The 53,736-nt window shown below is 71.7% G+C and carries 62 protein-coding genes, 3 tRNA genes and 1 pseudogene (2 of these 66 cut by a window edge); 30 read left to right on the top strand and 36 right to left on the bottom strand.

Features of this window, described 5'->3' with window-relative positions:
• Nucleotides 1–485: the 3' portion of a carbohydrate ABC transporter permease gene (locus tag ACWD0F_RS22915; RefSeq protein WP_449878519.1), read on the top strand. It extends 439 nt beyond the left edge of the window; 485 of the gene's 924 nt are visible here — the last part of the coding sequence; its start codon lies beyond the left edge, outside the window; its stop codon occupies nt 483–485.
• Nucleotides 482–1,315, top strand: a complete 834-nt coding sequence (locus tag ACWD0F_RS22910) for a carbohydrate ABC transporter permease (RefSeq protein WP_449878517.1) — start codon at nt 482–484, stop codon at nt 1,313–1,315. Before ACWD0F_RS22915 ends, ACWD0F_RS22910 begins: the two co-directional genes overlap by 4 nt.
• 61 nt (nt 1,316–1,376) lie before the next feature.
• Here ACWD0F_RS22910 and ACWD0F_RS22905 read toward each other — a convergent pair.
• The 4 genes from ACWD0F_RS22905 to ACWD0F_RS22890 all read right to left on the bottom strand — a co-directional run bounded on the left by ACWD0F_RS22905 (nt 1,377) and on the right by ACWD0F_RS22890 (nt 2,309).
• Nucleotides 1,377–1,451, bottom strand: a tRNA-Val gene (locus ACWD0F_RS22905).
• A 1-nt stretch (nt 1,452) separates the two neighbouring features.
• Nucleotides 1,453–1,526, bottom strand: a tRNA-Cys gene (locus ACWD0F_RS22900).
• 14 nt (nt 1,527–1,540) lie between these two features.
• Nucleotides 1,541–1,612: transfer RNA gene (locus ACWD0F_RS22895), tRNA-Gly, on the bottom strand.
• Nucleotides 1,613–1,673: 61 nt separating this feature from the next.
• The gene (locus ACWD0F_RS22890; protein ID WP_449878516.1) at nt 1,674–2,309 is read right to left on the bottom strand and encodes an ACT domain-containing protein; all 636 of its coding nucleotides are present in this window, start codon (nt 2,307–2,309) and stop codon (nt 1,674–1,676) included.
• 82 nt (nt 2,310–2,391) lie between these two features.
• Between ACWD0F_RS22890 and dusB the strand changes: the two genes are divergently transcribed.
• Nucleotides 2,392–3,501: a tRNA dihydrouridine synthase DusB gene (dusB, locus tag ACWD0F_RS22885; RefSeq protein WP_449878514.1), complete on the top strand. Its 1,110-nt coding sequence runs from the start codon at nt 2,392–2,394 to the stop codon at nt 3,499–3,501.
• 41 nt (nt 3,502–3,542) lie between these two features.
• Here dusB and ACWD0F_RS22880 read toward each other — a convergent pair whose 3' ends face one another.
• Entirely contained in the window at nt 3,543–4,322 is a 780-nt protein-coding gene (locus ACWD0F_RS22880; protein ID WP_449878512.1) for a phytanoyl-CoA dioxygenase family protein, read from the bottom strand.
• Between the two features lie 41 nt (nt 4,323–4,363).
• Here ACWD0F_RS22880 and ACWD0F_RS22875 point away from each other — a divergent pair, with 41 nt between their 5' ends.
• Nucleotides 4,364–4,537 (top strand): hypothetical protein, encoded by a 174-nt coding sequence (locus ACWD0F_RS22875; RefSeq protein WP_449878510.1) that lies wholly within the window; start codon nt 4,364–4,366, stop codon nt 4,535–4,537.
• Here ACWD0F_RS22875 and ACWD0F_RS22870 read toward each other — a convergent pair.
• The 7 genes from ACWD0F_RS22870 to ACWD0F_RS22840 all read right to left on the bottom strand — a co-directional run bounded on the left by ACWD0F_RS22870 (nt 4,504) and on the right by ACWD0F_RS22840 (nt 11,672).
• Nucleotides 4,504–5,010: a DUF2087 domain-containing protein gene (locus ACWD0F_RS22870; protein WP_449878509.1), complete on the bottom strand. Its 507-nt coding sequence runs from the start codon at nt 5,008–5,010 to the stop codon at nt 4,504–4,506. The genes ACWD0F_RS22875 and ACWD0F_RS22870 overlap by 34 nt on opposite strands.
• Nucleotides 5,011–5,125: 115 nt before the next feature.
• The gene (locus ACWD0F_RS22865; protein ID WP_449878507.1) at nt 5,126–6,199 is read right to left on the bottom strand and encodes a hypothetical protein; all 1,074 of its coding nucleotides are present in this window, start codon (nt 6,197–6,199) and stop codon (nt 5,126–5,128) included.
• A complete protein-coding gene (locus ACWD0F_RS22860; protein WP_449878505.1) occupies nt 6,183–6,488 on the bottom strand; it encodes a hypothetical protein in 306 nt (101 codons plus the stop codon). Before ACWD0F_RS22860 ends, ACWD0F_RS22865 begins: the two co-directional genes overlap by 17 nt.
• Before the next feature lie 6 nt (nt 6,489–6,494).
• A complete protein-coding gene (locus ACWD0F_RS22855) occupies nt 6,495–6,836 on the bottom strand; it encodes a hypothetical protein (RefSeq protein WP_449878503.1) in 342 nt (113 codons plus the stop codon).
• Between the two features lie 443 nt (nt 6,837–7,279).
• Nucleotides 7,280–9,787: a DEAD/DEAH box helicase gene (locus ACWD0F_RS22850; protein ID WP_449878762.1), complete on the bottom strand. Its 2,508-nt coding sequence runs from the start codon at nt 9,785–9,787 to the stop codon at nt 7,280–7,282.
• Nucleotides 9,788–9,836: 49 nt separating this feature from the next.
• Nucleotides 9,837–10,334: an N-acetyltransferase family protein gene (locus ACWD0F_RS22845; RefSeq protein WP_449878501.1), complete on the bottom strand. Its 498-nt coding sequence runs from the start codon at nt 10,332–10,334 to the stop codon at nt 9,837–9,839.
• A gap of 33 nt (nt 10,335–10,367) precedes the next feature.
• Nucleotides 10,368–11,672, bottom strand: coding sequence for an acyltransferase family protein (locus tag ACWD0F_RS22840; protein ID WP_449878499.1), 1,305 nt, complete (start codon nt 11,670–11,672; stop codon nt 10,368–10,370).
• Between the two features lie 183 nt (nt 11,673–11,855).
• On the opposite strand from ACWD0F_RS22840, the gene ACWD0F_RS22835 reads away from it, so the two are divergent.
• Both ACWD0F_RS22835 and ACWD0F_RS22830 read left to right on the top strand, forming a co-directional pair.
• The gene (locus tag ACWD0F_RS22835) at nt 11,856–13,103 is read left to right on the top strand and encodes a sensor histidine kinase (protein WP_449878497.1); all 1,248 of its coding nucleotides are present in this window, start codon (nt 11,856–11,858) and stop codon (nt 13,101–13,103) included.
• Nucleotides 13,094–13,741 (top strand): response regulator, encoded by a 648-nt coding sequence (locus ACWD0F_RS22830; RefSeq protein WP_449878495.1) that lies wholly within the window; start codon nt 13,094–13,096, stop codon nt 13,739–13,741. Before ACWD0F_RS22835 ends, ACWD0F_RS22830 begins: the two co-directional genes overlap by 10 nt.
• 146 nt (nt 13,742–13,887) lie before the next feature.
• On the opposite strand, the gene mihF is transcribed toward ACWD0F_RS22830, so the two are convergent.
• Both mihF and ACWD0F_RS22820 read right to left on the bottom strand, forming a co-directional pair.
• Nucleotides 13,888–14,193 carry an integration host factor, actinobacterial type gene (gene mihF, locus ACWD0F_RS22825; protein ID WP_449878493.1) on the bottom strand — a complete coding sequence of 102 codons (306 nt, stop codon included), beginning with the start codon at nt 14,191–14,193 and terminating at the stop codon, nt 13,888–13,890.
• Between the two features lie 613 nt (nt 14,194–14,806).
• Nucleotides 14,807–16,063: an ROK family protein gene (locus ACWD0F_RS22820; protein WP_449878491.1), complete on the bottom strand. Its 1,257-nt coding sequence runs from the start codon at nt 16,061–16,063 to the stop codon at nt 14,807–14,809.
• 23 nt (nt 16,064–16,086) lie between these two features.
• On the opposite strand from ACWD0F_RS22820, the gene ACWD0F_RS22815 reads away from it, so the two are divergent.
• From ACWD0F_RS22815 to rbsK, 10 genes are all read left to right on the top strand, one after another.
• Complete coding sequence (locus ACWD0F_RS22815) at nt 16,087–17,391, top strand: MFS transporter (RefSeq protein ID WP_449878489.1); 1,305 nt, start codon at nt 16,087–16,089, stop codon at nt 17,389–17,391.
• A 206-nt stretch (nt 17,392–17,597) separates the two neighbouring features.
• Nucleotides 17,598–18,644, top strand: a complete 1,047-nt coding sequence (locus tag ACWD0F_RS22810; RefSeq protein WP_449878487.1) for a LacI family DNA-binding transcriptional regulator — start codon at nt 17,598–17,600, stop codon at nt 18,642–18,644.
• Nucleotides 18,641–19,555: a carbohydrate ABC transporter permease gene (locus ACWD0F_RS22805; protein ID WP_449878485.1), complete on the top strand. Its 915-nt coding sequence runs from the start codon at nt 18,641–18,643 to the stop codon at nt 19,553–19,555. The genes ACWD0F_RS22810 and ACWD0F_RS22805 overlap by 4 nt, the downstream gene beginning before the upstream one ends.
• A complete protein-coding gene (locus ACWD0F_RS22800; protein ID WP_449878483.1) occupies nt 19,552–20,370 on the top strand; it encodes a carbohydrate ABC transporter permease in 819 nt (272 codons plus the stop codon). The genes ACWD0F_RS22805 and ACWD0F_RS22800 overlap by 4 nt, the downstream gene beginning before the upstream one ends.
• Before the next feature lie 12 nt (nt 20,371–20,382).
• Entirely contained in the window at nt 20,383–21,693 is a 1,311-nt protein-coding gene (locus tag ACWD0F_RS22795; protein WP_449878481.1) for an ABC transporter substrate-binding protein, read from the top strand.
• Nucleotides 21,690–22,652 carry an ADP-ribosylglycohydrolase family protein gene (locus ACWD0F_RS22790; protein WP_449878479.1) on the top strand — a complete coding sequence of 321 codons (963 nt, stop codon included), beginning with the start codon at nt 21,690–21,692 and terminating at the stop codon, nt 22,650–22,652. The genes ACWD0F_RS22795 and ACWD0F_RS22790 overlap by 4 nt, the downstream gene beginning before the upstream one ends.
• Nucleotides 22,653–22,658: 6 nt before the next feature.
• Nucleotides 22,659–23,618, top strand: coding sequence for an ADP-ribosylglycohydrolase family protein (locus tag ACWD0F_RS22785; protein ID WP_449878477.1), 960 nt, complete (start codon nt 22,659–22,661; stop codon nt 23,616–23,618).
• A complete protein-coding gene (locus ACWD0F_RS22780; RefSeq protein ID WP_449878475.1) occupies nt 23,615–24,754 on the top strand; it encodes an ADP-ribosylglycohydrolase family protein in 1,140 nt (379 codons plus the stop codon). The genes ACWD0F_RS22785 and ACWD0F_RS22780 overlap by 4 nt, the downstream gene beginning before the upstream one ends.
• Nucleotides 24,751–26,100 carry an ADP-ribosylglycohydrolase family protein gene (locus tag ACWD0F_RS22775; RefSeq protein ID WP_449878473.1) on the top strand — a complete coding sequence of 450 codons (1,350 nt, stop codon included), beginning with the start codon at nt 24,751–24,753 and terminating at the stop codon, nt 26,098–26,100. The genes ACWD0F_RS22780 and ACWD0F_RS22775 overlap by 4 nt, the downstream gene beginning before the upstream one ends.
• Nucleotides 26,097–26,984, top strand: coding sequence for a ribokinase (gene rbsK / locus ACWD0F_RS22770; protein WP_449878472.1), 888 nt, complete (start codon nt 26,097–26,099; stop codon nt 26,982–26,984). Before ACWD0F_RS22775 ends, rbsK begins: the two co-directional genes overlap by 4 nt.
• A gap of 8 nt (nt 26,985–26,992) precedes the next feature.
• Here the strand turns inward: rbsK and ACWD0F_RS22765 are convergent, their stop codons facing one another.
• A complete protein-coding gene (locus tag ACWD0F_RS22765) occupies nt 26,993–27,499 on the bottom strand; it encodes an NUDIX hydrolase (RefSeq protein WP_449878470.1) in 507 nt (168 codons plus the stop codon).
• A 44-nt stretch (nt 27,500–27,543) separates the two neighbouring features.
• On the opposite strand from ACWD0F_RS22765, the gene ACWD0F_RS22760 reads away from it, so the two are divergent.
• Entirely contained in the window at nt 27,544–27,873 is a 330-nt protein-coding gene (locus ACWD0F_RS22760) for a hypothetical protein (RefSeq protein ID WP_449878468.1), read from the top strand.
• Nucleotides 27,874–27,898: 25 nt separating this feature from the next.
• Nucleotides 27,899–28,423: a nucleotidyltransferase domain-containing protein gene (locus tag ACWD0F_RS22755; RefSeq protein WP_449878466.1), complete on the top strand. Its 525-nt coding sequence runs from the start codon at nt 27,899–27,901 to the stop codon at nt 28,421–28,423.
• Here the strand turns inward: ACWD0F_RS22755 and pyrF are convergent.
• On the bottom strand, nt 28,414–29,238 hold the full coding sequence (gene pyrF / locus ACWD0F_RS22750) for an orotidine-5'-phosphate decarboxylase (RefSeq protein ID WP_449878464.1): 825 nt from the start codon (nt 29,236–29,238) through the stop codon (nt 28,414–28,416). The two genes, ACWD0F_RS22755 and pyrF, sit on opposite strands and share 10 nt — an antisense overlap.
• A gap of 152 nt (nt 29,239–29,390) precedes the next feature.
• Here pyrF and ACWD0F_RS22745 point away from each other — a divergent pair, with 152 nt between their 5' ends.
• A complete protein-coding gene (locus tag ACWD0F_RS22745) occupies nt 29,391–29,867 on the top strand; it encodes a DUF2283 domain-containing protein (protein WP_449878462.1) in 477 nt (158 codons plus the stop codon).
• Here ACWD0F_RS22745 and ACWD0F_RS22740 read toward each other — a convergent pair.
• On the bottom strand, nt 29,864–30,223 hold the full coding sequence (locus ACWD0F_RS22740; protein ID WP_449878461.1) for a hypothetical protein: 360 nt from the start codon (nt 30,221–30,223) through the stop codon (nt 29,864–29,866). The genes ACWD0F_RS22745 and ACWD0F_RS22740 overlap by 4 nt on opposite strands.
• A 59-nt stretch (nt 30,224–30,282) precedes the next feature.
• On the opposite strand from ACWD0F_RS22740, the gene ACWD0F_RS22735 reads away from it, so the two are divergent.
• A complete protein-coding gene (locus ACWD0F_RS22735) occupies nt 30,283–31,077 on the top strand; it encodes a Cof-type HAD-IIB family hydrolase (RefSeq protein WP_449878459.1) in 795 nt (264 codons plus the stop codon).
• Nucleotides 31,078–31,127: 50 nt separating this feature from the next.
• On the opposite strand, the gene ACWD0F_RS22730 is transcribed toward ACWD0F_RS22735, so the two are convergent.
• The 5 genes from ACWD0F_RS22730 to ACWD0F_RS22710 all read right to left on the bottom strand — a co-directional run bounded on the left by ACWD0F_RS22730 (nt 31,128) and on the right by ACWD0F_RS22710 (nt 33,004).
• Nucleotides 31,128–31,391, bottom strand: coding sequence for a hypothetical protein (locus ACWD0F_RS22730; RefSeq protein ID WP_449878457.1), 264 nt, complete (start codon nt 31,389–31,391; stop codon nt 31,128–31,130).
• A gap of 64 nt (nt 31,392–31,455) precedes the next feature.
• Entirely contained in the window at nt 31,456–32,073 is a 618-nt protein-coding gene (locus tag ACWD0F_RS22725) for a TIGR00645 family protein (protein WP_449878455.1), read from the bottom strand.
• Entirely contained in the window at nt 32,073–32,222 is a 150-nt protein-coding gene (locus ACWD0F_RS22720) for a hypothetical protein (protein ID WP_449878453.1), read from the bottom strand. Before ACWD0F_RS22720 ends, ACWD0F_RS22725 begins: the two co-directional genes overlap by 1 nt.
• A 134-nt stretch (nt 32,223–32,356) precedes the next feature.
• Complete coding sequence (locus ACWD0F_RS22715) at nt 32,357–32,566, bottom strand: hypothetical protein (protein ID WP_449878451.1); 210 nt, start codon at nt 32,564–32,566, stop codon at nt 32,357–32,359.
• A gap of 72 nt (nt 32,567–32,638) precedes the next feature.
• A complete protein-coding gene (locus ACWD0F_RS22710) occupies nt 32,639–33,004 on the bottom strand; it encodes a winged helix-turn-helix transcriptional regulator (RefSeq protein ID WP_449878449.1) in 366 nt (121 codons plus the stop codon).
• 90 nt (nt 33,005–33,094) lie between these two features.
• On the opposite strand from ACWD0F_RS22710, the gene ACWD0F_RS22705 reads away from it, so the two are divergent.
• Nucleotides 33,095–33,835, top strand: a complete 741-nt coding sequence (locus ACWD0F_RS22705; RefSeq protein WP_449878448.1) for an NADPH-dependent F420 reductase — start codon at nt 33,095–33,097, stop codon at nt 33,833–33,835.
• A 228-nt stretch (nt 33,836–34,063) separates the two neighbouring features.
• Nucleotides 34,064–34,435, top strand: a complete 372-nt coding sequence (locus ACWD0F_RS22700; RefSeq protein WP_449878446.1) for a hypothetical protein — start codon at nt 34,064–34,066, stop codon at nt 34,433–34,435.
• A 62-nt stretch (nt 34,436–34,497) separates the two neighbouring features.
• On the opposite strand, the gene ACWD0F_RS22695 is transcribed toward ACWD0F_RS22700, so the two are convergent.
• Nucleotides 34,498–35,157, bottom strand: a complete 660-nt coding sequence (locus tag ACWD0F_RS22695; protein ID WP_449878444.1) for an endonuclease V — start codon at nt 35,155–35,157, stop codon at nt 34,498–34,500.
• A gap of 213 nt (nt 35,158–35,370) precedes the next feature.
• Here ACWD0F_RS22695 and ACWD0F_RS22690 point away from each other — a divergent pair, with 213 nt between their 5' ends.
• The 4 genes and pseudogenes from ACWD0F_RS22690 (at nt 35,371) to ACWD0F_RS22675 (ending at nt 39,162) form a co-directional block, all read left to right on the top strand.
• Nucleotides 35,371–36,486, top strand: coding sequence for an alpha/beta hydrolase (locus ACWD0F_RS22690; protein WP_449878442.1), 1,116 nt, complete (start codon nt 35,371–35,373; stop codon nt 36,484–36,486).
• A 43-nt stretch (nt 36,487–36,529) separates the two neighbouring features.
• Nucleotides 36,530–36,667 (top strand): annotated as a pseudogene (locus tag ACWD0F_RS22685) (FAD-dependent oxidoreductase); the annotation flags it as partial.
• 193 nt (nt 36,668–36,860) lie between these two features.
• The gene (locus ACWD0F_RS22680) at nt 36,861–37,538 is read left to right on the top strand and encodes an FAD-dependent monooxygenase (protein WP_449878440.1); all 678 of its coding nucleotides are present in this window, start codon (nt 36,861–36,863) and stop codon (nt 37,536–37,538) included.
• The gene (locus tag ACWD0F_RS22675) at nt 37,528–39,162 is read left to right on the top strand and encodes an AMP-binding protein (RefSeq protein WP_449878438.1); all 1,635 of its coding nucleotides are present in this window, start codon (nt 37,528–37,530) and stop codon (nt 39,160–39,162) included. The genes ACWD0F_RS22680 and ACWD0F_RS22675 overlap by 11 nt, the downstream gene beginning before the upstream one ends.
• A 90-nt stretch (nt 39,163–39,252) precedes the next feature.
• Here the strand turns inward: ACWD0F_RS22675 and ACWD0F_RS22670 are convergent, their stop codons facing one another.
• The 4 genes from ACWD0F_RS22670 to ACWD0F_RS22655 form a co-directional block, all read right to left on the bottom strand.
• Nucleotides 39,253–39,990: a type 1 glutamine amidotransferase gene (locus ACWD0F_RS22670; protein WP_449878437.1), complete on the bottom strand. Its 738-nt coding sequence runs from the start codon at nt 39,988–39,990 to the stop codon at nt 39,253–39,255.
• Between the two features lie 100 nt (nt 39,991–40,090).
• Nucleotides 40,091–40,918 (bottom strand): bifunctional 5,10-methylenetetrahydrofolate dehydrogenase/5,10-methenyltetrahydrofolate cyclohydrolase, encoded by an 828-nt coding sequence (locus ACWD0F_RS22665; RefSeq protein ID WP_449878435.1) that lies wholly within the window; start codon nt 40,916–40,918, stop codon nt 40,091–40,093.
• Nucleotides 40,915–41,520, bottom strand: coding sequence for a cyclodeaminase/cyclohydrolase family protein (locus ACWD0F_RS22660; protein ID WP_449878433.1), 606 nt, complete (start codon nt 41,518–41,520; stop codon nt 40,915–40,917). The genes ACWD0F_RS22665 and ACWD0F_RS22660 overlap by 4 nt, the downstream gene beginning before the upstream one ends.
• A gap of 33 nt (nt 41,521–41,553) precedes the next feature.
• Nucleotides 41,554–42,063, bottom strand: a complete 510-nt coding sequence (locus tag ACWD0F_RS22655; protein WP_449878431.1) for a hypothetical protein — start codon at nt 42,061–42,063, stop codon at nt 41,554–41,556.
• 171 nt (nt 42,064–42,234) lie between these two features.
• Here ACWD0F_RS22655 and ACWD0F_RS22650 point away from each other — a divergent pair, with 171 nt between their 5' ends.
• Nucleotides 42,235–43,143, top strand: a complete 909-nt coding sequence (locus ACWD0F_RS22650) for a superoxide dismutase (protein WP_449878429.1) — start codon at nt 42,235–42,237, stop codon at nt 43,141–43,143.
• Nucleotides 43,144–43,185: 42 nt separating this feature from the next.
• Here the strand turns inward: ACWD0F_RS22650 and ACWD0F_RS22645 are convergent, their stop codons facing one another.
• The 4 genes from ACWD0F_RS22645 to ACWD0F_RS22630 form a co-directional block, all read right to left on the bottom strand.
• A complete protein-coding gene (locus tag ACWD0F_RS22645; RefSeq protein ID WP_449878427.1) occupies nt 43,186–43,956 on the bottom strand; it encodes a chitosanase in 771 nt (256 codons plus the stop codon).
• Nucleotides 43,957–44,023: 67 nt separating this feature from the next.
• On the bottom strand, nt 44,024–44,638 hold the full coding sequence (locus tag ACWD0F_RS22640) for an FMN reductase (protein WP_449878426.1): 615 nt from the start codon (nt 44,636–44,638) through the stop codon (nt 44,024–44,026).
• A 62-nt stretch (nt 44,639–44,700) separates the two neighbouring features.
• The gene (locus ACWD0F_RS22635; protein WP_449878425.1) at nt 44,701–45,795 is read right to left on the bottom strand and encodes an LLM class flavin-dependent oxidoreductase; all 1,095 of its coding nucleotides are present in this window, start codon (nt 45,793–45,795) and stop codon (nt 44,701–44,703) included.
• A gap of 93 nt (nt 45,796–45,888) precedes the next feature.
• Nucleotides 45,889–46,428: a CGNR zinc finger domain-containing protein gene (locus ACWD0F_RS22630; RefSeq protein ID WP_449878423.1), complete on the bottom strand. Its 540-nt coding sequence runs from the start codon at nt 46,426–46,428 to the stop codon at nt 45,889–45,891.
• 93 nt (nt 46,429–46,521) lie between these two features.
• On the opposite strand from ACWD0F_RS22630, the gene ACWD0F_RS22625 reads away from it, so the two are divergent.
• Complete coding sequence (locus tag ACWD0F_RS22625) at nt 46,522–47,778, top strand: MFS transporter (protein WP_449878421.1); 1,257 nt, start codon at nt 46,522–46,524, stop codon at nt 47,776–47,778.
• A gap of 60 nt (nt 47,779–47,838) precedes the next feature.
• On the opposite strand, the gene ACWD0F_RS22620 is transcribed toward ACWD0F_RS22625, so the two are convergent.
• A complete protein-coding gene (locus ACWD0F_RS22620; protein WP_449878419.1) occupies nt 47,839–48,495 on the bottom strand; it encodes an NAD(P)H-binding protein in 657 nt (218 codons plus the stop codon).
• Nucleotides 48,496–48,727: 232 nt separating this feature from the next.
• On the bottom strand, nt 48,728–49,465 hold the full coding sequence (locus ACWD0F_RS22615; protein ID WP_449878418.1) for an IclR family transcriptional regulator: 738 nt from the start codon (nt 49,463–49,465) through the stop codon (nt 48,728–48,730).
• A gap of 71 nt (nt 49,466–49,536) precedes the next feature.
• On the opposite strand from ACWD0F_RS22615, the gene ACWD0F_RS22610 reads away from it, so the two are divergent.
• Both ACWD0F_RS22610 and ACWD0F_RS22605 read left to right on the top strand, forming a co-directional pair.
• Entirely contained in the window at nt 49,537–49,902 is a 366-nt protein-coding gene (locus ACWD0F_RS22610; RefSeq protein WP_449878416.1) for a metal-sulfur cluster assembly factor, read from the top strand.
• Nucleotides 49,899–50,882 (top strand): amidohydrolase family protein, encoded by a 984-nt coding sequence (locus ACWD0F_RS22605; protein WP_449878415.1) that lies wholly within the window; start codon nt 49,899–49,901, stop codon nt 50,880–50,882. The genes ACWD0F_RS22610 and ACWD0F_RS22605 overlap by 4 nt, the downstream gene beginning before the upstream one ends.
• Nucleotides 50,883–50,923: 41 nt before the next feature.
• Here ACWD0F_RS22605 and ACWD0F_RS22600 read toward each other — a convergent pair whose 3' ends face one another.
• From ACWD0F_RS22600 to ACWD0F_RS22590, 3 genes are all read right to left on the bottom strand, one after another.
• The gene (locus tag ACWD0F_RS22600; RefSeq protein ID WP_449878413.1) at nt 50,924–52,789 is read right to left on the bottom strand and encodes a hypothetical protein; all 1,866 of its coding nucleotides are present in this window, start codon (nt 52,787–52,789) and stop codon (nt 50,924–50,926) included.
• A 190-nt stretch (nt 52,790–52,979) separates the two neighbouring features.
• Complete coding sequence (locus tag ACWD0F_RS22595) at nt 52,980–53,411, bottom strand: nuclear transport factor 2 family protein (protein WP_449878411.1); 432 nt, start codon at nt 53,409–53,411, stop codon at nt 52,980–52,982.
• A 15-nt stretch (nt 53,412–53,426) separates the two neighbouring features.
• Nucleotides 53,427–53,736, bottom strand: the end of a protein-coding gene (locus ACWD0F_RS22590; protein ID WP_449878410.1) for a methyltransferase domain-containing protein. The gene runs 836 nt beyond the window's last position; 310 of the gene's 1,146 nt are visible here — the last part of the coding sequence; the start codon falls outside the window, past its right edge — the gene reads right to left on this strand; the stop codon is at nt 53,427–53,429.

The raw sequence follows: 53,736 nt of genomic DNA, 5'->3' as shown, positions 1-53,736 counted from the left end.
CCGAGTACGGCCTGCTCAACGGCACGCTCGGCACCGACATCCTCTGGCTCGGCGACCCGTCCGTCGCCATGTGGTCGATGGTGCTGACCACGGTCTGGTGGACGGTCGGCTTCAACTTCCTGCTCTACCTGGCCGCGCTCCAGTCGATCCCGCAACACCTGTACGAGGCCGCCGCGATCGACGGCGCCTCGGCCTGGAACAAGCTCCGCTCCATCACGCTGCCGATGCTCGGCCGCACCACCGTCCTCATCGTGGTGCTCCAGCTCGTGGCCTCGCTGAAGGTCTTCGACCAGATCTACCTGATGACCAGCGGCGGACCCCAGGACGCCACCAGGCCGATCATCGAGTACGCCTACGACCTCGGTTTCACCGGCTACCGCATCGGCTACGCCTCGGCCGTCTCCTACATCCTCTTCGTTCTGATCGTCATCGTCTCCCTGGGGCAGCTCCGGCTGTTCCGCAAGCGTGCGGAGGTCGCGTCATGACCAAGCGGTTCAGCTTCAGCCAGCTCGTCCTGCTGCTGGCCGCGCTGGTGCTGGCGGCCGTCTGGCTGGCTCCCATCGCCTGGGCCGTGGCCACCTCGCTCAAGCCCGAGAACGAGACCACGATCACCCCGCTGCGGTGGATCGGCAGCGAGATCACCTTCGACTCCTACGCGCTCGTCCTCGAAACCGGCGGGATCGTGAAGTGGGCGATCAACTCGACGGTCACCGCCGTGCTGGTGACGTTCCTGACCGTGCTGTTCTCGGCGATGGCCGCCTACGGGTTCGCGCGCACGCGGTTCAGGGGGCAGCGGGTGCTGCTGGGGCTGATCCTGGCCGGGATCATGGTGCCGCCGCAGGTGCTGATGGCGCCGCTGTTCGCGGAGATGGTCTCCTTCGGGCTGGTCGACACCTGGTGGGCGATCATCCTGCCGCAGGTGGCCGCGCCGCTGATCGTCTACATCCTGTTCAAGTTCTTCCAGGACGTGCCGCCGGAGCTGGAGCAGGCCGCGTTCGTGGACGGGGCGGGGCGCTGGCGGGTCTTCTTCACCATCGTGCTGCCCCTGTCGCGGCCCGTGCTCGCGGCCGTCTCGATCTTCACCTTCATCAGCACCTGGAACAACTTCCTCTGGCCGTTCCTGGTGTCCACCGACCCGAACACGATGACGTTGCCGGTGGGCCTGGCGAACGTGGTGCAGGGGACGTTCGGGCTGCGGTACGCGCAGATCATGGCCTCGGTCGTGCTCGCCGGGCTGCCGCTGCTGGTGGTGTTCGTGATGTTCCAGCGGCAGATCGTCCGGGGCGTCGCCCACACCGGCCTGGCCGGCCAGTGACCCTGTTGTTTCGATCCTGACGCCAAAAAGCCCCAGACTCATCATGAGTCCGGGGCTTGGATGGTGGACGATACTGGGATTGAACCAGTGACCCCTTCCGTGTCAGGGAAGTGCTCTCCCGCTGAGCTAATCGTCCTTGGAGGTGGCGACGGGATTTGAACCCGTGTGGACGGCTTTGCAGGCCGCTGCCTCGCCTCTCGGCCACGCCACCGAGCCAGATCTCCGAGCGGAAGACGGGATTCGAACCCGCGACCCTCACCTTGGCAAGGTGATGCTCTACCACTGAGCCACTTCCGCGTTGCTGCTTGGACAACTCTAGCGTCTTTTCGGACCGGATGGTGACCGTCCCGCATGGGCCCTACTTGCGGAGCTGCCGGGCCACGCTGCGCTCGGTGGCGGGCAGGCTGAGGAAGATCTCCAGGATCCTGGTGAGGCGGTGGACCTCGATGCGGTGGAAGGCCGGGCCCTCCGAGCGGGCCAGGAGCAGGGTGAGGGCCAGGGGCGGGAGCGGGGCGTAGATGACGTGCAGGTCGCCGTCGAGGGTCATGGCGGTCGGGCGCGACGGCGTCTCGGACGGGAGGGACAGATCCTGCGGGGCGCGCCAGCTCGCGTAGACGACGCCTTGCTCGGCGGCCGTGGCGGCCCAGTCGGCGCTGAACAGGACCGGGAGCGAGTCGATGAGCGTCGTCAGGGCCCGGTCACCGGCCGTGGTGATGTATTTCAGGACTTCGAGCTCCGGGTAGGTGCCCGGTGCCTCGCGGGTGGTCCAGATGCTCACGACCGTCACGTCCTCGACGCTCTGCAGGCTCTTGACCAGGGCCTCCTTGGGCGTGCTGTCCGGGCAGAAGACGGTGATGTCGTCGACGGCCTGGCCCGCCCCGCGATCGAGGACGATCACCTGCGTGATGTCGGCCCCCGCCGCGCCCAGGACCTTGGTGACCTGCGCCAGAGAGCCCGGCCGGTCGGGCAACGCCAGGCGTACTCGAAGAAGCACTCCATCCCCCCTCATGAAGGTGCCGGTGATCAGCCTATCGGCGAATACCGGTTACGGCCTGACCTGCGCTACAACTGACAGGGTGAAGATTGGGCCGATTGGGGTGTGGCCACCCGTGGTGCTGGCGCCGATGGCGGGCATCACGAACGCGCCGTTCCGGGTGCTCTGCAGGGAGCAGGGCGCCGGGCTGTTCGTGTGCGAAATGATCACGACGCGCGCGCTGGTCGAGCGTAATCCCAAGACGCTGCGCATGATCAGGTTCGCGGAGTCGGAGCGGCCCAGGAGCATCCAGCTTTACGGCGTGGACCCCGGCATCGTGGGCCGGGCGGTCAAGATGATCGCCGAGGAGGACCTGGCCGACCACGTCGATCTCAACTTCGGCTGCCCGGTGCCCAAGGTGACCAGGCGCGGTGGCGGGTCCGCGCTGCCGTACAAGCGGAATCTGCTGCGGCGGATCCTGCGCGAGGCGGTGGCCAACGCGGGCCCGCTGCCCGTGACGATGAAGATGCGCAAGGGCATCGACGACGATCACCTGACCTATCTGGACGCCGGGCGGATCGCCGCCGAGGAGGGCGTCGCCGCCATCGCGCTGCACGCCCGCACGGCCAAGCAGCACTACGGCGGGGTCGCCGACTGGGAGGCCATCGCCAGGCTGAAGGAGACCGTGCCCGAGGTCCCCGTGCTCGGCAACGGCGACATCTGGTCCGCCGACGACGCGCTCCGCATGATGGCGCGCACCGGCTGCGACGGTGTGGTCGTGGGGCGGGGGTGCCTGGGGCGGCCGTGGTTGTTCAAGGACCTGGAGAACGCGTTCAACGGCGGCTCCGAGCGGGTCCGGCCGACGCTCGGCGAGGTGGCCGCGATGATGGCCGCGCACGCCGAGGGGCTGACCGAGTGCTTCGACATCGAGCGCTACGCGGTGGCCGACTTCCGCAAGCATGTCGGGTGGTATCTGAAGGGGTTCACGGTCGGGAGCGAGCTGCGGCGGGAGCTGGCCACGGCCGAATCCCTCGACGGGCTGCGCCAGGGGCTGGCCAAGCTGGAGCACGATCAGCCGTGGCCGCTCAACACCGACACGCCCCGGGGGAAGTCCGGCGAGCGGTCCAAGGTGCTTCTCCCGGACGGGTGGCTGGACGACCCGTGGGACTCCGTGGTGCCCGAAGAGGCCGAATCCGACATATCGGGTGGCTAGGCCGATATATCCGGCGGGACGCGGGGCCCGGTCGGCGACTGTCAGTGCGGGCCGGTGGCCTCCGTGCCGCAGGGGCCGCCGCCGACGGCCGTCTCAAGCTGGACGGGCTCGCCGGACATCGTCACCGTCGGGTAGTACGCGGCGATCCGCTCCGCCGAGCGGCCGGTGTAGTGGCAGATGAAGCTGCGGCGGAAGCGGTCGGCCGTGGTGTTCGGCTCCGAGCCGTGCACCAGGCTGCCGTTGAAGAACAGCACGTCGCCGGGGTCCATGTCGACCGGCGCCCGCGCCAGCCCCGGCGGCGGCGGCACGTACTCCCTGGTGAAGGAGACGTCTTGGTCGGCCTCCTCCGGGCAGAACAGGTCCATCAGGTGCGTCCCCGGCACGACTTCCAGGCCGCCGTTCGCCCGGTCCACACGGTCGAGCGCCACCCAGGCCGCGACGCAGGTGCCCGGCTCGACCCTGAGATAGAAGTTGTCCTGGTGCAGCGCCTGCCCCCTGGCGCCCGGCGGCTTGAAGTAGAACATGCTCTGGGCTGCTATCGGCTCCTCGCCCAGCAGGCTCCGGAGGATGGCGGCGACGCGCGGGTCGAGCAGATACCGCAGGGCCACGTCGTTCACCTGATGCGGGTGCATGATGCGCGGATAGTCGCGCAGGATGTCGTACGGCCGGCCGGGGTCCTGGGGCTGGGGCGCGAAGTGCCCGGGAATCGGGCCCCCGGCGTGCAGGGCCATGAACTCGTCGCGTAGTTCGGCCACCTCGTCCGGCGTGAGCAGCCCGGGCACCAGCACGTACCCCTGGTCGTGGAAGTCGTTGAGCCTCATGCCATCCACGCTAGACAGCACGGTCGTGCGACGGTATGCCGGTGACCGCTGAGAACCTGTCCGTTCCTGCTGCCGAGCTGATGATCGTGGGCCACTCCGACAAGCCGCCCGGCTACGCCACCCGCCGGGCGAACGGCTCGCCGAGCCGGCTGCTGCTCTGGACCGAGGCGGGGTCGGGGGGTCAGACCTCCACGTGGCCGCCGCTGCGCCAGTAGACGTTGTCCTCGCGAGACAGCAGCTCTTCGTCCACCAGATAGCGCCGCAGGGCCGCGTAGTCGTCGTGGAAGGCCCGCAGCGCCACATTGACGTCCTTCTCCGGATAGCGCACGCCGGGCTCGAAGACCGTCACGATGTGGCGCAGCAGCACGAGGCGCTTGTCGCGCTTCATCCCCATGGTCGTGAGCCGCCCGTCCACCAGGAACGTCCGCAGCACCCGCTCTTCGGCGCTCAGCGCCCCGGCCGGCTCGGCCTGCGCGCGCAGCAGTTCCCTGAACCGCTCGGGCGTGGCCCGCCAGGTGCCGTCCGCGCCGCGCGCCGCCAGCCCGCCGCTGGCCAGCCGGTCGAGGGTCTTGGGGGAGAGCTCGTCAGCGGCCTCGGCGAGGACGAGGCGGGCGAAGGCTCTTAAGGTGTCGTCCTGGGAGAGCAGCCCGAGGACACGCCGGATGGCTTCGTCGTTCACCCGTACCATTTTGTCGCACCGATCAGCAGCGGCGGTCGTCGTCCCGGACGACCATGGCCGACGGCGGCCCAGAAGCGGCGGGTGGCACGGGGACGTCGCTTCCCCTGCCACCCGCTCCGATCGGTCATTTCGCGTACAAGATCTGCTTGAGGTCCGCGAGATCCTGCCGGGCGGTCGCGGCCATGTCGGTGAACTGAGCATGGCGGACCCTCAGCACGTCCAGCTCGTCCTGCGCCTCCTGCAGTTGTCGCGGAAGCCGGTCCAGGTCCCTGGCCGCATACCGCCCTTCGGCGAGGTGCCCATCCGCCGCTTTCAGATGATGCGAGACCTGCCCGTGGAGCTGCCGCTCGACCTGTTCGATGCGGGCGGTCTGCCGAGCCAAGCCTTCCCGGGTCGGCACAAACGCAGAACGGGCGCCGAAGACCGTGTTATCCGTTGTGAGCCGGTCGCGAGTGGCGGCGGTGATCCGGCCGTCGCGAAAAGCCTTGTCCGTCTGTGCGCTGACGGAGCGCTTGGCGTCCCCCAGAAATCTCTGTGTCCTGCGGAGGTCCAACTCGGCTCGCTGCAGGCTGCGGTAAGCCTGGCTGGCTTTGATCCTGGTGTGCAGGGCCTCGGCGCGGATGGCGGGTTGGCTGTCGGCCAGCACGCGCCCCTGCGCCGTGATCCGCTGTTGCTGGGCCTCCAGTGTCTTGGCGACGCGGGCCTTGGCCGGCTCCCCGCGTACCAGGTCGGCCAGGCGGGTGAAGATCCGGCCGACCGCGTGCATGGCGGTACGGATCCACTGCTGCACCCGCTGGGCGAACGGCCGCAGCCGCGCCAGCAGGAACGCCCGGCCCTGCGGGGTGGCGAGCGCGGCGGCTCCCGCCAGCCCGGCCAGGCCGGTCAGCACGCCGCCCGCCCACTTGATCGTGGTCACCGCCACCTGCGCGACACCCGCCGCCACCGAGACGTGCTGGGCATGAGCGGCGGCGCGCGGCAGGACGCCGTCCTTGCCCTGCACGTGCTGGGCCAGCGCGTCACTGGCCGCGCCCGCGTTCGCCCCGCCGAGCCGGTACGCGCGGGCGCCGTCCGCGCTGATCGCCCCCTGAGAGGTCGCCACCGACTCCAGCACGGCGGCGTGGCGTTCCATCTCACCGGTGTGCGCCGGCTGCGGCACGCCCAGCGCGCCGAAGCCGACTGCCTCAAGCCCAGCGGTCATGGTCCGTGATCACCTCGTTAGCGGTCTCGGCCTGCCTGTTATGGGCGTTCATCAGCGCTTGTCCGTCACCCACGCCGTCCGAGTCGGCCAGCAACGCCTCCGAGCCGCCGGACAGCGCCTGCAGGAAGTCCTGGTAGGGGCGGGAGAACTCGGGATAGGGCAGCGGGGCGGTGCCGTGCAACTGCGCGCGCGTACCCTGGAGGCCCGACTGCTCGTCCGCCAGCGTGTGGAACGCCCGGGAGGATGCCTGGCGCCCGCTCTCATCCCACACGATCTTCTCATTGGTCACGAAATATCACCGTTCCTCGATACGGCGCAGCGCTTCGTCCAGACTTGCCGTCAACTGGGCGAAGTCACGGGCCGCCTGGAGTTCTAGGTCGTCCAGTCGGCGGATGAGCTCCTCCTCGTCCAGGCTCTCCTCCTCGGCGGGCGGCTCGGCGCGGCTCAGCCGGTCCTGTTGCGCCGCCCGTACCGCAGCGAGAACGTGCTCGGCCAGGTCCTTGGAGCTGAAGCGCATCGCGCGGGCGTTCAGCCGTAATTCGGCCAGCAGGCCGTCCTCGCCCACCACGGCACGGACCAGACCTCCGGCGGCCTCTCCCGAGCCGGTGGGCGAGTCGTCCTTGTATGGCGGGGCCATGGGCATTACTCCAGTCCAGGCGGTGACAACTGCCACATAAGATCAGCAATGTACACCGACACGCCAGGAATCGCCGCTTCTGTTTCCGGGGACGGCGAACACGTCCGCATCGGTGTCAACCGTCTTGTCCGCGCGGCGGCACCGCGATGACACCAGGGGCGGCGCCGCGGGTGCCTTGAGCGCGGCCTCGTCCCACGCGGACCCGTTCGCGGGCGTTCTCTGATCAGGTGCAGGCTGCCGCCGACTGCTGGGTGCAAGGAATGTCCCGATCTTGGGACATTGTCATGACACCACCTCGACGTTTTCCGATCGACACTGAATCGACAAGCGTGTGCCGGGGCGCCCTTGCCAGTCCGTTCCGGCACACCGCTTGTCATTCACGGCGCCCGTTCGGGCGCGACCCCGGCGGCGTTCGCATTCCAGCGCCGATCTCAGCGCTGATCTCAGAGCCGGTTGAGGCCGGTCACGTGGAGCACCGCGCGGCCCTCCTCGTCGGACCCGGCCAGATCCACCTGGGCGTCGATGCCCCAGTCGCCGTCACCGGCCGGATCCTTGATCGTCTGCCGGACCTTCCACAACCCGCTCTCCTCCTCGATCCGCAACAACGCGGGCCCGCGCGCGTCGGCGTCGGTGAAGATCTCCTCGTGCTCGTCGTAGTACGCGTCCAGCGCCGCGCCCCAGTCGACGTCCGGAGCGAGCTCGGCCAGCTCGGCCTCCTTCTCGATGGCGCAGAGCTCGACCAGCCGGAACATCGCGTTGCGCACCAGCACGCGGAAGGCCCGCGTGTTGGCCGTGACCGGCCGGACCTTGGTCTCCAGCTGCTGGTGCTGCTCCAGCGCCTCGGCCGGGTTGGTCAGCTTCTCCCACTCGTCGATCAGCGAGGAGTCGACCTGGCGGACCAGCTCGCCCAGCCATTCGATCAGGTCGACCAGGTCCTCGGTCTTGAGGTGCTCGGGCACCGTGCGCGACAACGTCCGGTAGGCGTCGGCCAGGTAGCGCAGCACCGTGCCCTCGGACCGGGCCAGCTCGTAGAACTGGATGTAGTCGCCGAACGTCATGGCCCGCTCGAACATGTCGCGCACCACGGACTTCGGGCTCACCGTGTAGTCGCCCACCCACGGGTGCCCCCGCCGGTAGGTCTCGTACGCGCCGAGCAGCAGGTCCTCCAGCGGCATCGGGTACATGACCTCGGCGAGCTGCTCCATGCGCTCTTCGTATTCCATGCCGTCGGCCTTCATCTGCGCGACGGCCTCGCCCTTGGCCTTCTTCAGCTGGGCCGACAGGATCTGGCGCGGATCGTCGAGGATGGACTCCACGATCGAGACCATGTCGAGCGCGTAGGACGGCGACTCGCGGTCGAGCAGCTCGAACGCGGCCAGCGCGAACGTCGACAGCGCCTGGTTGAGCGCGAAGTCCTCCTGCAGGTCGATCGTCAGCCGGGCCCGCCGCCCCTGCTCGTCCGGCTCGGCGAACTGCTCCACCACGCCCCCGGCCAGCAGCGACCGGTAGATCGCGATGGCCTGGCTGATGTGCCGCCGCTGCCACTTGCGGTCCTCGTGGTTGTCGGTCAGCAGGTGCTTCATCGCCTGGAAGCAGTCGCCCGGCCGGTTGATGACCGCGAGCAGCATGGCGTTGCTGACCTTGAACCGCGAGTTGAGCGGCTCGGGCTCGGCCGTCTGGAGCTTTTCGAAGGTCTCCTCGCTCCAGCCGACGAAGCCCTCCGGCGCCTTCTTGCGCGCGTAGCCGCGCCGCCGCTTGGGATCATCGCCGATCTTGGCCAGCGCCTTGGCGTTCTCGACGTCGTGCTCGGGGGCCTGGCAGGCGACATAGCCGATGGTGTCGAAGCCCGCGCGGCCCGCCCGGCCGGCGATCTGGTGGAACTCGCGGGCGCGCAGCCGGCGCACCTTGTTGCCGTCGTACTTGGACAGCGCCGTGAACAGCACCGTCCTGATCGGCACGTTGACGCCGACGCCCAGGGTGTCGGTGCCGCAGATGACCTTCAGCAGGCCGGCCTGGGCCAGCCGCTCGACCAGGCGGCGGTATTTCGGCAACATCCCGGCGTGGTGCACGCCGATGCCGTGCTTGACGAGCCGGGACAGCGCCCGCCCGAACCGGGTCGTGAAGCGGAAACCGCCGATCAAGGCGGAGATGGCCTCTTTCTCGGCCTTCGTCGCCATGTTGATCGACATCAGGGCCTGGGCCCGCTCCATCGCGGCGGCCTGCGTGAAGTGCACGACGTAGACCGGCGCCTGCCCGGTGGAGAGCATCTCCTCCAGCGTCTCGTGCAGCGGTGTCATCCGGTAGGAGTAGATCAGCGGCACCGGCCGCTCGGCGTGCTTGACCACGGACGTCGGCCGTCCGGTGCGCCGGGTCAGGTCGCTCTCGAACATCGAGACGTCGCCGAGCGTGGCCGACATCAGGATGAACTGCACGCCGGGCAGCTCCAGCAGCGGCACCTGCCAGGCCCAGCCGCGGTCGGGCTCGGCGTAGAAGTGGAACTCGTCCATGACCACCTGGCCGATGTCGGCCGCCGCGCCGTCGCGCAGCGCCACGTTGGCCAGGATCTCGGCCGTGCAGCAGATGATCGGGGCGCCCGGGTTGACGCTCGCGTCGCCGGTCATCATCCCGACGTTCTCGGTGCCGAAGATGGCGCACAGGTCGAAGAACTTCTCCGACACCAGCGCCTTGATCGGCGCGGAGTAGAACGTGCGCACGTCCCTGGTCAGCGCGGCGAAGTGGGCGCCGGCGGCCACCAGCGACTTGCCGGAGCCCGTCGGGGTGGCCAGGATCAGGTTGCTGCCGGACAGGACCTCGATGAGCGCCTCCTCCTGGGCTGGATAGAGGGTGAGCCCCCGCTCGGCGTTCCAGGTGACGAACGCGTCGAAAATGGCGTCCGGATCGGCGTCGATCTCTTCGGGCAGGCGGTCAATGAGAAGGCTCACGCTCTCTATCCTGCCGAAGTTTGCCGCATGGTCGAACCCATGACGGCCGCGAACCCCGTCATCGCAGGTCAAGCTGGAGCAGCACGGTGTCGATCCAGCGCCCGTGCTTGAAGCCGACGGCCTTCAGCCGCCCTGCCTCCGCGAACCCGAACGTCGTGTGCAACCGCGTCGACGACGGGTCGCCCGAGTCGGCGATCACCGCCACGATCGTGCGGGCGGGCGTCTCGCGCACCCGGCCGATCAGCTCCGCGAGCAGCGACCGCCCGAGCCCCCGGCCCGTGAACCCGGGGGCCACGTAGATGCTGTCCTCCACGGTGTGCCGGTAGGCGGGCTTCGGCCGGTACTGGGAGGCGTAGGCGTACGCGGCCACCTCGCCGTCCACCTCGGCCACCAGGAACGGCAGCCCGGCCGCCGCGACGCCCTCCGCCTTCGCCCGCCACTGCGCCGGCCCGAGCGGCGTCTCGTCGAACGTGGCCACGCTGCCGGTCACGTAGTGGGCGTAGATGCCGCCGACGGCGGGCAGGTCGGCTTCGGCGAGGGCGCGGATCTTCGTCATGGGACCTCATTCTCCCGGGCGGCCGAGCACGGCTCACACCCGGGCGCGGGGCCCCGTCATCAGCAGGCCGCCGAGCAGCGCCAGCACCGCCATGACCGGCCAGCCGCCGGGCGCGAACCCGCCCGCGGTCAGCGTCAGCACCCCGCCCCCCACCAGCGCGGTCGCCACCAGCGTGTTCCCCGGGCCGGCCTGCCCGTACGGCAGCGCGGGCGGCGTCTCGAACCTGGCGAACCCCTTCACCAGCGGCCACATGACCAGGCAGAGCAGCCCGAACCAGAGCGGCCACCCGGCGAGCCAGAACGCGCTCCCCGGCACCGGCGTGTCGATCCCCAGCACGAGCACCACCACCCCGGTCACCGCGAACAGCGCCGGCATGTGCCACAGGTACACGGTCATGATCCGCGGCCCGGCCCAGGCCAGCAGCCGCCTCGTCGGCAGCCGCAGCAGCGCCGGCCGCAGCAGCGTGGCCAGCCCGATCTGCCCGGCTCCGACGGCGAGCATGGCCAGCGTGGGCGGGGCCATGTTCGACATCTCGGCGCCCGGCAGGCCGATCATGCTGCCCGGATAGGGCCCGAACAGCACCAGCAGCACCGCCGCCCCGAACCCGGCGGCCGCCAGCAGCGCGGGCCGCCGCAGCCGGCCCTCGGCGTAGAAGAAGCCGAGCTGGTGCACCGCCAGCCACACGAACACGATGTTCAGATAGCCGATCGCCTCGAAGCCCGCCGAGAAGCGCAGCACGTCCGTCAGCACCGCCCCGGCGGCCAGCGCCGCGGGGACCCGCAGGCCGTACCTCTCGTGCAGGCGCAGCGCGTACGGAGTGGCCGTGACGGCGATCAGGTACACGGCGAGGAACCACAACAACTGCCCGGTCAGCTTCGCGCCCACCTCCAGCGGCTGGGCCGGCACGCCCAGCGTGAGCAGCACATGGGGGAGCGGGATCCACACCGCGGCCAGCGGCAGCAGCGGCCAGGCCAGCCGCCGCAGCCGCGTCGCCTGCCACCGCTGCGGGCTCGTGACCGACCTGCCGAAGCTGATCGCGTTCGCCGCGCCGCCCGCGAAGAAGACCAGCGGCATGACCTGGCTGAGCCACGTCACCACCCACACGCCGGGCGTCGCGAGGGCGTTGCCCGTGCTCAGCCGGACTCCGTCATAGGAGATCACCGGGATCGTCCAGTGCTGGAACACGATGAGCGCCATACCGAGCACCCGGAGCAGGTCGATGAACGGGTCCCGCGCCGCCGGGCGCGCACCGGCCAGGGGCCGCGGGAGCGGGTCCCGCGCCGCCGGGCGGCGCGGAGCCACACCCGCGGCGGTGGGGCGGTCCAGCAGGACGGTCATGGGAGCCTCGTTTCACGGGGGAGCGACTGCCTCAAGACTTCCGCCCGGCTCCCGCGGGCACATTGACGCGAGCCGCCGTCTTGGCCGGGTGATCCCACCACCGGCCCTGGTAGGGCTGGCCCTACCCCCGCACACCGGTGCACCTGCTCGTCGGGCGGCAGCCGAAGCCCTACCGTGAATGCCATGCGCTCCCGGATGAGGCGGGTCCTCCTTGACACCCGCTACACACTTGTCGGCTTCCCCACGACCATCATCGGCTTCGTGCTCATGATCGCCGGCTTCGCCGCGGGCGTGGGCACCGCCGTGGTGTGGATCGGTGTGCCCCTGCTGGCCGGCACGGTGCTGGTGGCGCGCGGGTTCGCCGACGCGGAGCGCGGCTGGCTGTCCGACGTGCTCTCCCGGCCGCCGGTGCGCCCCCGCTACAAGCCCGCGCCGCAGGGCGCCGGCCGCTTCCGCCGCCTGGTGAACCCGCTGGCCAGCGGCCAGTCCTGGCTCGACCTGCTGCACGGCATCCTGAACCTGCCGTTCGCGATCATCGCGTTCGTGCTCACCGTCGTCTTCTGGGCGATCCCGCTCGCGGCGCTGACCTGGCCGCTGTACGGCATCATCACCTCCCGCATCCCCGGCAACGTCGAGCTGCCCGAGCTGCTGGGATTCGGCGACGGCTACCTCGTCACCTCGGTCTTCTACGTCTGCCTCGGCCTGGTCTTCGCCGTGATCATGCCGTTCGCGGTGCGCGGCGCCGCGCTGATCAGGGCCGGGCTCGGCCGGGCGCTGCTGACCGGCGTCGCCGAGCTGCAGGAGCGCATCGACGACCTGGCCCAGGGCCGGGCCGCCGCCGTGTCCGCCGAGGCCAACGCGCTGCGCAAGCTGGAGCGCGACATCCACGACGGGCCGCAGCAGCGCCTGGTCTCGCTGGCCATGGAGCTGTCCAGGGCGCAGCGTCAGCTCGCCAAGGACCCCGAGGCGGCCCAGGTCACGATCAAGGAGGCGATCACGGCCACCCGTGAGACGCTCGACGAGCTGCGTGCGCTCTCGCGCGGCATCGCCCCGCCCATCCTGTCCGACCGCGGCCTCGCGCCCGCTCTCGCCGCCCTGGCCGGGCGCTGCACCGTCCCCGTCGACCTCGACGTGCAGACCGTCGATCGCTACCAGGCCGCCGTGGAGAACGCGATCTACTTCGTCTGCGCCGAGACCCTCACGAACGTGGCCAAGCACAGCCGCGCGGAGCTCTGCACCATTCAGCTCATCCGTCTCGGAGACGTCCTCATGCTGACGATCGGGGATGATGGGGTCGGCGGCGCACACGTCGCCAAAGGACACGGTCTCGCCGGCCTGGCCGATCGGCTCCGCGCCGTAGACGGGGAGCTGGCCGTGCAGTCGCCGGACGGCGGGCCGACATTGATCGTGGCGGAGGTTCCGTGCGGGTAGTCGTGGCCGATGACGCTGTACTGATCAGGGAGGGCCTGGTCAGGTTGCTGGAGGAGTTCGGCTGCGAGGTGGTGGCGACCGTCGGCGACGGCGACGCGCTCGTCGAGGCGGTCGCCGAGCACAAGCCGGACGTGTCGGTGGTCGACGTGCGGATGCCGCCGTCCTTCACCGACGAGGGGCTGCGGGCCGCGGTCGAGGCGCGGCGCCGGGTACCGGGCGCGCCCGTGCTCATCCTGTCGCAGTACGTCGAGGTCTCCTACGCCGACGACCTGCTGGCCGACGCCCGTGGCGCGGTCGGCTACCTGCTGAAGGACCGGGTGGTGGACGTTGACGAGTTCCTGGAGGGCCTGCGGCGGGTGGCCGCCGGCGGCACCGTGTTCGATCCGCAGGTGGTGTCGCAGTTGATGGTGCGCAGGCGTAGGGACGACCCGCTGGCCCTGCTGACGCCGAGGGAGCGCGAGGTGCTCGGGCTGATGGCCGAGGGGAAGTCCAATCCGGCCATCGGGCGGCAGCTCGTGATCAGCGACGGGGCCGTGGAGAAGCACATCAGGAGCATCTTCAACAAGCTCGGCCTCTACGCGGAGGACAGCGACCAGCATCGCCGGGTGCTCGCCGTGCTGACCTACCTGCGTTCCTGACCCCTGCGCGTGACTTCTGCGCGTGACCCCGGTGCGGGCCCGCCGGGTGGAGCGGGGGCGGCTTCCGCTCTCCGGCCCCTCCTGGCCTGCCGAGGGGGTCGCTGGCCGGTCCGCGCGACGCTGCGCGCGGACCTGGCCGCTCGGGTTTAAGCGAGCGCGTCGACCAGCTTCTTGCGCTGCTGGGCGCCCAGGCCGCCGAGGCGGCGCTTCTCGTCGACGCCGGCCTCCTCCATCAGCGCGGTGGCCTTGGCCGGACCGACGCCCTTGACGGCGCGGAGCGCCTGGGACACCTTGATCTTCTTGGCGATGTCGTCGTCACGCTCCAGGAGCTGGGCGAACGTCAGCTCGCCTGCCTTGACCTTCGCCAGCAGAGCCGTGCGGGCGGCGCGGGCCTCGGCGGCCTTGGCCAGAGCCGCCTGGCGCTGCTCGGGGGTGAGAATGGGAAGTGCCATTTCGTTCTCTCCTCGGGGAGTTGCGTTCGGGATTCTGTTACCCGTGGTGCAGTGGCTAATCATGGCGGATACCAGCGGTTCGTGTTGCGGAAAGTGCCCGCTCAACGTGTCCGCCGCACCGACTCGGCCGCTTGCGCGCACGCCACGTCCCGTGTGGGCGTGCCTCCGCTGACGCCTGCGCCGCCGGCCACGGGCTCTCCCTCACCGTGGTCCGCCCACCGGGGGATGCCGCCTCCCAGTCAGGTGAAACGGCCATCGGCCAGGCCGGCCGGCTCCCCTCCTGGAGCGGTCGCCGCGACCGGCTCCGCGGTGGTCCGCGCAGGGCCGCCGAGGGGTACGCCCGGCCCGGCGCTAGCACCGGCCCCGCGATCTCCGCACCCTTCCTACGCTGGAAAGACAGCGGATGGCCGCCCTCGCCGGCGACCGCGGCCGAGATCGCCGCACCCTCGCGGAGCGCCTGCTTCACGGCCGCTTCCGTCCTGCGGAGGGGCGAGTTCGAGACGCACGCGTACGCCCCTCGGCTCGTGATTGTTTCGCGCATGGGAGCCTTCCATGCGGATCGTGCCCCGGACGGGCCTCGCAAGATCGCGTGGGCAAGCGGGAAGCAAGTCGGTTATGTCGGCTTATCCCTGCTCAAGGTGGAATGCGTCACATTCTGCGGATCGGGCGTGTCGTGACCCTGGTCAGGGTGGTTTTCGCGCCAGCGATCGAGTCCGTCCGGGGTGAGGAAGGTGTCGAAGACGGACTCCATGGCGCCGAGAAGCGCGCCGCGCCAGCCCAGGGCCGAGCCCTCGATCCTGGGCGGGTGGTCGCGGCGGATCGCCATGAGTCCCGGCCGGCAGGTCTCCAGCAGGGCCTCGGGGGCCCGCTCGTACAGCTCGGCGCCGTGGCCTGACAGGGTCACGACCTCGGGGTCGTGCGCGTTGACCAGGGCGGCGATGCCGCGTCCGAGTGCCGCGGCGTTCTCGGCCACGGCCCGCTCGCTGGTGGCCAGCACGTGCTCGGCGTGCTCGCGGCCCCGGCCGCCGCCGTGGGCGAGGCCGACGTGGCGCAGCAGGGCGTTCGCGCCGACGTCCATGCTCCAGCAGCCCACGGCGCCGCACGGGCAGAGCCGGTCGCCGCCGGTGAGCGGCATGTGGCCGAACTCGGCGCCGCTGCCGCCCGCGCCGGCGAGCGGGCGGCCGTCGACGACCAGGACGCCGCCGAGGTCGAAGTCGACGTGCAGGTGCAGGCCCACCCGGACGCCCCGCAGCCGGCCCCGCCGCGCCTCGGCCAGGGCCGCGAACGCGGTGTCGTTCCCGACCACGAGCGGCACGCCGCCGGGCTCGGTGAACGCGCCGCCGGGGGACAGGCCGAGCAGGAGCGGCACGTTCACCGAGCGCCAGCCCAGATGGGAGATGTCCACCAGGCCGCCGTGCCGCACCGGGCCGGCCAGTGCCACCCCGATCCCGGCGACGCGGTGCCCGAAGCGTGCCCGGCAGGCGGCGACGGCCTCGCCCAGGGCGCCGAGCGTGCCTTCAGGGGTGCCGTCGTGCGGGCGGACCTCGAGGACGGTGGCCCGGCCGCCCAGCTCGCACGCGGCCAGCTCCCAGGCGTCCTCCCGCACGTCCACGGCCAGGGCCAGCGGTCCGCGCGGATGCGGGCCCGGCACCTGGGTCGGCCGCCCGCGCGCGTGCCCGGCGGCCGGCTCCTCGTGCAGCAGCTCGTCGCCGGCCAGCCCGGCGACCAGCACGGAGGCCGTCCCCCTGGCCAGCCGCAGGTCGCGGGTCAGTTGCGAGCGGGTATGGGCGGCCCCGCAGTCGTGCACGGCACGCAGCAGCCGGACCCGGTTGTGCGCGCGCAGCTCGCCGCTGGTCGTAGCACCCTTCACAGAGCACAGTTTATGCTCTAGCCGTGAACAAAAGCCTCACTGATGCAAAAAGAGCTCGTGTCGGAGTTTTCGGTTTCTTCTTCCTTGCCGGTTTTGTCATGGGTCTGTGGGCGGCCGGGCTGCCGTCGCTGAACGATCGGCTGGAGCTCGGACCCGCCCGGCTGGGCAGCGTGCTGCTGTTGATCTCCGCCGGAGCGCTGGTGTCGATGCTGGCGGCCGGGCCGCTGGTGGACCGGTTCTCCAGCCGCCGGGTTTGCTGGATCGCCGGGCCGTTCTCCGGAGCGGTGCTGCTCGGGCCCGCGCTCGCGTCCTCGTACTGGATGCTGGCGGCCCTGGCGGTCCTGTTCGGGATCGGGCTGGGGGTGACCGAGATCGCCATGAACGCCCACTCCGTCGAGGTCGAGCGGCGCTACGGCCGGCCGATCATCTCCTCCTTCCACGGCACGTGGAGCCTGGGCGGCGCGGCCGGCGGCGGGCTCACCTCGCTCATCCTGCAGGCGGGGCTGGACGCGCAGGTGCTGCTGGTCGTGGCGGCGCTGGTGGTGCCGTTCCTGTACGTCCCGGCGGCCCGGCTGCTGCTGCCCGACCCGCCCGCGCACGCCGACGCCGAGTCGGGCGCCACGACGGGCGGCTCGCTGAAGTGGGGGCTGATCGCGCTGCTCGGGCTGGCCGCGTTCGCCGGGCATCTGAGCGAGGGGGCGGCCATCGACTGGGCCGCGCTGCACGCCCGCTGGGTGCTGCTGACCGATCCCGCCCTGGCGCCGCTGGCCTACACGATCTTCTCGGTGGCGATGACGACCGTGCGGCTGCTGGGCGACCCGATCAGAGGGCGGCTCGGATCGGTGCGCACCATCCAGCTCGCCGGGCTGTTCGCCACCGCCGGCTACGTCCTCGTGCTCGTCTCTCCCGTGGTGGGAGAGCCGCTGCGGGTGGTGTGCGCGTGGACCGGATGGGCGCTGGCCGGCGTGGGGCTGGCCACCGTGGTGCCGGTGCTGTTCAGCGCGGTGGGCGCGGCCGGCGGGCGGGTCGGCCGGGCGCTGGCCATGGTGACGGCCTTCGGCTACAGCGGGCTGCTGCTGGGGCCGGCGGTGCTCGGGTACGTGGCGGAGTCGTCGTCGTTGCCGATCGCGCTCATCATCCCGGCCGTCCTGGCCGCCGTGGTGGCGGTCACCGGAGCCCCGGCCATCCGCGCCCTGCTCCGGCTCTCCGCCCCCGCGCCGGCGTCCGCTCCCGGGGCGGCTGATTCGGGGACGGCTGAACCGCGGTCGGCTGATCCGGGGGGCGCGCCCGCCGGGCGGGGCCACGAGCCCGAGCCGGCGCGCGACTGATCCCCTGCGGCTCGTTCCCCGGCGGGGACGAGCCGCATGACCCCAATTCCCTACTACGGGGACCGAAAATCGGCCGAACGTAACCTGACCTGCTGTTATGTGATCGTGACTTGACCTGCAAGTTACATCCAGGTTTCATGTCCCCCAACCCAGTAAACGTTTACAGGTTTTGCCGCGTAAACGATTACTCCCCTGGAAGGACAACCTTGGCCGACGGACCCACGATCAACACGATCGCCGCTCGCGCCGGTGTCTCGATCGCCTCCGTCTCGCGGGTCCTGAACGGCCTGCCGACCAGGCAGGAGACCGTGCGCAAGGTGACGGCCGCCGCCGACGAGCTCGGCTACGTGCGCAACGCCGTGGCCAGGTCTCTCAAGTCGCGCCGCACCCACCAGGTCGCCTTCGCCATGGCCGACGTCGGCAACCCCGCCTACCTGGCCATGCTCCGCCAGATCCAGCCGGTCCTGAAGGCCGCCGGATACCGGCTCCTGCTGCATTCGACCGACGCCGTCGCGGCCGACGAGATCGACGTGCTGCACAGCCTGGGCGAGCGGTACGTGGACGGGCTGATCATGAGCCCGCTCCGGGTCACCGAGACCCACCTGGAGATGCTGGCCGCCGCCAGGACCCCCGTCGTGATCATCGGCTCGGTGCCTGAGGGGACACGCGTCGACAACGTGCGCGCCGACTCCCGCACCGGCGTCCGGCTGGCCATCGACCACCTCCACGCGCTCGGCCGCCGCCGGATCGGCATGATCAACGGCCCGCTCGACACCGTGCCGGGCGCCGCCCGCGGCTCGGCCTACCGGGAGGCGCTCGGCGACGTCGGCCTGCCTTACGACGACGACCTCGTGCAGATCGGCGACTTCTACCGCGCCGAAGGGCGCCAGGCGGTCACCGAGCTGCTCGACCGGGTGCCCGGCGTGGACGCGCTGCTGTGCGCCAACGACCTGATCGCCCTCGGCGCGCTCGACGTGCTGCGGGCCGCCGGCCGGCGGGTGCCCGAGGACGTGGCGGTGGTCGGCATGGACGACACCGACCTGGCAGCGGCCTCCTGGCCGTCGTTGACGAGTGTGTCGCTCGGGTCGGCCGAGCGCGGCAAGGTCGCCGCCGAGCTGCTGCTGGAGCGGCTGCAGGGCGGCGAGGGCGAGCCGCGGCTGGTGACCGTCCCGCCCCGCCTGGTGGTGCGGGCGTCCACGGCCGGCGAATCGGCCGACGACCTGCGTACGGACCGGAAGGAGAGCGTCCAGTGACGGCGACCGTGACAAGGCCGGCGCCGCCGCGGCGGCCGCACGGCAGGCGCCGCGTGATCTCGCGCCCCACGCGCGAGATGTGGCTGCTCATGCTGCCCGCGATGGTGCCGGTGTTGCTGTTCAGCGTGGGACCGCTGCTGTACGGCATCGGCCTGGCGTTCACCGACGCCCGCAACTCGCGCAACCACGAGACGAGCTTCGTCGGCCTGGAGAACTTCGGCCGGCTGCTCACCGACGACGAGTTCTGGTCCTCCTTCAAGATCGGCGCGATCTGGTCCGTCTCGGTGACCCTGCTGCAGTTCCTGGCCGCGCTCGGCCTGGCGCTGCTGCTGAACGAGAACCTGCGCTTCAGGGGCGTGGCCAGGGTGTTGTCGGTGGTGCCGTGGGCGATGCCCCCGGTGGTCATCGGCCTCATGTGGAAGCTCGTCTACCACCCCGACGCCGGCATCCTGAACGACCTGCTCGGCACCGACATCAACTGGCTGGCCGACTTCTCGCTCGCGCTGCCCGCGATCATCGTGGTCGGCATCTGGACCGGCATGCCGCAGACCACGGTCGTGCTGCTGGCCGGCCTGCAGAACGTGCCCAAGGAGCTCTACGAGGCCGGCGAGATGGACGGAGCGGGCTCCTGGCGGCGCTTCTGGAGCATCACGCTGCCGCAGCTCCGCCCGGTGATCATCGCGATCACCTCGCTCGACTTCGTCTGGAACATCAATCAGTTCGGCCTGGTCTACGTGCTCACCCAGGGTGGCCCCGGCGGGCAGACGCGGTTGCCGATGTTGTTCGCCTACGAGGAGGCGTTCAGGTACCGCATGGCCGGTTACGCCTCGATGCTCGGCCTCGCCATGGCGATCGTCGTGCTCGCGGTGCTCGGCCTGTACCTGTGGCGGCAGATGAGGGAGAGCAAGTGAAACGGCCCGCACAGTATCTCGCGCTGGTCGCCTACGTCGTCTTCCTGGCCTTCCCGCTGGTCTGGCTGCTGTCGACGGCGCTGAAGACGCCGCAGGAGATGGCCATGGCGGACCCGACGTGGATCCCCAGGGAGCCGACGCTGGTCAACTTCTCCGACGCGTTCGGTGAGCAGGACCTGGTCGGCGCGTCCGTCCGCAGCCTCATCGTGGCGCTGTTCAGCAGCGTCATCACGGTGCTGATCTCGCTGCCGGCCTCGTACGCCATGGCCCGCTACCGCAGCCTGGTGAGCCGGATCGCGATCGGGTGGGTGCTGGTCAGCCAGGTCTTCCCGTTCATCCTGATCATCATTCCGCTCTTCCTGATCCTGCGGGACCTGGAGCTGGTGAACACGCTGCCGGGCCTCGTGGTCGTGCACGTGACGTTCACCCTGCCGTTCGCGCTGTGGATGCTGCAGGGCTACGTGCGCTCGGTGCCGCGCGAGCTGGAGGAGGCCGCGGCCGTGGACGGCGCGTCCCGGCTGCGCTCGCTCGTCAGCGTGGTGGCGCCGCTGCTGGCGCCCGGCGTGGTGGCCACGTTGTTGTTCTCGTTCATCTCGTCATGGAACGAGTTCATGTTCGCGCTCGTGGTCCTTCAGGATCCCGACGTCATGACACTCCCGCTGACGCTGGTGCGGTTCACCGGCCCGGAGGGGGTGGCCAGGCTCGGCCCGCTGGCCGCGGCGTCGCTCATGGCGACGATCCCGAGTCTGATCTTCTTCGCAATCATTCAGCGGCGACTGAAGTCCGGCCTGATGGCCGGCGCCGTCAAGGGCTAGTAGGAGGCTCCTATGCGAATCAAGTCCGCTCTGGCGGCAGCGGCGGTCGTCGCGCTCGCCGCCGCGTGCGGCAGCGGTGGAGGTGGAGGCGGCGAGACCGCGTCCTCCGCCGACGAGCCGGTCAAGATCGACTTCCTCAGCCTGGCCTGGCAGAAGGAATCCGTCGCCGCGAACAAGCAGCTCGTGGACGAGTGGAACAAGGCCAACCCGAAGATCCAGGTCACCTACGTGCAGGGGAGCTGGGACAACGTCAACGACCAGCTCGTGACCCAGTTCGCCGGCGGCACGGCGCCCGACGTCATCCACAACGACTCACCCGCCCTGTCCGGCTTCGCCGCCGACGGCTTCCTGCTGGAGCTCGGCGCCAAGTTGCCCGCCGAGCTCAAGAGCGACATCCCGCAGCCCGCCTGGGACACCGTCACCTTCGACGGCGGCAAGGGCGAGCAGGGCGTGTACGGCGTGCCGTTCCTGCAGGAGTCGCAGGTCATCATCGCCAACAAGAAGCTGCTCGACGAGGCCAAGGTGCGCATCCCGACCGCGGACAGCCCGTGGACGTGGGACGAGTTCTCCGAGGCCGCCAAGAAGATGACCAAGAGCGGCACGTTCGGCGTGGCCTGGCCGATGAAGTCGCCGGTCAACAAGACGCTCAACCTGGCGCTCAACTTCGGCGGCACGTTCTTCCAGACCACCGACGGCAAGACCACGGTGAAGGTCGGCCCCGAGGAGCGCGAGGTCCTCCAGCGCATCCACGACCAGCTCTACAAGGACAAGTCGGCCGACCCGGCCGCGCTCGGCCAGGGCACCGCGGACCCGCTGCCGGCCTTCTACAAGGGCAAGTTCGCGCTGCTGCCCGCCGGCGTGTACCTGCGTCAGCAGGTCGTCGAGCAGGCTCCCGACGGGTTCGACTGGGTCACGCTGCCGGCGCCCAAGGGCACCAGCGTCCAGCAGGGCGCGGTCTCGCAGACGTTGTCGATCGCGCAGGACAGCAAGCACCCGGACGAGGCCATGAAGTTCATCTCGTTCTTCCTGAACGGGGCGAACCAGGCCAAGCTCGCCAAGGGCGACTGGCTGCTGCCGACCTCCCAGAAGGCCGCCGCCGACCCGGCGATGACCACCGCCGAGAACGGCTGGGACGTGGCCACGGCCTCCGGCAAGAGCCTCGTGGTGGCGCCGTTCCTGAAGGTGAACGGGTTCGACGAGTGGAAGAGCAAGGTGGCCACGCCGGCCCTGCAGGAGTACTTCGCCAACAAGATCACCATCGACCAGGTGGCGGCGAAGCTCGTCGAGGACGGCAACAAGGTGTTGGAGCGGTACCAGCGGTGACTTATCGGGACAGAGCCCGGGGGTGTCTGCTCGGCCTCGCGGCCGGCGACGCCCTCGGGGCCCCGGCCGAGAACCTGTCGCCGTCGGAGATCCGGCGGCGATGGGGCCGGCTGACCGAGATCGAGGGCGGGGGGACGGACGACACCGAGTACGCCATCTTCGCCGCCTCCCTGCTGGTGCGGCACGGGCACGGACTGAGCCCGGCGGACGTGGCCGCGGCCTACCGCGCGGACATCATCCCGCTGGTGACGGGCCCCATGCGCGGGGCGGGCTTCTCCGAGCTGGGCACCATCGAAGCGCTTCGCCGCGGCCTGGAGCCGCCGCTGACCGGTCTCGTGCACCTGCACGGATGGTCGGACGGGCTGGCCATGCGGGCCGCGCCGTACGGGATCTTCTGCCCCGGCGATCCCGCCGAGGCCGCCCGGCTGATGGAGCAGGACGGCCTGGTCAGCGGATCGGGAGAGGGCATACTCGGCGGCCGGGCGGTCGCCGGGGCGGTGGCCGCCGCGATGAGCGGGGCCACGCCGGACGAGATCGTCGCGGCCGCGCTGTCGGTGATCCCCGGCGACTCGTGGACGGCCAGGAACATCGTGCGCGTCCGTGAGGTGCTCGCCCGGGACCTCGCCGAGGACGCTCTCGTCGAGGCGTTGCACGAGGCCGTCGTGGTCCGGCACTACCCCTGGACCGACGTGGCCCCCGAGGCCGTGGCGCTCGCGCTGGCCGCCTTCCTGGCGGGCGGCGGCGAGGTGGAGGCGTCCGTGACGTTCGGGGTGAGCCTGGGCAGGGACGCCGACACGATCGGCGCCATCGCCGGCGCGATCGCCGGCGCTCATCAGGGCGAGCGCGGCGTCCCCGGGCGCTGGGCCGCCAGAATCGGGCCCGTGACGGGGAAATGCCTGCCCGTCGTGGCCGGAAGACATGTGCTGGACGTCGCCGACGAACTGGCGGAAGGACTGTAGATCACCATGTCGGGGGACAGAATCAGGGGGGCCTTCGCGGGGCTCGCCGTCGGTGACGCCGCGGGCTGGCCCGCTGCCAGGCACCGCGCGGCCCTGCACGCCCCCTGGAGCAGACGCCTGCACCGGGAGCTCGACGCGTTCGCCGAGGAGCACCGCGTCACCACGCTGCCGGTGCCGTTCGCGCTGAACCAGCCCATCGCGCCGCTGGCCATCGGGCCGTCCGACGACGCCGAATGGCTCGCCTGGACCGCGCTGACCATCGACCGGCCGCGGGCCGAGGCGTTCAGGGAGCTGACGGGCGTGCGCGCCCGCATCTCGGTGGCGACCGCGCTGGACAATCTGGCCAAGGGCGTCGAGCCGCCCGCGTCCGGGCACGACAACCCGCACTTCTTCGACGACGCGGCTGCCGTCAGGGCCGTCGCGTTCGGGGCACTCGGGCGCGACCCCACGCGGGACGCCCAGGTGACGAACGCCGGAGACGGCGTCCTCGGCGCCCAGGCCATGGCGGCCGCGGTGGCCGAGGCCGTCGCCTCCGGCTCGGTCACGCGGGCGGTCGAGGCGGCGCTGGCCGTCCTGCCCGAAGACAGCGCCATCGGCCACAACGCCCGCGCGGCGCTGGCCGTGACGCGGAAGGCGGGCGACCCGTTCGGCGCGGTGCCCGCGCTGGACGCCGTGCTGCTCGACCACGTGTACAGCTACGGCGTGGGGGCCGCGCAGACCGTTCCCGCGGCCCTGGCGCTGGCCGAGGCGGCGGGCGGTGAGCTGACGCGGGCCGTGCCCGCGGCGGCGTGCCTGTCCGCCCTGGCCGACTCGGCGCCCGCGCTGACCGGGGCGCTGACGGGGGCGTGCGGGGGATTCGACGCGATCCCGGAGGGGTGGACCGCGTCGTCCCGCACGCTGGCCGGTTGCTGCCTGCCTGACCTGGCGGGCCAGGATCTGATCGAACTACTGGAGGGAATCGCATGACGCCGCTTGAAGACAGGGCCACTGGCTGCTTGGCGGGGGCGGCGGTCGGTGACGCGCTGGGCGGCGCCACCGAGGGCTGGACGCCGGAACAGATCGTCGAGCGGTACGCGGGACACGTCGAGGGGATCGTGCCGCCGTTCAACGAGGACTGGGCCAACGCCCGGCCGATCGCGCCGTACCACAAGGGCGACGGCAACATCACCGACGACACCCTGATGACGCACGCCCTGGTCCGCGTGTACGAGAAGGCCGGCGGGCACCTGGACGCGTACTCGATGGCCGAGCACCTGGTGCCCGAGCTGATGGGTCAGCGGCGGTGGATCCCCGAGTTGGAGGCCGAGGCGCTGCCGCTGCAGCGGATCTTCCTGGCCGAGAAGTGGATCGTGGCCAGGCTGCACTACGGGCACGTGGACCCGCGCGAGGCCGGTGTCGGGAACATCGTGAACTGCGGGGCGGCCATGTACGTCGCCCCCGTCGGCATCGTCAACGCCGCCGACCCCGACGCCGCCTACGCCGAGGCCATCGACCTGGCCGGAGCCCACCAGTCGAGTTACGGCCGCGAGGCCGCCGGGATCATGGCCGCCGCCGTCGCCGAGGCCATGCGGCCGGGCGCCACGGTCGACTCCGTCGTCGCCGTCTGCCTGCGCCTGGCCAAGGACGGCACCAGGGCCGCCATCGAGGCGGTCTGCGCGGCCGCCGCCTCCCTGGGGCACTGGGACGGGTCGTTCGAGGCCCTGCGCGCCGCCGTGCGGCCCTACGACACGGTCGCCGACACCTACCGCGACCAGGGACTGGGCGCCCGGCGGCCGAGCCGGGTGCACAGCATCGAAGAGCTGCCGCTGGCGCTCGGGTTCCTGGTGATCGCCAAGGGCGACTACCGCGGCACCGTGCTGGGCGGCGTCAACTACGGGCGCGACGCCGACTCGATCGCCTCCATGGGCGGAGCCATCGCGGGCGCGCTCGGCGGCCTGGCCTCGATCCCGCAGCAGTGGGTGGAAGAGGTGGGGACGGCCAGCCGTACGGACCTGGTGGCTCCCGGGCTCGCCATCGCCGGGGTGGCGCGGCGGGTGCACGCCGACGACCTGGCCCGCCGGCGCGCCCACGAGGACGCCTTCGCCGACCTCGACCCCCGATGATCCGGCTCACCTGGGTCCAGCCGGAGGACCTGGTCGGGCATGAGCTCCGCCAGGCCGAGGAGGACGGCAGAGCGGGCGCCGACGGGCGGGTCGCGGAGATCGCCGGCCGGTGGCACGCGGCCGGCGGGCACGACGCCCCGCCGCGCGCCGGGGCCTCCGAGCCGGGCGCGGCCAAGCTGCGCGGGCTGGCCGAAGAGCTGCTCGACGAGCTGGCCGCCATCCCGTCCCCGCTGGACGAGCCGTCGGACCTGGCCGGCATCATCGCCGCCAGCCCCGGCTGGCCGGGGTCACGAGCGGGCGCCCCGGCCGAGGTGGATCCCGAGCGGGTCCTGGGGGCCTGGCTCGGGCGGGCGGCCGGGTGCGTGCTCGGCAAGCCGGTGGAGAAGATCCCGCGCGCGGGCATCAGGCAGATCGCCGAGTCCACCGGCAACTGGCCCATCAAGGGCTGGTTCACCGCCGAGGGCCTGCCCGAGGACATCGCCGCCCGCTGGCCGTGGAACCGCCGCAGCGCCGTCAACTCGCTGGCCGAGAACGTCGACGGCATCCCCGAGGACGACGACCTCAACTACCCGCTGCTGGCCCTGTCCCTCCTGGAGCGGCACGGCCACGGCTTCACCACCGAGGACGTCGCCAAGCTCTGGCTGGACGAGCTGCCCGCCGGCCGGACGTTCACCGCCGAGCGCGTCGCGTACCGCAACCTCCTGGACGGCGTCGAGCCGCCGGGGACGGCCACCTACCGCAACCCGTTCCGCGAGTGGATCGGCGCGCTGATCAGGACCGACGTCTACGGCTGGGTCAATCCCGGCGATCCGGCCGCGGCGGCGGAGCAGGCGTGGCGCGACGCCCGCCTCACGCACACCGCGAACGGGATCTACGGGGCGATGTTCGTGGCGGCGATGTGCGCGGCCTCGCTGGTGGCCGCGTCGGCCGAGGAGGTCGTCGCGGCGGGCCTGTCGGTGGTGCCCGCCGGGTCGCGCCTGCACGAGGCGGTCCGCCTGGCCACCGCGGACGCCGCCGCCGAGCCCGACTTCGAGCGGGTCATCGACCGCCTGCACGAGCGGCACGGCGCCCTGCACTGGGTGCACACGATCAACAACGCGGCCCTCGTCGCCGCCACGCTCATCCACGGCCGGGGCGACTTCACCGCCACGATCGCCGGCGCGGTCGCCGGCGGCTGGGACACCGACTCCGCGGGCGCCACCGCCGGCTCGGTCGCGGGCGCGCTGCAGGGCGGCGTGCCCGCCGGCTGGCGGCTGCGCGACAGCCTGGCCAGCAGCCTGACCGGGTTCGACGGGGTGGGTCTCGGCGAGCTGGCAGGACGTACTCGGGAGATGATGACGTCATGATCTCGGTTTTCGGCAGCGCGAACATGGACCTGGTCGCCTACGTCGCCGAAGCCCCCAAACGCGGTGAGACGGTGACCGGTCACCGGTTCCGCACCGTGCCCGGCGGCAAGGGCGCGAACCAGGCCATCGCCGCCGCCCGCGCGGGCGGCGATGTGGCCTTCCTGGGGGCCGTCGGCGACGACGGGTTCGGCGCGGAGATGCGCGCCTCGCTGGCGGAGGCCGGAGTCGACGTACGCGGCCTGCGCCAGGTGCCGGGTCCCAGCGGCATCGCCCACATCGTGGTGGACGACGACGGCGGCAACTCGATCATCGTCGTCCCCGGCGCGAACGGCACCGTCACCGGCCCGTCCGGCGACGACCTGGCCGCCATCGCCGGGTCCCGGGCGCTGCTGCTGCAGCTTGAGCTGCCGATGGCGGCCGTGGTGGCGGCGGCGCGGGCGGCGTACGTCGCCGGCGTGCCCGTCTACCTCACCCCGGCGCCCGCGCAGCCGCTGCCGGCGGAGCTGCTGGAGTCGGTCGCCACGATCGTCCCGAACGAGCACGAGGCCGCCGCCATCACCGGCGTCGCCGGTGCGGACGCCGCCCTGGAGGCGCTCCTTGAGCTGGTCCCCGAGGCGGTCATCACCCTCGGCTCCGAAGGCGCGCTGTACGGCGCGCGGTCGGGGGAGCGGGTGCTGGTCGCGGCCGAGAAGGTCAAGGCCGTGGACACGACGGCGGCCGGCGACACCTTCGTGGGGGCGCTGGCCGTGGCGCGCTGCTCCGAAGGGCTGACCATGAAGGACGCCCTGCGTTTCGCCTCCGTGGCCGCCGCGCTCTCCGTGCAGCGTGCGGGAGCCAGCACCTCGATGCCGGCCCGCCGGGAGATCGAGGACGCGCTGCGCTGACGGTCCCGTCAGTTGGCGTGCGTCCAGGAGAGGCGGGCCGGGCCGGCCGGGCTGCTGCCGGCGAGCAGGTCCGGCAGCAGCCCCGCCAGGCCGGGCGGGAAGACGCGTTCGTCGGTGACCGCCAGCTCGTCGGCGCTCCACCACCGGTGGCCGAGCAGGAACTGCTCCTCCTCGTAGTCCTCCAGCGCGGTGGGCACCATGGCCTGGGACGCGACGCGGGCGAAGAAGTAGGTGTGCACAGAGTAGAAGTGGCGGCCCAGGTTGTGCCACGCGCCCTCGTTGACCGCCACGGGATCGCCGAGGCCGGCGGGGCTCAGGACGTGGCCGGTCTCCTCCAGGGCCTCGCGGGCCGCCGCCTGGGCGGGGGTCTCCCCGGCCTCGATCCCGCCGCCGGGCAGGTGCCAGGCGGGCTCCTGCGGGAACGGGCCCGGTGGCACGACCCGGAACAGCAGGATCCGGTCGTCGGGGGCGGCCAGGATGACGCGCGCGGTGGGGCGCTGGGTGCGGCAGATCATTCCCCCAACGGTAACAAGACGAATCCGCGGGCAGGGTGGTGACCATGAACGAGACAACGAACGATCTGCCGCCGGCGGTTGGGGGCGTGGACGGCGAGAGCGACATCGTCGCGGAGCGGTCGGGCGCCGACACCCCGAAGGCCCGCCGCCCGATCCCGGTCCAGCTGCCGGACGAGCAGGAGCAACAGGGCGAACGAGGGCATCAGACCGAACGGGAGCAACAGGGCGAACAGGAGCAACAGGGCGAACAGGAGCAACAGGCCGAACGGGAGCAACAGGCCGAACGGGCGTCGGGCCCGAAGGAGGCGGACTCTGCGGGCGAGGACGAGGAAGCGAACGGCGTGACCCGGCCGGAGGCGGGCCCCACCGGCTGATGCCGGCTTCGATACGATGATCTCCGTGGCAGCAGGCGACCCCGGGGAGAGCATGTTCGGAGCGGGCCGGGTCCTGGGCGTGCTGGAGGTGTTGCGGACGGCCGGGTGCGAGGTCTGGGTCGGCGGCGGCTGGGGCGTCGACGCGCTCGTCGGCCGCGTCACCAGGCAGCACCACGACCTCGACCTGATGCACCGCGCCGAGCAGGAGCCGGTCGTGATCGCCACCCTGGAGGCGGCCGGATACACCGAGCTCGACGGCGTCGTGCCCGGCCGGCCCGCCCGCTTCGTCATGGCGGGACCGGGAGAGATCGACCTGCACCCGCTGCTGTTCGGGCCGGACGGCGCGGCGGTCCAGCGCCTCGACGACCAGGGCGGCCACTTCGCCTATCCGGCCGCCGCCTTCGTCACCGGCACGATCGAGGGCATCGCGGTGCCCTGCCTGTCAGCGGCCCAGCAGGTGCACTTCCACCAGGGCTACGAGCCCAGGGAGCGCGACCTGCACGACATGGCGCGGCTGCGCGAGGCGTTCGGGATCGCGACTCACTTCTGACTGGCGATCCGCAACCCCAGGTGGGCGGCGCACTCGTCCCGGTAGGCGAGGGTGCGGGCGCGCAGCAGCTTCGGGTCGGCCAGCACGGCCCTGGAGACCGAGGGCACGACGGCGTGGCGTACGGGGCCGAACAGCCGCGCCACGTCGGCGGGAGAGGCGCCCTGGGCGCCCAGCCCCGGAGCGAGAATGGGACCGTTGAGGTCGGCCAGGGAGAACTCCAGCTCCGGCAGCGTCGCCCCGATGACCACCCCCACGGGCCCGAACGGGGTGTGGCCCGCGTTCACGGCGGCGGCTCCGGCCAGCACCTCGCCGACCACCAGCCGCTGCGGGCGCGCCGCCTCCGGGTTGGAGGTGCGGGCGAGCACGAACACGCCCGCGTCGTTGGCCACCGCCGAGGTGATCGCGCCCTCCAGCGACCCGAACCCCAGATACGGGCTCAGCGTCACGGCGTCCGCGGCCAGCGGGCTGCCCCGGTCGAGGTAGGCCTCGGCGTAGGCGGCCATCGTGCTGCTGATGTCACCGCGCTTGACGTCGAGCAGCACCAGCGCGCCGGCCTCGCGCACCGCCGCGATGGTGCGTTCCAGCACCGCGATGCCCCGGCTGCCCCAGCGCTCGAAGAAGGCCGACTGCGGCTTGACCACGGCCGCCACGTCGCTCACCGCGTCGGCGACCGTGCGGCTGAAGCGTTCCAAGGCGACCGGCGAGTCGTCCAGCCCCCAGGCGCCGAGCAGCGCCGGGCTCGGGTCGATGCCCACACAGAGCGGTCCGCACTCGTCGAGCCTGGCTCGCAACCGGGCCCCGAACGACTCGTTCATCTCAAGAGCTCCTCACGACCGTAGGCACACTAGCCCGTGGCGACCATGGGCAGGAATGTTTCTCCGGCGACGATATGGGACCGTGCCCGACTCCTGAACCCACGCCGGCGCCCGAGTCTTCCCGGAGTGGCCTTGCGGGTAGATCAGCAGACATGTACGAGATCGCCCAACGGGTGCTGGTGCTACGCAGCGATCCGCCGCGTGACGTGGTCGTCACGATCGGCGTGCCGTATGAGGAGCCGACGGGGGACTGGTCGTGTCCCTACCGGATCGACGGGCTCGCCGGGTGGGAGCACGAGCGCAAGGTCACGGGGTTCGACTCGCTGGAGGCCGTCGAGCTGGCGACGGTGATGGTGCGGGCCGCGCTGGCCGGCTCGCACGAGGCCCGGGAGGGCCTGCTCATGGGGGACGACGTGCCGTCGCGGCAGCGGCCGAGGACGGTGTACGTGAGCTGGGAGAAGCACGAAGACATCGCCTATATCGCGATGAAGCACGAAATAGTGCCAGGAGAGGCCGTACGCCAGGTCGTGGCCGAAGACGTCGTCCTCGACTACGCCGACGGAGGCCAGCTCCTGGGCCTGGAGCTGATGAACGCGCACGCCCGCCTCCCCGCCGAGATGCGCCTCTAGCGGGACGACAGCCACCGCCAGCGCGGCAGCTCCAGCACGACCGTCACCACGGCCAGCACCGACACGAGCGCGGCGGCGAAGGCGTGCCACGCCACCCATGCCGCCGCCACCGCGGCCACGAGCTGCAGGGCCACCAGCACGACCGTCACGAACCCCGGCACGGCGACGATCACGTTCCGCTTGTCGCCCGGCGTGGAGAAGAGCGTGGGCAGCCCGATCAGCACCACCACGGAGAGCACGGCCAGCGGGACGGAGGCCGACGACAACGCCCACGGCGTCGCGACCCAGGCGACGAGCTCGGTGGCGAACCGGAACACGGACGCGACACGATCGTCCGGACGAGCTGGGGAGGACACACGCGAACCTTACGCCCCCCAGAAGTCGTCCATCACACGAGGCCGGAATAATGGGGGTTGTGACCTTTCCGAGTATTGTGGCCACCGACCTCGACGGCACTCTCCTCACCACGGACGGCACCGTCACCGCCCGCACCAGGAAGGCCCTCAGGTCGGCCCGCGAAGCCGGCGCCGAGATCGTCTTCGTCACCGCCAGGGCGCCGCGCGGCATCCGCGAGATCGCCCGGCAGGCCGGCGTCACAGGCACCGCGATCTGCAGCAACGGCGCCATCGTCTACGACCTGGCCACCGACGAGATCACCGCCAGCCACCCGCTCGCACCGGACGTGGCACGCCGGGTCGCGGACATCCTGGCCGGGGCGCTGCCCGGCGTCGGCCTGGCCGTCGAGACCGGCAGGAACGTCCTGACCGAGGCCGCCTACACCCGGCGGGTGCCGCACGACCTGGCCTACCTCCGCGAGGTCGTCTCCGTCTTCGAGGAGGACGAGCCGATCGTCAAGCTGCTGGCGTTGTCACAGGCGCACACGGCGGACGAGATGGTCGCGGCCGTGCTGGCGGCGACCGAGGGGCAGGCCGAGGTCACGCACTCGGGGGTGGCGGGCCTGCTGGAGATCAGCGCGCCGGGGGTGACGAAGGCCCTCACGCTCGGCCGGCTCTGCCAGGAGCGTGGGGTCGATCCCGCGCGGGTGGTGGCGTTCGGGGACATGCCGAACGACCTGGCCGTGCTGGCCTTCGCGGGCGCCGGATACGCCATGGCCAACGCCCACCCGATGGTGCTGGCGGCGACGGAACACCACACCCTGGCCAACGACGAGGACGGGGTGGCCGTGGTCCTGGAGCGACTCCTGACCTGACGGGTGGGGGATACGTAAGGGCCCGCCCACGTGGGCGGACCCTTACGACCTCACGCGTCGTCATCTGACACGCGCGAGGCGCCCTCGCAGTCGATGGGCGTCTTCTTGCTGAGCACGTGGAGCAGCCCCCCGCATGTGGTCACCGGCAGTGACACGGGCTCGACGATCTCGTCGTTGAAGACGATCACATCGCCGATGAGGGGCCTGGGGCCCTTCGCGCCCGCGTCGTCGTCGGCGTACGCGGTGGCGCCGGAGAAGAGCACCCCGGTCACCACCGCGCATATCCCCGCCACCGCGACTCCCCGGACTCTCACTGAGGCCACCGGCTCCGGCACGGCCGCATCGTGATCGGGCGGCACCGCTTGGTCGCACGCCTGCTCACGCGGCGACCCGATCGTGCCGGTGCGTGGTCCGCTCGCCATCGTTCGTACCGTGCTTGGGCCGGCCGCCCGCCATGATGCGGTCGATGAGCGCCAGCGCCAGCGCCGAGACCACGAAGGTCAGGTGGATCAGTGTCTTCCACAGAAGCTCCCGGTCGGTTATGGACGGTCTTTCCGCGTTGATGAATATCTGCAGGAGATGGATGGAGGAGATGCCGATGATCGCCATGGCCAGCTTGACCTTGAGCACGTTGGCATTGACGTGGGAGAGCCACTGAGGCTGGTCGGGATGCCCTTCGATGCGCAGGCGGGACACGAACGTCTCGTAGCCCCCTATGATCACCATGATGAGCAGGTTGGAGATCATCACCACGTCCACGAGGCCGAGGACGATGAGCATGACGGTGGTCTCCGGTGGCGTGCCGCCGAACCCGAGCTGGATCAGATGGAGCAGCTCCATCATGAACCGCCACACGTACACCACCTGGGCGACGATCAGCCCCAGGTAGAGCGGCGCCTGTATCCACCGGCTGAGGAACATGACGTAGCCGACGCGGCTGACCATCGACCGCGGCTTCGCCGCCGAGTCGGCCACGGGCAACTGCGCGATCTGCACTAGGACGTCAGGACGTTGACGTGCTGGATCCAGGTCTGGACATCGATGAGGGGCGGATCACCGCTGCCCAGGCGGTCGAGAGCGATCGGCGGAGCGGTGGCTGCCGCCAGCGCGAGGACGGCGAGGGCGGTGAGGATTCGGGCCTTCAACGGAACTCCTTGCTGCTGCGCGTGCGCTATCGGACAGGAGACGGGGGCGAGAACCAGACGGCGCGGCGCACCGGCGCCGCGCCGCCCCGACCGGGCGGGCGGACGGGTTTACGGATGGAAGCAGCCCGTAGCGCTTATGGGTGAAGGCAGCCCATGGCGGGAACTTCGGCCGGCAGGCCCGGAGCGCTCGGGTCGATCAGTGTCGTGATGTCGCCGGCGGAACCCGCCAGGCACGTGCCGACTGCGACAGGGTCCACCACGGCATGGGCGGCGGGCGCGGCGAACAGGGCCAGGCCACCGGCCACCAGCGCGGCAGCGGCGAACCGGCGGGGGGAGACGAGCATGGAACCTCCTGGGTAACAGTAATGAACAACCCTCGACTAGCTACCCAGAGTAGTGAATTGGTAACACTAAGTTCATGTAAAGCTTTCGTCTTTCTTGCCGCCGCCCTCCCAGCGGTCCTGCGCGGCCATGACCTCGTCGCCGTGGTCGAAGGCCCACTCGCCGAAGGCGCCGATGGGGCCGAGCAGGGTGCGGCCCAGATCGGTCAGTTCGTACTCGACCCGGGGCGGGGCCTCGGCGTAGGTGTGCCGCGACACGATGCCGTTGAACTCCAGGCGGCGCAGCGTCTCGGTGAGGACCTTGGTGCTGATGCCGCCGATCTCCTCCCGGAGCAGGCCCGGGCGGCGCGGGCCGTGGCGCAGCGACCACACGACGACCGCGTTCCAGGTGTTGGAGATCAGGTCGAAGGCGAGTCTGGCCTGGCAGTCGGCGAGGAACAACGCGACCCTCCGTTAGGCACCGAATGGTGTGCGACGAGCTTTGTACCGTCCCTCCATAAGTAAAGCCCCTTCACGGAGCGGAGGACGAACATGCGTATCGGGATTCTGGGCGCGGGCGGCATGGCGGATGCCCTGGGCACGCAGTGGGCCAGGGCCGGGCACGAGGTGATGGTGAGCGGCCGCGACCCGGGCAGGACCGTGGCGCAGGCCGCGGCGATGCGCGCGGCGGCGGGTGCGAAGGCGGATGTGGGGACGGGTTCGGCGGTGGGTTCGCAGGCGGGTTCGGAAACGGGTTCGCAGGCTGGTACGGCGGCGGGTGTGGCCGTGAGCGTCGAGGGCGGGACCTGGGTGGAGGCGGCCGAGTTCGGGGAGGTCGTGGTGGTGGCCGTCAGGGAGGCCGGGCTCGGCGACGTGCTGTCAGGCGCCGGCGCGGCGCTGCGCGGCAAGCCGCTCATCGACGTCACCAACGCCGCCGCCCCCGACCGCTATGATGCCGCGCGTCCGCTCGCCTGGCGGATTCGCGATCTGTCCGGAGGTCATGTGGTGAAGGCGTTCAACCTGTGCCACGTGGACGTGTGGCGGATGACGCCGCCGGTGTTCGACGGCAGGGCGCTGGCCGTGCCGCTGTGCGGTGACGACGCGGCGGCCCTGGAGGCGGCGCGCACGCTGGTCGCCGATCTCGGCTGCACCCCGGTGAACGGTGGCGGGCTCGACCGGGCGCCGCAACTGGAGGCGACGGCGGCGTTCATGATCGGGCTGTGGTTCGGCGGGGCCGACGCCCAGGCCGTGCTGCCGCCGCTGGTCTCCTCAGGCACCCATCAGCCGGGCTGAGGTACGCCGCTGGTCTGTTCGGGTACGCATCGGCCGGGCTGAGGTAGGCCGCTGGTCTGTTCGGGTACGCATCGGCCGGGCTGAGGTAGGCCGCTGGTTTGCTCGGGTACGCATCGGCCGGGCTGACGTACGCCGGAGGGCGTAGCGGGGATGACGACGGCGGGTGGATGCCGATCGCGGCCCGCGGCAAGATCCTGGAGACCTTCACGAGGTCAAAGGAGAAGTCCAGTGGTCACCCAGGTCGCCAAGGGGAGCGGGTACACCACCGCGTTCAAGGCCGTCACCGCCCTCAACACGCTGGCGGTGCTCGCCCAGGCCGTGACGGCCGGGCAGCTCATGAGCGGGGGAGGGCCGGGCCTGCACGGGACGGGCGCGGCCGCGGTGCATCTGCTGGGGGTGGTGCAACTCGTCGTGGCCGTGCTGCTGTGGCGGCCGGGGCGCGGCGCGGGCTGGCCGGCCCTGGTCAGCCTCGCGGTGCTGCTGCTCGGGTTCGTCCAGTCGGCGCTCGGCGGGTCCGGCGCCGTGGCCGCGCACGTCCCGCTCGGGATGTCGCTCTTCGGGCTCAGCGTGTGGCTGCTCGTCTGGTCCTGGCGCCGCTGACCGCCCCCGTCGCCCGAAGCCGGCCTGCCGGGTGCCGTAGGAGCGGGTGCTGGGGGAGCGGGTCAGGATGGGTGCCGGGCGAGGTGGTCGGCGCGGCGGATGGGTTCGGGCAGGCGGTAGCGGGTGGTCAGGTTCAGCACCTGGTCAGTGACCGTGTCCAGGGCGATGCGGTGGCCCTGGGAGACGTACACCGGCTTGACGCCCGCCTGTGTGCGCAGCGCCCGGCCCACCGTGGCGCCCTCGTGCACGATCGGCGTCCAGTCGCCGCGCTCCGGCCCGGGCGTCTCGTGCGCGCCGACGAACGGCGTCTTGCCCACCCCCAGCGCCGGCACCTCGGTCAGCACCCCGAGGTGGCAGGCCAGGCCGAAGCCGCGCGGATGAGCCAGGCCGTACCCGTCGCAGACCAGCAGGTCGGGCCGGACGGTCAGCTTCTCCAGCGCCTCCACCAGCGCGGGCAGCTCGCGGAAGGCGAACAGGCCCGGCACGTACGGGAACGCCGCCCGCCCGTGCGCGACCACCTCCTCCACCGGCGTCAGCGTGCCGGCTTCGAGCACGACCACGGCCGCGGTCACCTCGTCGTCGCCGTGGTAGTGCACGTCCAGGCCGGCCACCAGGGTGAAGGCGGTGGGTCCGGCGAGCTCGACACGGCCGCGGAGGCGATCCTGGACGGCCTGCGCCTCGGCGACGGTGGTGGGCCACGGGTGAAGCTGCTTTACCTGCATCCGCTCTAAGGTAGGGCCCTTTCGCCGGGCACGTCGTGCGTCATCCTCAGCCCGGGGCCCGCCCCGTGAGCCGCTTCGGTCTCAGCCGGTGCCGAGGTGGCCGCCCGCTGAGGTGGCGGCGTCGGAAACGGCCGCCTGGCCTGGGACGAAGCCGGGCTCGGCACCCAGGACCGGCGTGAACTGCTGCGGGACAGGTTCTGTAGGGTCACCTTCGTGAGTGATGTCGTGGTGGTCGCTGGTCCTGGTGTGGTCGCCGATGCGGGGCTGCTGGGTGAGGTCGCGGAGCGGGAGTTCGCCGCGCTGGGCGTCCGAGGTGTGCTCCGTCACGCCCGCGACGTCGCCGAGCTCCGGTCCTCGCTGGACGGCGACGCCGTGGTGGTCGCGGTCCCCGGGCCCGAGGCCGGGGCGCGGGCGCTGATCGGGCGTTCGACGGGGCCGGTGGTGTGGGTGGATCTCGAACGGGTCGACGGGGTCGAGCCCGGGCCGGGGGCGGCGCATCTGCACGGGCGCGGGGTCAGTGGGCTGGCCTGGGGGATCAGGCATGCCGTGCACCGGCGGCGGCATCCGGGGCGGCGGATTCCGTACGGGCCCGGACGGGATCAGTGGGGTGAGCTGTATCTGCCGTCGTTGGCGAGTGCGCCCGTCGTGGTGCTGATCCACGGCGGCTACTGGCGGTCGATCTGGGCGGCCGACCTCATGGACGCGCTCTGCGTCGATCTGGTGGAGCGCGGGCTCGCGGTGTGGAATCTCGAATACCGGCGTCCCGACCTGCACGGCTGGCAGGCGACCACTGAGGACGTGGCCGCGGGGCTGGCGGCGCTGGCCGCCCTGGACGCGCCGCTCGACCTGGGACGGGTGGCGGTGGCGGGGCATTCGGCCGGCGGCCAGCTCGCGCTGCGGGTGGGCGCGGACGGCGTGGCCGGAGGGGTGCGGATGGTCGTGTCGCTGGCGGGCGTGCTCGATCTCGTCGAAGGCGATCGGCGCTGGCTGAGCTCGGGCGCGGTCGCCGCCGCCCTCGGTCACCCCAGCACCGGCGCCGGCAGCAGCACCGACGCGGGTGCCGGGGGCGAGCGGCGTGGCGTCGATGCGCTGTATCGCGCGTCCTCGCCGTTGCACAGGCTTCCCCTGGGCGTGCCCCAGCTCATCGTCCAGGGCACGGACGACGACCTGGACCTGATCGACTTCGGCCGGCGCTACGCGCGCGCGGCCGAGCTGGCGGGCGACGACGTGACCCACCTGGAGCGGCCGGGCGACCATTTCGCCGTCATCACCCCCGGCACCCCGATCTGGCAGGCCACGGCCGAGGCCATCGCCACCGCCCTGGCGTAGGGGCCTGCTGGACATCGGCGGCGCGCCGCCGTACGAAAGAGGGATGGAGGTCACGATCGTCGGGGCGGGGCTCGTCGGCTGCCTGCTCGCCTGCTTCCTGGCCCGCCGCGGTCACCGCGTCGTCCTCTACGAACGGCGCCCCGACCCGCGCGAGCACGGCGCCGACTGCGGCAGATCCATCAACCTGAGCACGGTCAGGGCCAGGCTGCAGCAGCTTCCCGGCGTCAGTTTCAGCCAGGACTACCTGGACTACGGCTACAAGGAGTTGTCGATCCCGGCGCGGGACGGCGAGTTCGCCATGGATCCGGCGGCGCTGCACATCTGGCCGCGCTGCACATCTGGCCGCGCTGCACATCTGGCCGCGCGGGCGCTCGATGATGATCGCGCTGCCGAACCGGGACCGCTCGTTCACCTGCACCCTGTTCTGGCCGCACGACACCCTCGCCGCCCTCGGCACCCCGCACCGCGTCAGGGCGTACTTCGCCGAGCACTATCCGGACGCGTTCGAGCGGATGCCCGGCCTGACCGCCGGCTACCGGGACAACCCCGTGGGCCCGTTGGTCACCATGCGCTGCTCGCCCTGGCACGTCACGACCGAAGGCACCACGATCGGGCTGATCGGCGACGCCGCGCACGCCATCGTGCCCTTCTACGGGCAGGGCGCCAACTGCGGCTTCGAGGACTGCGTCGAGCTGGACCGCTGCCTGGACGAGACCGGCGACGACTTCCCGGGGGCGCTGGAGCTGTTCGAGCGCCGCAGGGCCGACACCGACGTGATCGCGCGGCTGGCGCTGGAGAACTTCGTGGAGATGCGCGACAAGGTCGGCTCGAAGGCGTTCCTGGCGGGCAAGCGCGTCGAGCACACGCTGGAGCGTGTCCTGCCCGGTTACGCCTCCCGCTACGAGCTCGTCTCGTTCTCGACGACGCCGTACGCGGAGGTCGAGCGCCGCGTCGCCCGCCAGCGCCGCTGGGTGGCCGCGGGCGCCGGGCTGGCGGCGCTGGGACTCGCGGCGAGAATTCTGGAGCTGGTGCGGAGGCCGGATGCCGGATGACACTGTGGGCATGTTGTCGTACTCCAGTGCCGTCGCCCCCACGCCGCTCCTGGGCGAGACCATCGGCGCGAACCTCGAACGCTCGGTGGCCCGCTCCGGCGACCGGGAAGCCCTCGTCGACGTGCCCTCCGGCCGCCGCTGGACCTACACCCAGCTCAACGACGACGTCGACGACCTGGCGATGTCGCTGCTGGCCAGGGGCATCGCCAAGGGCGACAGGGTCGGCATCTGGTCGCCCAACCGGGCCGAGTGGGTGCTCGTCCAGTACGCCACCGCCAAGATCGGCGCGATCCTGGTCAACGTCAACCCCGCCTACCGGAGCCACGAGCTGGAGTACGTGGTCGCGCAGTCGGGCATGCGGCTGCTGATCAGCGCCCAGCGGCACAAGTCCGGCGACTACCGCGCGATGGTCGAGGAGATCGGCTTCGCCGACGTCGTCTACCTGGAGGACCCCACCTGGGACGCCCTGCGCGCGCAGCGGGCCGATCGCGCCGAGCTCCGGGCCCGGATGGCCGAGCTGGCCTTCGACGACCCGATCAACATCCAGTACACCTCCGGCACCACGGGCTTCCCCAAGGGCGCGACGTTGTCGCACCACAACATCCTCAACAACGGCTTCTTCGTCGGTGAGCTGCTGCACTACACGGAGGAGGACCGGATCTGCCTGCCGGTGCCGTTCTACCACTGCTTCGGCATGGTCATGGGCAATCTCGGCGCTACCTCGCACGGCGCCTGCGTCGTGATCCCGTCGCCGGGCTTCGACCCTGAGGCCGCGCTGCGCGCCGTGGCGCAGGAGCGCTGCACGTCCCTGTACGGCGTGCCGACGATGTTCATCGCCGAGCTGGCCGTGGCCGCCGCGTACGACCTGTCGTCCCTGCGCACCGGCATCATGGCCGGCTCCCCGTGCCCGGTGGAGGTCATGAAGCGCGTCGTCAGCGAGATGAACATGCGCGAGGTCGCCATCTGCTACGGCATGACCGAGACCTCGCCGGTGTCCACGATGACCAGGTCCGACGACGACCTGGCGCGCAGGACCGAGACCGTGGGCCGGGCCATGCCGCACGTCGAGGTGAAGATCGTGCACCCGGAGACCCGGCTCACCATGCCCACGGGCGAGCCGGGCGAGCTGTGCACGCGCGGCTACTCGGTCATGCTCGGCTACTGGGACGAGCCGGACAAGACGGCTGAGGCCATCGACGCGGCCCGCTGGATGCACACCGGCGACCTGGCCACCATGGACGAGGACGGCTACGTCAACGTGGTCGGCCGGATCAAGGACATGATCATCAGAGGGGGCGAGAACGTCTATCCGCGCGAGATCGAGGAGTTCCTCTACGGACATCCGGACGTCGCCGACGTGCAGGTCATCGGCGTGCCCGACGAGAGGTACGGCGAGGAGGTGATGGCCTGGGTCGTCATGCGGCCGGGGGCCGAGCCGCTGACGGCCGAGCGGGTCAGGGAGTTCTGCTCGGACCGGCTGGCGCACTACAAGATCCCCCGGTACGTGCACGTCACCGAGTCCTTCCCGCTGACGGTGACGGGGAAGATCCGGAAGGTGGAGATGCGCGAACGGTCGGTGGACCTGCTCGGGCTGCGCGCCGCCGCCGAGGTGAAGAACGCCTGACACGTTTCACCCGTGCCGCCGCGCGCCTACACCGATGTTCGTGCCGGCGGTTCCGCCCGTGCCTCGGCCTCCGCCCGTGCCGCCGCGCGCCTACACCGATGTTCGTGCCGGCGGTTCCGCCCGTGCCTCCATCCTTGCCCCTGCCCGCTCCGCGACGATGGCCGCGAACCGCCCGGCCACCTCACGCCAGATGGGCGTCGAGACCGGCTCGTCCGCCACCGCCCGGGCGTACACCTCCTCGGGATCGAAGCCCTCGGCCCGCCACGCGCGGATGCGCGCGGGCAGCACCTCGGGATGGAACTGCACCCCCCACGCCCGCTCGCCCATCCGGAACGCCTGGTAGGGGCAGGCCCCGGTCTGGGCCAGCCAGACGGCCCCATCGGGCAGCCTGGTGATCGCGTCCTTGTGGTGCTCGACGGCCGGCACCACCGCCGGCAGGCCGTGGAAGAGCGGGTCGGCGGCGGCCTCGGGCCGGATCATCAGCGGCAGGCTGCCGTTCTCCGGCGCGCCGGCATCGCCGGTCACCTCGCCGCCCGCCACCTCGGCGAGCATCTGCCCGCCGAGGCAGATGCCGAGCAGCGGCACGCCCTCCGCCAGCGCCTGCCCCACGAGCCGCCGGGCGCCGGCCAGCCACGGGGCCCGGTCGTCATCGCCGGGCAGGTAGCCGCCGCCCAGCATGATCATGGCGTCGTGCCGCAGGCGGGTGGGCAGGGCGGCGCCCTCGTGGGCGAGCACGACGTCCAGCTCCAGCCCGCCCTCGGCCAGCCAGTCGCCGAGCCGGCCGGGGCCGCCGCTCCTGCTGTTCTGCACGACGAGCACGTCACCCATCACAGGGCTCCGCCGTTCACTCGGTGATCGCCGCGCGGGTGGGTCTTGAGCAGCGCCGTCATGGCAGGTTCGCCGCGCGGGTGGCTCTTGAGCAGCGCTGTCATGGCAGGTTCGCCGCCCTGGCGGTGTGGCGCAGCAGCAGCGCGGTCGTCACCGGGCCGACGCCGCCGGGCACCGGAGTGAGCGCCCCGGCCACGCCCGCGACCGCGTCGAAGTCGACGTCGCCGGTCAGCCCGCCGTCGTCGGTCGGATTGGTGCCGACGTCGATCACCACCGCGCCCGGCGCGACGTGCTCCGCGCCGATCAGCCCGGCCCGGCCCACGGCGGCGACCAGCACCTCGGCCTGGGCGGTGACCGAGGCCAGGTCGCGGGTGCGCGAATGGCAGACGGTGACGGTGGCGTGCCGGTCGAGCAGCAGGTGCGCCAGCGGCTTGCCGACCACGGTCGAGCGGCCGACCACCACCGCCCGCCGCCCCGGCAGCGGCACCTCGTAGTGGTCGAGCAGCGCCATGACGGCGGCGGCCGTGGCGGGCGGGAACGCGGGCAGCCCCGCGGCCAGGCGGCCGAGGGAGAGCGGGTTGGCGCCGTCGACGTCCTTGCGCGGGTCGATGGCGGTGGCCAGCTCCTGCGCCGAGGCGCCGCCGGGCAGCGGGGTCTGGAGCATGACACCGTGCACGTTGGGGTCGGCGCTGAGCCGGGCCAGCGTGCCGCCGATCTGCTCGGGGGCGGCCTCGGGGCCCAGGTCGACCACGTCGCAGGCGATGCCGACGCCGGCCGCCGCCTTGGCGATGGACCTGACGTACCACAGACTCGCCTCGTCGGCCGTCGCCACCACCACGGCCAGCCGCGGCTGCGGGCCCGCGGCGGCCTCGGCCTGCGTCTGGGCCCGGATGGCGGTGGCCAGGTCCCTTCCGGTGAGCGTCTTCACGGGTTGATCTCCTCGCGTACCTCGGCGGTGACCCAGTCTGCCCTGGCGACCGCCGCGTCGACACCCGACAGGCGGATGTTCAGCTCCTCGCGTACCCGCTCGTCCTTGATGCCGCCCAGGTTGACCTCGACGTTGATCCGCGCCGTGGTGAGCGCGGCGCGCGCCGCCTCGGCGGCGGCGGCCACGTCGGTCACCACGTTGCGGTTGCCGATGGGCAGCAGCAGCTCGCACAGCTCGATCACCCGCGTGGCGGCCTCGACCACCCGGGCGGGCGGCTCGGCCGCGCCGGCCAGCGCCCTGGCGATGGCGGCGCTGCGCTCCTCGCCCTTGGGCAGCCGGTAGGCGTCGGTCACGGCGGTGAAGGCCGCCGCGTCCTCCTCGGCCAGCTTCACCGCCCGCGCGCGCAGGGTGTCGGTCTCGGCGATCACCGCGACGACGGTCTCGGCGTGGCCGGTGTACTTCTCCCCGGTCGAGTAGCGGGCGACCATGCCGAGCAGCGCGGCGGCCTGCGCCGCGTGCAGGGCGGCCGTCGCGCCGCCGCCGGGTGCGGGCACCCGGTCCGCGAGTTCGGTCAGGAAGTCGACGATCGTTGAGTCACGCATGGCGGCATTCTGCCAGCCCACGCGAGATCGTCCTCACTCGCGGTACATCGGCCGCGTGGCGTCCTCCTGGCCGCTCTGAGGCAGGTACGGCGAAGGAGCCGAACCGTAGGCCGACGAGTAGACCTCCGGCACCGCGCCGGAACGCCACCGCGACGGGAACACCGACACGACCAGCAGCGCGATCCCCAGGAACAGCAGCACGCCGGAGTAGGCCATGGTCTGGAACCCGGTCACGAAAGCGGCCGGCAGCCAGTTGTCCGGCAGCACCCGCACCCCCCGCAACTCCAGGATGGGCAGGACGCCGAGCGTGGTGAACGCCAGGCCGCCGAGCAGGGAGGCGATCGGCGACAGGCGCGAGCCGAGCAGGAAGGCCACGACGATCGCGGAGGCGGCCAGGGCCGCCAGGCCGACCCAGGAGATCTCGAACGCCGACCTGGACCGCAGCGTGAACTCCCCGACGCCGTACAGCAGGCCGGCGGCAACCAGCGGAGGGAGGAGCAGTCCCGCGACCACTCCCAGAGCATGACGGGCACCGTTTGACATGTCTCAACCCCGTTTGTTCGCTTCCACCTCAACCTACCGCCTGATCCCAGAGTGTGGGCGGCGTGCCGGCAGGCGTAGGAGATGAAGGCCGGCAGGATGCTTCCTCCAAAGTCCCTGTGAAGCGGCATATGGGCCTTTGCGGCCTCCGCGACCCCGGGCATCGTGAGGCGCATGAGATCCGCGATTCTGAAGACCGCCCTCGGCGCCCTGATCGTGATCCTGCTCGGCGGCGTGCCCGCCCAGGCCGCCGGGAAGCCGGACACGTTCGCGCTGCCCAACGGGTTCCAGCCGGAGGGGATAGCGACCGGGCCGGGACCGTACGCCTACTTCGGCTCGCGCCTGACGGGCGACATCTACCGGGCCGACCTGCGCACCGGCGCGGGGTCCGTGCTCAGCAAGGGCCCCGGCACGCCGTCGCTGGGGCTCAAGACCGACGCGCGCCGGCTGTTCGTGGCCGGCGGCAGCGGCGGCGACGCCCGGGTGATCGACCTGCGCAGCGGGGCGGTACTCAAGTCCTACAAGCTGACCGCCGACCCCTCGTTCGTCAACGACGTCGTCCTCACCGGCAACGCCGCCTACTTCACCGACTCCCGCAACCCCGTCCTGTACAAGCTGCCGCTCGGCCGTGGCGGCGCCCTGCCCGACGCGGCCGTCACCATCCCGCTCAGCGGCGCCATCCAGTACACGACCGGCAACAACGCCAACGGCATCGCCCCCAGCCCGGACCGGCGGTCGCTGCTGATCGTCCAGTCCAACCTCGGCAAGCTGTTCGAGGTCGACCCGGCCACCGGCGTCACCACCGAGGTGGACCTGGGCGGCGAGTCGCTGGTCAACGGCGACGGCCTGCTGTTGTCCGGCCGCACCCTGTACGCCGTCCAGAACCGCCTCAACACGGTCGCCGTCGTCGCCCTCGCCCGCGACGGCTCGTCGGGCACGGTCGTCGAGCGGCTGACGGACCCGCGCTTCGACGTGCCGACCACGGTCGCCGCCCACGGCCACCGCCTCTACCTGCCCAACGCCCGTTTCACGACGACCCCGACGCCTGACACGCCCTACTCGGTGGTCGCCATCGTCCCCTGACCCGGTGCGGCCCCGCACGCTCCGCGCGTGCGGGGCGCCCGATCAGCTCTTGATCGTGTAGCTGTCGCCGTAGACCTTCCAGGTCAGCGGCGGCTCCAGGTCCAGGTTGCCCTTCTTCAGGAAGACGCGCTGCGCCGTGTCCACCCGGGTCGTGTCCTCGTGCGCGTCCTCGGCCTTCATCGCCGTCCTGCGCGCGTCGAGGAACGCGTTGAGGTAGGTCACCTCGTCCCCGCCCTGCGCCGGCGGCTTCGCCTTGGCCAGCGCGCTCTTCCTGATGCCGCCGAAGCTCAGCCGGTCGCTGCCGGGGCCGTGCATGACCATGGCGTCGTAGTACGCGAACTGCCCGAGCGCCCGCAGCCCGTCCTTCTTGGCCTGCTTGACGGCCGGGCCGAAGTAGACGCGGTCGCGCTCGTCGTTCTGGGCCTGCTGGAAGACGGGGTCCTTGGCCGCCGTCTTCCAGTCCTTGGTGAACGTCGGATCGAGGCCCGCGTGCGAGTCGGTACCGTCGACCTTGCGCAGCGCGGGCAGGTATTTGGCCAGGATGTTGCCGGGCTTGCGCTCGGCGTAGACCTCGACCAGCTTCAGCATGTCGCTCGTGCCGGAGCAGAAGCCGATGATCCCGGCCGTGTAGCCGCGGTCGTCCTCGATGTCCTCGATGTAGCCGTACTGGGCCTTCCAGTCGAGCGAGGAATTCTCCGCGCTCGACACCAGCCGCATCGCGATGTCCTTCTTGTGCGGATCGGTAAGATCCGTGGCGGCGGTGCCGGTGCCGGTGAGGGTCAGGGAGAGTGCCAGGAGTGTGGCGGTCAGCACGGGTGCTCCTGTCGGAGTTCGTTAGGAAAACTTCCGAACGGACCCTACTTGAACGCCTCGCGATATTTCAGCTCAATGGGCGCAGAGCCGCAAGCATCTCCTCGAACGGGACGACCTCCTCCGCCTCCGGCCTGGCCGCCGGGGCGCGCCGCTCCAGCAGGCCGGCCAGCTCCTCGGCGGCCCGGGCGACGCGGTCGCCGAGGCCGTCGGTGAAGGAGTCGCCCCCGCCGCCCCAGTCCTCCGCGGCCGCGTACACGGCGGTCGGGACGACCACGGCGCGCAGGTAGGCGAAGAGCGGGCGCAGCGCGTGCTCCAGCGCGAGCGAGTGGCGGGGGGTGCCGCCGGTGGCCGCGATGAGCACCGGCTTGCCCGTCAGCGCGGTGTTGTCCAGCACGTCGAAGAACGACTTGAACAGGCCGCTGTAGGAGCCGCTGAAGATGGGCGTGACCACGATGAGCCCGTCGGCCTCCGTGGCCGCCTCGATCGCCGCGCGGAGCCTGGCGTTGGGGAAGCCGGTCACGAAGGCGTTCGCGATGTCCACGGCCAGCTCGCGCAGCTCGATCACCTGCGTTTCGGCGGCCGGGTCCGCCAGCCGCCGTGTCACCGCCTCGGCCAGGCGGTCGGCGAGCAGGCGGGTGGAGGAGGGCTGGGTCAGACCCGACGTGACGACGACGAGCTTCATGGAGTCGATCTCCTTTCTTGGGGTCAGGCCGGGCGTTTCGGGGACAGGCCGGCTTCCTGCGGTCAGGCGGTGACGGTGTCGGCCGCCGTCTTGGCCGCGAGCAGTGCGGCGTGGGTAGGCGCGCCCGGCACCTCGGCCGGCCGGTCCTTGGCGAACTCCTTGCGCAGCACCGGCACGACCTCCTCGCCGAGCAGGTCGAGCTGCTCCAGCACGGTCTTGAGCGGCAGGCCCGCGTGGTCCATCAGGAAGAGCTGCCGCTGGTAGTCGCCGAAGAACTCCCTGAACTCCAGCGTCTTGTCGATGACCTGCTGCGGGCTGCCCACGGTGAGCGGCGTCTCGGCGGTGAACTCCTCCAGCGACGGCCCGTGGCCGTACACGGGGGCGTTGTCGAAGTAGGGGCGGAACTCGCGGACCGCGTCCTGGGAGTTCTTGCGCATGAACACCTGGCCGCCCAGCCCCACGATGGCCTGCTCGGGCGTGCCGTGGCCGTAGTGGGCGTACCGCTGCCGGTAGAGGTTGATCAGGCGGACGAAGTGCTCCTTGGGCCAGAAGATGTTGTTGGCGAAGAAACCGTCGCCGTAGTAGGCCGCCTGCTCGGCGATCTCCGGGCTGCGGATCGAGCCGTGCCAGACGAACGGCGGCACGCCGTCCAGCGGCCGGGGCGTGGCGGTGAAGCCCTGCAGCGGCGTACGGAAGTTCCCCTCCCAGTCGACCACGTCCTCGCGCCACAGCCGGTGCAGCAGCGCGTAGTTCTCGACGGCCAGCGGGATGCCCTGCCTGATGTCCTGGCCGAACCAGGGATAGACCGGCCCGGTGTTGCCCCGGCCCAGCATGAGGTCCACCCGGCCGTCCGCCAGGTGCTGCAGCATGGCGAAGTCCTCGGCGATCTTCACCGGGTCGTTCGTCGTGATCAACGTGGTCGCGGTGGAGAGCGTCAGGCGTTCCGTCTTGGCCGCGATGTAGCCGAGCATGGTGGTCGGCGACGACGGGACGAACGGCGGGTTGTGGTGCTCACCCGTCGCGAACACGTCGAGCCCGACCTCCTCCGCCTTGAGCGCGATCGTCACCATCGCCGTGATCCGCTCGTGCTCGGTCGGCGTCCTGCCATTGGTGGGGTCCATGGTCACGTCGCCCACACTGAAGAGTCCGAACTGCACTTTAGTCACCATCCATGACTGTTGAATCTTTGACGACTACGGTAGCGCCAGGGCGGGGCCGGATATTCCCTTGTCCATAGTGTGCGCGACTTGTCAGTGTTCGCGGACCCTGGCCCGGAAGGCCGCCGCCTTGGCGCGGTTGCCGCAGCCGCGCATGTCGCACCAGCGGCGGGTGCGGCGGTGCGAGGTGTCGATGTAGAGCCGGGTGCACGGCGCCGCCTCGCACTCCCTGATCAGGGCGGCGTGCGGCCCGCCGAGCAGCTCGGCGGCGGCGCGGGCGGTGCTGGAGAGCGCGGCCCGCAGGTCGCCGTCGCGCTCCAGGCCGCCCGCCCCCAGCCGTACGGCCGCCGGCGCCGGCCCGGCGGCCCGGTTGAGCACCTCCCGGTCGGGGGCCTCGTACGCGGCCCCCGTCCGCGCGGCCGTCGCCAGCCGGTAGATCGCCTCCCGCAGCGCCGCCGCGGCGGCCAGGCCGTCGCCGGTCACGTCCGGCGGCACGTCGAGGAGCCCCGCGGCCACCGTCCACCGGCCCAGCTCGCCCGGGGGCGCGAGCAGATCGACGCGCTCGCCTCGGCGGCGGCCGACCGTTCCCGCGAGGTCCAGGCCGAGGTTGCCGCTGATGAAGGTGAAGTCCACACTCCCATAGTAACCGGATTGACAAGTTATTCCGCGAAATGCCAGGGTGCTAACCGCTATCAGCGGTTATTTCGTGGCAAAGGGTGGTCTGCGATGACATTGAGCTCCGCCGTCGGCGGCCGGACCGGCCGGTACGGGCCGCGGCACCGATGGATGATCCTCTCCGTGGGCGTCGGAGCGCAGGCCAGTTTCTCGGCGATGTTCTCCGGCATTCCGGTCACCGGCATCACGATGCGGGCCGGTTACCACCTGTCCACGGGCACCCTCGGCCTGGTGCTGGCCTGCCTGGGGCTGGGGGTGGCGGCGTCCGACATCGTGTGGGGTCTGGCGACGGACCGGTTCGGCGACCGGCGGGTCCTGCTCACGGGGCTGACGGCCACCGGCCTGCTGCTGGTGCTCATGGCCCTGCTCGCCACCCCGGCGGACGGGGCCGGGGTCGTGACGCTGGCCGTGGGGCTGTTCGCGGCCGGAGCGCTGGGCGGCAGCGTCAACGGGGCGTCGGGGCGGGCGATCATGAACTGGTTCGCGGACGGGGAGCGTGGCTTCGCCATGAGCATCCGCCAGACGGCGATCCCGGTGGGCGGTGCGGCCGGTGTGGCCCTGCTGCCGTGGCTGGCCGAGGCGTACGGCTTCCGCGCCGTCTACGCCGTACCCGCCGTGTTCTGCCTGGCGGCGACGCTGGCCACCTGGCGCTGGCTCCACGAGCCGGACCCCGCGCCGGACCTCGAAGGCCAGGCGCCGCGGCAGAGGGTGAGCCAGGCGGCGGGCGCGCGGGTGGGGCGTTCGCCGCTGCTGCGCTGGGACGTCTGGCGGGTGGCCCTGGCCAGCGCCCTGTTCACCGTCCCGCAGGCCGCCGTCCTGTCCTTCACCGCCATCTTCCTGCACGACGTCAAAGGCGGAGGCGCCGCCCTGGCCAGCGTCACGGTCATCGTCGCCCAGGTGGGCGGCGGCGTGCTGCGCGTCTGGGCGGGCCGGCACACCGACCGGCACGGCAACCGCCGCTCCAGCCTGCGCGCCTTCGGAGCGCTCACGGGGATCTTCATGGCGGGGGCTGCCGTGCTCACCGACGCGCCCACCCCGGTCACCGTGGCCGCCTTGGCGCTCGGCGGCCTGCTGGCCAACGGCTGGCACGGCATCGCCTACACCGAGGTCGCCGCCATGGCGGGCCCGGCCAGGGCCGGGACGGCGCTGGGCCTGGAGGGCACCGCGTGCTTCGGAGCCGTGTTCCTCACCCCGCTGCTGATCCCCGTCGTCCTCGCCGCCACCTCCTGGCAGACCGTGTGGGCACTGGCGGCGGCCCTGCCGCTGCTGGCCGTCCCCCTGATGCCGGGGCGCGGCTCCGCGCGCTGAGACGCGAGCGCGTTAGTACGCGAGCGCGTTAGTACGCGAGCGCGTTAGTACGCGAGCGCGTTAATGCGCGAGCGCGTTGATGTCCGCGGGACCGAGCACGCGCTTGCCCGCGCCCCGCCCGGCCACGGTGATCATGGCCCGGCCGATCTGCTCGGTCGTGGTCACCGCCGTGGGGAACAACCGCCGCAGCAGCGGGAACAGCGGCCGGGTCACGACGTAGGCGGTGCGGTAGAGCCGGGTGCGCGAGGTGACGCCGTGCATCGGCTGGATGTAGCCGGGGCGGAACATGTAGGCCCGGAACGGCAGGTCGAGCAGCGCGTTCTCGGTCATGCCCTTCACCCTGGCCCACATCGCCCGGCCCCGGGCGTCGGTGCCGGCGCCGGAGACGTACACGAAGGTGGACTCGGGGTTGACCCTGGCCAGGGTGCCGGCGACCGACAGCGTGAGGTCGTAGGTGACCCGCCGGTAGTCCTTCTCGCTCATCCCGGCCGAGGAGACCCCCAGGCAGAAGAAGCAGGCGTCGTAGCCGGCCAGCTCCGCCTCGATCGGCGCCAGGTCCGTCAGGTCGGCGGGCACGATCTCGCGCAGCTTGGCGCCGGCGACGCCGGTGGCCGACCGCCCGACCGAGAGGACGGCGCTCACCCGGTCGTCGAGCAGGCACTCGCGCAGCACCCCGCGCCCCACCATGCCGGTGGCCCCGAAAAGGATCACTCTCATGCGCGGCTCGCCCCGATCTGCTCCATGATGCCGGCAGGACGAGCATAGGGCCGCCCGCCGGGCAGCGGCCCGCACACCGGTACGGCGCGCACATCGGTACGGCGCGCACATCGGTACGGCGCGCACATCGGTACGGCGCGCACACCGGTACGGCGCGCACACCGGTACGGCGCGCACACCGGGACGGCGCGTACATGCGGCACCGCGTGGCGAAGACCCCCGGCGCAACGGGTCAAGCGCGGGCCAGGTCGCCGGCCGCGACCGCCAGGAGGGCCTTGGCCGGTGACGGGACCGCCAGGCCGATGGCCGAGATCCCGATCGCCCAGTCCGTGCCGGGCACCACCGCGCCCGCGCACGCCACCTCCTCCCTGAACTGCCCGTGCTCCTCGACGACCTGTCCGGGCCGCAGCCCGGACAACTCCGCCTCCACCTCCTCCACGCTCGCGGGAGTGGCGGAGGTGAAGCGGCGCAGGCCGTACTCGGTCAGGATGCCGCTCCGGAGCCGCGCCGGTAACGACAGCAGCAGCGCCTTGCCGAGCGCGGTGGCGTGCGGCGCCGTCTCCAGGCCCGCCTGCAGATCCTCCAGCCAGGGCGAGCGCGGCCCCTCGGCCACGTCCACCACGATCAGCCGCCCGCCGGCGAGATGGGCCAGGTAGGCGGTGTGGCCGGTCTCGGCGGCCAGGTGCCGCAGCACCGAGCAGGCGGTCGGCGGGCGCTCGAAGGCCCGCAACATCTCGTGGAACCGCTCGGCCACCTGCGCGCCGATCACGTAGTCGCCGACGGGCAGGCGGCGCAGGTAGCCCTCGTAGCACAGGGTGCGGACCAGGTGGTAGGAGGTGGACAGGTTGAGGCCGCAGCGGCGGGCGATGACCTTGACCGACAGCGGCCGGTCGGTCCGCGCGACCTCTTCGAGCACGCGGAGCGCTCGCGAGACGCTGCGGATCAGATCGCTGGGTTGTTCGCCGGTCATCACTCCAGCATGTGCGCCATCTGAAAAGCGCACGCCTACCCCAGGAGGCACACCCGTCCGACGATGAGGACATGCCGGATATACCGCAGTGGGCCAGTCAGGCGCTGTCCGGGGTCTACGACCCGTGCTGCAGGGAGAAGGGCATCTCGGTCGTGGAGATGGGCCTCGTCAGGTCCGTCCAGGTGCACGATGGCCGGGCCAGGGTGGAGCTCCTGCTGACGTCGGGCTGGTGCCCGTTCGCGACCAGGGTGCTCACCGAGGTGCGCGAGAGGATCGAGGAGCAGCCCGGCGTCCGCGAGGCGGAGGTCGAGGTCGTGTGGGACGAGGCGTGGACGGTGGACCGGCTCTCCCCGAGGGCCGCCCGGCTGCTGCGTTTCCTGCCCGCCCCCGCACAGGTGCCCGACAAGGCGGCCTACATCAGGGAGGAACTGCGATGATCGACGACTTCTTCGTGTTCGACAGCGTCGCCCACGTGTTCAACTTCGAGGCCAAGAACGCCTACGGCGGCGCGGGCCAGATGTTCTCCAACCACCTGTACGCCTTCCACACCACGCTCACCCCCGAGGGCGAGACCATACTGCCGCCCGAGGAGTTCCTGCGGCAGTGGACGGTCGACGACATCCGCCGCATGGTCTACGAGGAGTCCGACACCGACATGCTGATCGCGATGCCGCTGCCGCTCACCGACCTCTACCACGACGGCCTGTCGCCGTGGCAGGAGTGCGCCGAGCTGGCCGCCCGCGACCCGGACCGGACGATCTTCTGGGGCACGGTCAACCCGCTCGAAGGCCGCAAGGCGCTCGACCTCATGGAGCGCCAGGTGGGGGAGTACAACGCGCGCGCCTTCAAGCTCTACAACGTCCGCTACGACTACGGCTCGCCGTACCCGTGGCGGATGGACGATCCGCGGGTGGCCTTCCCCATCTTCGAGAAGGCCCGCGACCTGGGCGTCAACCTGATCGGCGTGCACAAGGGCGTGCCGCTGGGCCCGCAGCCGATCGAGCACACCCAGACGTGGGACATGGACGGCGCCGCCGCCAACTTCCCCGACATCAATTTCGTCATCTTCCACGTCGGCCTGCCGTTCATCGACGAGACCTGCTGGCAGCTCATCCGCTACCCCAACCTGTACGCCGACCTGGCCGCCACGATCAACTTCATCGTCAGGGCGCCCAGGATGTTCGCCGAGATTCTCGGCAAGCTGCTCTTCTGGTGCGGCGAAGACAAGATCATCTACGGCTCGGAGGCGCCGATCTTCCATCCGCAGTGGGCGCTGCGGGCGTTCAGGGACTTCCAGATCCCGCTGGACCTGTGCGCGGGCTACGGCTATCCGCAGCTCACCGACCAGGCCAAGCGCAAGATCCTGGGCGAGAACCTGCTCCGGCTGCACGGCCTGCCCCCGGTGCGCGGCCGGTAGTCTCCGGCGGGTCTTCCGTTCATCTTTGAGCGGGGCGCGGGTCAGCCGGGTGTGTAGGAGCAGTGCGCGCCCGTTCTCACGGTCGCCCGCAGCTCGGCTCCGATGACGGGATCGGCCGCCGCGATGCGCTCCACCGCCCGCCTGATGGCCTTGCCCACCGCCGTCCTGGCCCGCTCCACGCTGCCGTCGAAACCACGCGAGCGCCCGCTCAGCCCCGTCGCCGAGGCCAGCTCGGCCGCCAGCCGGTCGCGCTCGGCGCGCCGCGCCTGCGCCTGCTGGCGCTGATGGTTCGACTCCAGCTCGTCGATCTCGGCGTCGAGCTGCGCGAGCCGGCTCCTGTACGCCTGCCCCGCCGGCCCGTCGATCACCGGCAGCGGCGACGGGGCCGGCCCGTCGTCCCTGGCGCCCGCGGCCAGGTCGGTGGCCGAAATCTCCTGGTCCGGGCCGGCCAGCAGGGCGGCCAGATGCAGCATGCCCACACTGTGCTCGACGAGCACCGCCCGCGCGCCCAGCTCCACCCGCCACTGCGGGCCCACGGCGTGGCAGGTGACCCGGCTGGTCAGGCGGTGCGGCAGCGTCATGTCGAGCGCCTTGGCCTCCTGCGCGGCCAGCGCCAGCTCGCGCCGCGCGCCCTCGTCCCGGGGACCGTCGCGCAGCTCCAGCGCCTGCCCCAGGCGCGAGCGCGACAGGGTGACCGCCGGCCAGTGGCCCAGCGCCAGGTTGTGGTGGACGGCCTGACGCAGGTACGCGACCGCCCGGTCGAGGTCGCCCGTGGTGATCGCGGCCACGCCCAGGCTGTGGCACGCGGAGCCGAAGCAGGCGATGCCGGGGCTCGTCATCACCGGCGACTCCGCGTACGGCGCCAGCAGCGCCGCCGCCCTGGCCGCCAGCTCGGCGTCGCCCAGCAGGTCGGCCGCCTCCACGATCGCGTACATCGACATCAGCCATGTGCTCGTGCGTGGCAGGTCGCCCAGCACGCTGCCGCGCAGCTTGGCCAGCATGCGCTCGGCCAGGTGCCGGTCGCCGGCCGTCGCGGCGGCCACGGCCAGGCCCGCGTAGGGGGAGGGGTCGACCTCGCTCGACGCCGGCGATTCCAGCAGGTCGCTCAGCAGGGGGACCAGCTCGCCGATCCGGCCCTGGAACCAGCGGATGGCGGCCTGATGGCAGCCGTACCAGCCGGTGGCGTCGTGGTCGCCCGTCTCCATGCCGAGCCGGAAGCAGGCGGCGGCCCGCTCCTCGGCCCGCGCGAACCGGCCGGAGCGGATGGCCAGCATCACCTCGATCGCGGCCAGCACGAACCCGATCGACCGGTGCTCCTCGCCGGCCAGCGCGCCGCGCAGCTCGGCGAGGGCCCGCTCGGCGTGCGGGTCGGCCTCCAGCAGCAGGTCAACGGCGTACCACAGCAGGCCGGCCAGCAGGTCGGAGCGGCGGCCCGTACGCGAGGCGACCCCGATCAGCTCCCTGGCCAGTTCCAGCCGCAGCGGCCCCTGCCCGGGGCCCAGCACGCAGTGGTGGGCCAGGCTCAGCGCCTCGGCCAGCGCCACCGGGTCCCCCGCCGTCCTGCTCTCGGACACTAGCGCGAGGATCGCCTCGTGCCCGCCGCTGCGGTAGTCGTCCTCGGCCGCCAGCCGCACGCGCAGCCGCAGCGCCAGCGCGGACGCCGGATCGAGCAGCGCCAGCGCGTCCCGCTGGCGCACCCGCACCGTCGCCGCCCCGGCCGCCGTGCGGTGCTCGTGCACCCACAGCCCGCCCAGGCCCAGGGCGGCCCGCGCCATCGCGGGCGGATCACCCCGCTCGGCGGCCTCGCGGTAGGCGACGTCGAACCGCTCGCGCGCACGCCGCATGTCCCCTTCGACGTACAGTGCGTGCTCCCCGTCATGGAGAGCCCGCTCCAGCGCCTCAATCACTGGCCCAACCCCCGTTGGTGACCGGATCTGATGACGCACCCGTAGGGTGGCGGGTCCCTTCCGCCGCCCCGGGCCGATGAACGCACGGGTGAACAGAACCTGTGGAGACGGCTCCCGACCGTCGTCCTGGTCCCATTGCACATCAACGATGAACGATTCGGAAACGGGATTGACGGAGTGGTCCTGCCGGTCAGCCGGCGGTGCGCCAGGCCTGCTCCTCCACCAGCTCGACGCTGCGCCATCCGGCGGGGGTGCGGCGCAGGCGATGGTGGTACCAGCCGCCGCCGTGCAGGAAGCCCTCGGTGCCGGCCTGGACCAGGTCCGGCGTCGGGGCCAGGGTGTCGGTGAACGGGGCGCGCACGCGTGCCTCGCCGTCTCCGAAGTCGATCACCGGGGCGCCGATCAGGTGCAGCCGGCACGGCCAGTGCGGGAGCACCTTGGCCAGCCAGGTCTTGACCTCGTCCCTGGTGCCCCTGGTGCCGCCCGAGGAGGTGTAGTCGATCACCGCGTCCTCGGTGAACACCTCGTCGAGCGAATCCCAGTGGCCGGAGTCGATGGCGCGGGTGTAGCGGGCCAGCAGATCGGCGATCTCCAGCCGGTCGGCGATTTCCTGAGCGTCCATGGGGTGATCGTGACGCTAGAAGCGCTCGCTGACCAGATCGCGCAGCGGCAGGTCCTGGCTGTCCAGCCAGATCCGCCGCCCTCCGGCGGTGAGCGTCATCCCGAACCGGTCCCGGCCGGGCTCACCCCAGGCCACCCACCGCGCATGGGCGCCGGTGACCTCCTCCCACAGATCACGGTCGCCGAGCTGGTAGGCGAGGTGCTCGCCGTCCGGGTCGTGGACCGCCGCCGCCCAGCGGGCGGGGTCGGCCGGGTCGAGCACGTACAGCACGAAGCGGTCCGCGCCGTCGTTCGCCCGGATGCGCAGCCCGGTGAGAGCCGACATG

The sequence above is a fragment of the Nonomuraea sp. NPDC002799 genome (genome assembly GCF_053592075.1).
Note: the sequence above shows the minus strand (reverse complement) of the source record. Positions and strands in the feature narration are given on the sequence as shown.

What these genes read in the sequence shown, in the direction of transcription:
- ACWD0F_RS22910 (WP_449878517.1), top strand. Translation starts at nt 482, where the DNA reads ATGACCAAGCGGTTCAGCTTCAGCCAGCTCGTCCTGCTGCTGGCCGCG.
- ACWD0F_RS22880 (WP_449878512.1), bottom strand. Translation starts at nt 4,322, where the DNA reads ATGAGGCTCAACGACTTCCACGACCAGGGGTACGTGCTGGTGCCCGGG.
- ACWD0F_RS22870 (WP_449878509.1), bottom strand. Translation starts at nt 5,010, where the DNA reads ATGGTACGGGTGAACGACGAAGCCATCCGGCGTGTCCTCGGGCTGCTC.
- ACWD0F_RS22865 (WP_449878507.1), bottom strand. Translation starts at nt 6,199, where the DNA reads ATGACCGCTGGGCTTGAGGCAGTCGGCTTCGGCGCGCTGGGCGTGCCG.
- ACWD0F_RS22855 (WP_449878503.1), bottom strand. Translation starts at nt 6,836, where the DNA reads ATGGCCCCGCCATACAAGGACGACTCGCCCACCGGCTCGGGAGAGGCC.
- ACWD0F_RS22845 (WP_449878501.1), bottom strand. Translation starts at nt 10,334, where the DNA reads ATGACGAAGATCCGCGCCCTCGCCGAAGCCGACCTGCCCGCCGTCGGC.
- ACWD0F_RS22840 (WP_449878499.1), bottom strand. Translation starts at nt 11,672, where the DNA reads ATGACCGTCCTGCTGGACCGCCCCACCGCCGCGGGTGTGGCTCCGCGC.
- ACWD0F_RS22835 (WP_449878497.1), top strand. Translation starts at nt 11,856, where the DNA reads ATGCGCTCCCGGATGAGGCGGGTCCTCCTTGACACCCGCTACACACTT.
- mihF (WP_449878493.1), bottom strand. Translation starts at nt 14,193, where the DNA reads ATGGCACTTCCCATTCTCACCCCCGAGCAGCGCCAGGCGGCTCTGGCC.
- ACWD0F_RS22795 (WP_449878481.1), top strand. Translation starts at nt 20,383, where the DNA reads ATGCGAATCAAGTCCGCTCTGGCGGCAGCGGCGGTCGTCGCGCTCGCC.
- ACWD0F_RS22785 (WP_449878477.1), top strand. Translation starts at nt 22,659, where the DNA reads ATGTCGGGGGACAGAATCAGGGGGGCCTTCGCGGGGCTCGCCGTCGGT.
- ACWD0F_RS22780 (WP_449878475.1), top strand. Translation starts at nt 23,615, where the DNA reads ATGACGCCGCTTGAAGACAGGGCCACTGGCTGCTTGGCGGGGGCGGCG.
- ACWD0F_RS22775 (WP_449878473.1), top strand. Translation starts at nt 24,751, where the DNA reads ATGATCCGGCTCACCTGGGTCCAGCCGGAGGACCTGGTCGGGCATGAG.
- rbsK (WP_449878472.1), top strand. Translation starts at nt 26,097, where the DNA reads ATGATCTCGGTTTTCGGCAGCGCGAACATGGACCTGGTCGCCTACGTC.
- ACWD0F_RS22765 (WP_449878470.1), bottom strand. Translation starts at nt 27,499, where the DNA reads ATGATCTGCCGCACCCAGCGCCCCACCGCGCGCGTCATCCTGGCCGCC.
- ACWD0F_RS22760 (WP_449878468.1), top strand. Translation starts at nt 27,544, where the DNA reads ATGAACGAGACAACGAACGATCTGCCGCCGGCGGTTGGGGGCGTGGAC.
- pyrF (WP_449878464.1), bottom strand. Translation starts at nt 29,238, where the DNA reads ATGAACGAGTCGTTCGGGGCCCGGTTGCGAGCCAGGCTCGACGAGTGC.
- ACWD0F_RS22745 (WP_449878462.1), top strand. Translation starts at nt 29,391, where the DNA reads ATGTACGAGATCGCCCAACGGGTGCTGGTGCTACGCAGCGATCCGCCG.
- ACWD0F_RS22715 (WP_449878451.1), bottom strand. Translation starts at nt 32,566, where the DNA reads ATGCTCGTCTCCCCCCGCCGGTTCGCCGCTGCCGCGCTGGTGGCCGGT.
- ACWD0F_RS22705 (WP_449878448.1), top strand. Translation starts at nt 33,095, where the DNA reads ATGCGTATCGGGATTCTGGGCGCGGGCGGCATGGCGGATGCCCTGGGC.
- ACWD0F_RS22695 (WP_449878444.1), bottom strand. Translation starts at nt 35,157, where the DNA reads ATGCAGGTAAAGCAGCTTCACCCGTGGCCCACCACCGTCGCCGAGGCG.
- ACWD0F_RS22680 (WP_449878440.1), top strand. Translation starts at nt 36,861, where the DNA reads ATGATGATCGCGCTGCCGAACCGGGACCGCTCGTTCACCTGCACCCTG.
- ACWD0F_RS22675 (WP_449878438.1), top strand. Translation starts at nt 37,528, where the DNA reads ATGCCGGATGACACTGTGGGCATGTTGTCGTACTCCAGTGCCGTCGCC.
- ACWD0F_RS22670 (WP_449878437.1), bottom strand. Translation starts at nt 39,990, where the DNA reads ATGGGTGACGTGCTCGTCGTGCAGAACAGCAGGAGCGGCGGCCCCGGC.
- ACWD0F_RS22660 (WP_449878433.1), bottom strand. Translation starts at nt 41,520, where the DNA reads ATGCGTGACTCAACGATCGTCGACTTCCTGACCGAACTCGCGGACCGG.
- ACWD0F_RS22655 (WP_449878431.1), bottom strand. Translation starts at nt 42,063, where the DNA reads ATGTCAAACGGTGCCCGTCATGCTCTGGGAGTGGTCGCGGGACTGCTC.
- ACWD0F_RS22650 (WP_449878429.1), top strand. Translation starts at nt 42,235, where the DNA reads ATGAGATCCGCGATTCTGAAGACCGCCCTCGGCGCCCTGATCGTGATC.
- ACWD0F_RS22640 (WP_449878426.1), bottom strand. Translation starts at nt 44,638, where the DNA reads ATGAAGCTCGTCGTCGTCACGTCGGGTCTGACCCAGCCCTCCTCCACC.
- ACWD0F_RS22625 (WP_449878421.1), top strand. Translation starts at nt 46,522, where the DNA reads ATGACATTGAGCTCCGCCGTCGGCGGCCGGACCGGCCGGTACGGGCCG.
- ACWD0F_RS22620 (WP_449878419.1), bottom strand. Translation starts at nt 48,495, where the DNA reads ATGAGAGTGATCCTTTTCGGGGCCACCGGCATGGTGGGGCGCGGGGTG.
- ACWD0F_RS22615 (WP_449878418.1), bottom strand. Translation starts at nt 49,465, where the DNA reads ATGACCGGCGAACAACCCAGCGATCTGATCCGCAGCGTCTCGCGAGCG.
- ACWD0F_RS22610 (WP_449878416.1), top strand. Translation starts at nt 49,537, where the DNA reads ATGCCGGATATACCGCAGTGGGCCAGTCAGGCGCTGTCCGGGGTCTAC.
- ACWD0F_RS22605 (WP_449878415.1), top strand. Translation starts at nt 49,899, where the DNA reads ATGATCGACGACTTCTTCGTGTTCGACAGCGTCGCCCACGTGTTCAAC.
- ACWD0F_RS22595 (WP_449878411.1), bottom strand. Translation starts at nt 53,411, where the DNA reads ATGGACGCTCAGGAAATCGCCGACCGGCTGGAGATCGCCGATCTGCTG.